58 protein-coding genes and 2 pseudogenes (2 of these 60 only partly in view) are annotated in these 57671 nt (G+C 34.2%); 47 read left to right on the forward strand and 13 right to left on the reverse strand.

All coding sequences use genetic code 11. The annotated features are described in order from the left end of the window. The 5 genes from QFZ28_RS03715 to QFZ28_RS03735 all read left to right on the forward strand — a co-directional run. Nucleotides 1-2145: the 3' portion of a glycosyltransferase gene (locus QFZ28_RS03715; protein WP_307193398.1), read on the forward strand. The gene continues 129 nt to the left of window position 1, outside the view; only the last 2145 of its 2274 coding nucleotides appear in the window; its start codon lies beyond the left edge, outside the window; it ends in the stop codon at nt 2143-2145. A gap of 53 nt (nt 2146-2198) precedes the next feature. Beyond that, nucleotides 2199-3476: a nucleotide sugar dehydrogenase gene (locus tag QFZ28_RS03720; RefSeq protein ID WP_307193399.1), complete on the forward strand. Its 1278-nt coding sequence runs from the start codon at nt 2199-2201 to the stop codon at nt 3474-3476. A gap of 62 nt (nt 3477-3538) precedes the next feature. Then, entirely contained in the window at nt 3539-4276 is a 738-nt protein-coding gene (locus tag QFZ28_RS03725; RefSeq protein WP_373428109.1) for an ABC transporter permease, read from the forward strand. Nucleotides 4277-4292: 16 nt separating this feature from the next. Continuing rightward, on the forward strand, nt 4293-5459 hold the full coding sequence (locus tag QFZ28_RS03730) for an ABC transporter ATP-binding protein (protein ID WP_307193401.1): 1167 nt from the start codon (nt 4293-4295) through the stop codon (nt 5457-5459). Nucleotides 5460-5738: 279 nt separating this feature from the next. Next, nucleotides 5739-5930: a hypothetical protein gene (locus QFZ28_RS03735; RefSeq protein WP_307193402.1), complete on the forward strand. Its 192-nt coding sequence runs from the start codon at nt 5739-5741 to the stop codon at nt 5928-5930. A gap of 164 nt (nt 5931-6094) precedes the next feature. Here the strand turns inward: QFZ28_RS03735 and QFZ28_RS03740 are convergent, their stop codons facing one another. Together QFZ28_RS03740 and QFZ28_RS03745 are read right to left on the reverse strand one after the other, a co-directional pair. Continuing rightward, nucleotides 6095-7486 (reverse strand): hypothetical protein, encoded by a 1392-nt coding sequence (locus QFZ28_RS03740; RefSeq protein WP_307193403.1) that lies wholly within the window; start codon nt 7484-7486, stop codon nt 6095-6097. A gap of 317 nt (nt 7487-7803) precedes the next feature. Beyond that, nucleotides 7804-9111: a right-handed parallel beta-helix repeat-containing protein gene (locus QFZ28_RS03745; protein ID WP_307193404.1), complete on the reverse strand. Its 1308-nt coding sequence runs from the start codon at nt 9109-9111 to the stop codon at nt 7804-7806. A 183-nt stretch (nt 9112-9294) separates the two neighbouring features. On the opposite strand from QFZ28_RS03745, the gene QFZ28_RS03750 reads away from it, so the two are divergent. The 10 genes from QFZ28_RS03750 to QFZ28_RS03795 all read left to right on the forward strand — a co-directional run bounded on the left by QFZ28_RS03750 (nt 9295) and on the right by QFZ28_RS03795 (nt 16663). Further along, nucleotides 9295-9495, forward strand: a complete 201-nt coding sequence (locus QFZ28_RS03750; protein ID WP_307193405.1) for a hypothetical protein — start codon at nt 9295-9297, stop codon at nt 9493-9495. A gap of 263 nt (nt 9496-9758) precedes the next feature. Next, nucleotides 9759-10907: a non-hydrolyzing UDP-N-acetylglucosamine 2-epimerase gene (gene wecB, locus QFZ28_RS03755; protein ID WP_307193406.1), complete on the forward strand. Its 1149-nt coding sequence runs from the start codon at nt 9759-9761 to the stop codon at nt 10905-10907. Nucleotides 10908-11138: 231 nt separating this feature from the next. Continuing rightward, on the forward strand, nt 11139-11852 hold the full coding sequence (locus QFZ28_RS03760; protein WP_307193407.1) for an accessory Sec system protein Asp2: 714 nt from the start codon (nt 11139-11141) through the stop codon (nt 11850-11852). A 1-nt stretch (nt 11853) separates the two neighbouring features. Next, on the forward strand, nt 11854-12357 hold the full coding sequence (locus QFZ28_RS03765) for a hypothetical protein (RefSeq protein WP_307193408.1): 504 nt from the start codon (nt 11854-11856) through the stop codon (nt 12355-12357). Between the two features lie 417 nt (nt 12358-12774). Further along, nucleotides 12775-12882, forward strand: a complete 108-nt coding sequence (locus QFZ28_RS03770) for a glycosyl hydrolase family 28-related protein (RefSeq protein WP_307193409.1) — start codon at nt 12775-12777, stop codon at nt 12880-12882. 153 nt (nt 12883-13035) lie between these two features. Further along, on the forward strand, nt 13036-13914 hold the full coding sequence (locus tag QFZ28_RS03775) for a hypothetical protein (protein WP_307193410.1): 879 nt from the start codon (nt 13036-13038) through the stop codon (nt 13912-13914). Between the two features lie 127 nt (nt 13915-14041). After that, nucleotides 14042-15220, forward strand: a complete 1179-nt coding sequence (locus QFZ28_RS03780; RefSeq protein WP_307193411.1) for a hypothetical protein — start codon at nt 14042-14044, stop codon at nt 15218-15220. A 228-nt stretch (nt 15221-15448) separates the two neighbouring features. Further along, nucleotides 15449-15724 carry a hypothetical protein gene (locus QFZ28_RS03785; protein ID WP_307193412.1) on the forward strand — a complete coding sequence of 92 codons (276 nt, stop codon included), beginning with the start codon at nt 15449-15451 and terminating at the stop codon, nt 15722-15724. 577 nt (nt 15725-16301) lie between these two features. Next, nucleotides 16302-16457 (forward strand): hypothetical protein, encoded by a 156-nt coding sequence (locus QFZ28_RS03790; RefSeq protein ID WP_307193413.1) that lies wholly within the window; start codon nt 16302-16304, stop codon nt 16455-16457. Nucleotides 16458-16510: 53 nt separating this feature from the next. Beyond that, complete coding sequence (locus QFZ28_RS03795; protein WP_307193414.1) at nt 16511-16663, forward strand: LytR family transcriptional regulator; 153 nt, start codon at nt 16511-16513, stop codon at nt 16661-16663. 83 nt (nt 16664-16746) lie between these two features. Here QFZ28_RS03795 and istB read toward each other — a convergent pair whose 3' ends face one another. Then, nucleotides 16747-17472, reverse strand: coding sequence for an IS21-like element helper ATPase IstB (gene istB / locus QFZ28_RS03800; protein ID WP_307193415.1), 726 nt, complete (start codon nt 17470-17472; stop codon nt 16747-16749). Between the two features lie 2 nt (nt 17473-17474). Then, complete coding sequence (istA, locus tag QFZ28_RS03805) at nt 17475-18884, reverse strand: IS21 family transposase (RefSeq protein WP_373428038.1); 1410 nt, start codon at nt 18882-18884, stop codon at nt 17475-17477. A gap of 518 nt (nt 18885-19402) precedes the next feature. Here istA and QFZ28_RS03810 point away from each other — a divergent pair. Continuing rightward, nucleotides 19403-19558 carry a hypothetical protein gene (locus tag QFZ28_RS03810; RefSeq protein ID WP_307193417.1) on the forward strand — a complete coding sequence of 52 codons (156 nt, stop codon included), beginning with the start codon at nt 19403-19405 and terminating at the stop codon, nt 19556-19558. Between the two features lie 33 nt (nt 19559-19591). On the opposite strand, the gene QFZ28_RS03815 is transcribed toward QFZ28_RS03810, so the two are convergent. After that, on the reverse strand, nt 19592-20353 hold the full coding sequence (locus tag QFZ28_RS03815; protein WP_307193418.1) for an SGNH/GDSL hydrolase family protein: 762 nt from the start codon (nt 20351-20353) through the stop codon (nt 19592-19594). A gap of 391 nt (nt 20354-20744) precedes the next feature. On the opposite strand from QFZ28_RS03815, the gene QFZ28_RS03820 reads away from it, so the two are divergent. From QFZ28_RS03820 to galE, 19 genes are all read left to right on the forward strand, one after another. After that, nucleotides 20745-21497, forward strand: coding sequence for a YveK family protein (locus QFZ28_RS03820; RefSeq protein WP_307193419.1), 753 nt, complete (start codon nt 20745-20747; stop codon nt 21495-21497). Beyond that, nucleotides 21487-22191 (forward strand): CpsD/CapB family tyrosine-protein kinase, encoded by a 705-nt coding sequence (locus tag QFZ28_RS03825; RefSeq protein WP_307193420.1) that lies wholly within the window; start codon nt 21487-21489, stop codon nt 22189-22191. Before QFZ28_RS03820 ends, QFZ28_RS03825 begins: the two co-directional genes overlap by 11 nt. 102 nt (nt 22192-22293) lie before the next feature. Further along, nucleotides 22294-23058 carry a tyrosine-protein phosphatase gene (locus QFZ28_RS03830; protein ID WP_307193421.1) on the forward strand — a complete coding sequence of 255 codons (765 nt, stop codon included), beginning with the start codon at nt 22294-22296 and terminating at the stop codon, nt 23056-23058. A 312-nt stretch (nt 23059-23370) separates the two neighbouring features. Further along, nucleotides 23371-25197, forward strand: coding sequence for a polysaccharide biosynthesis protein (locus QFZ28_RS03835; protein ID WP_307193422.1), 1827 nt, complete (start codon nt 23371-23373; stop codon nt 25195-25197). 77 nt (nt 25198-25274) lie between these two features. Continuing rightward, on the forward strand, nt 25275-26156 hold the full coding sequence (gene galU / locus QFZ28_RS03840; RefSeq protein ID WP_307193423.1) for a UTP--glucose-1-phosphate uridylyltransferase GalU: 882 nt from the start codon (nt 25275-25277) through the stop codon (nt 26154-26156). Between the two features lie 191 nt (nt 26157-26347). Beyond that, nucleotides 26348-27463 (forward strand): DegT/DnrJ/EryC1/StrS family aminotransferase, encoded by a 1116-nt coding sequence (locus QFZ28_RS03845; RefSeq protein ID WP_307196942.1) that lies wholly within the window; start codon nt 26348-26350, stop codon nt 27461-27463. After that, nucleotides 27463-28095 (forward strand): sugar transferase, encoded by a 633-nt coding sequence (locus QFZ28_RS03850; protein WP_307193424.1) that lies wholly within the window; start codon nt 27463-27465, stop codon nt 28093-28095. The genes QFZ28_RS03845 and QFZ28_RS03850 overlap by 1 nt, the downstream gene beginning before the upstream one ends. A 9-nt stretch (nt 28096-28104) precedes the next feature. Further along, on the forward strand, nt 28105-28725 hold the full coding sequence (locus QFZ28_RS03855) for an acetyltransferase (protein ID WP_307193425.1): 621 nt from the start codon (nt 28105-28107) through the stop codon (nt 28723-28725). A gap of 28 nt (nt 28726-28753) precedes the next feature. Then, on the forward strand, nt 28754-29878 hold the full coding sequence (locus QFZ28_RS03860; RefSeq protein ID WP_307193426.1) for a glycosyltransferase family 4 protein: 1125 nt from the start codon (nt 28754-28756) through the stop codon (nt 29876-29878). A gap of 66 nt (nt 29879-29944) precedes the next feature. Continuing rightward, complete coding sequence (locus tag QFZ28_RS03865; RefSeq protein ID WP_307193427.1) at nt 29945-30739, forward strand: glycosyltransferase family 2 protein; 795 nt, start codon at nt 29945-29947, stop codon at nt 30737-30739. A 90-nt stretch (nt 30740-30829) separates the two neighbouring features. Continuing rightward, on the forward strand, nt 30830-31975 hold the full coding sequence (locus QFZ28_RS03870; RefSeq protein ID WP_307193428.1) for a glycosyltransferase family 1 protein: 1146 nt from the start codon (nt 30830-30832) through the stop codon (nt 31973-31975). A gap of 17 nt (nt 31976-31992) precedes the next feature. Further along, the gene (locus QFZ28_RS03875; RefSeq protein WP_307193429.1) at nt 31993-33099 is read left to right on the forward strand and encodes an EpsG family protein; all 1107 of its coding nucleotides are present in this window, start codon (nt 31993-31995) and stop codon (nt 33097-33099) included. A 215-nt stretch (nt 33100-33314) separates the two neighbouring features. Further along, complete coding sequence (locus QFZ28_RS03880) at nt 33315-34505, forward strand: glycosyltransferase (RefSeq protein WP_307193430.1); 1191 nt, start codon at nt 33315-33317, stop codon at nt 34503-34505. A gap of 3 nt (nt 34506-34508) precedes the next feature. Further along, entirely contained in the window at nt 34509-35546 is a 1038-nt protein-coding gene (locus QFZ28_RS03885) for a glycosyltransferase (RefSeq protein ID WP_307193431.1), read from the forward strand. Between the two features lie 59 nt (nt 35547-35605). Then, a complete protein-coding gene (locus QFZ28_RS03890) occupies nt 35606-36640 on the forward strand; it encodes a glycosyltransferase (RefSeq protein ID WP_307193432.1) in 1035 nt (344 codons plus the stop codon). Nucleotides 36641-36668: 28 nt separating this feature from the next. Further along, nucleotides 36669-37736 (forward strand): polysaccharide pyruvyl transferase family protein, encoded by a 1068-nt coding sequence (locus tag QFZ28_RS03895; protein WP_307193433.1) that lies wholly within the window; start codon nt 36669-36671, stop codon nt 37734-37736. An 88-nt stretch (nt 37737-37824) separates the two neighbouring features. Beyond that, a complete protein-coding gene (locus QFZ28_RS03900) occupies nt 37825-39318 on the forward strand; it encodes a lipopolysaccharide biosynthesis protein (RefSeq protein WP_307193434.1) in 1494 nt (497 codons plus the stop codon). A 96-nt stretch (nt 39319-39414) separates the two neighbouring features. Further along, nucleotides 39415-40170: a glycosyltransferase family 2 protein gene (locus tag QFZ28_RS03905; RefSeq protein ID WP_307193435.1), complete on the forward strand. Its 756-nt coding sequence runs from the start codon at nt 39415-39417 to the stop codon at nt 40168-40170. Nucleotides 40171-40530: 360 nt separating this feature from the next. After that, nucleotides 40531-41562 carry a UDP-glucose 4-epimerase GalE gene (galE, locus tag QFZ28_RS03910; protein WP_307193436.1) on the forward strand — a complete coding sequence of 344 codons (1032 nt, stop codon included), beginning with the start codon at nt 40531-40533 and terminating at the stop codon, nt 41560-41562. Between the two features lie 255 nt (nt 41563-41817). Here the strand turns inward: galE and QFZ28_RS03915 are convergent, their stop codons facing one another. The 3 genes from QFZ28_RS03915 to QFZ28_RS29660 all read right to left on the reverse strand — a co-directional run bounded on the left by QFZ28_RS03915 (nt 41818) and on the right by QFZ28_RS29660 (nt 43389). After that, a complete protein-coding gene (locus tag QFZ28_RS03915; protein WP_307193437.1) occupies nt 41818-42393 on the reverse strand; it encodes an acyltransferase in 576 nt (191 codons plus the stop codon). A 273-nt stretch (nt 42394-42666) separates the two neighbouring features. Further along, nucleotides 42667-43281, reverse strand: coding sequence for an IS3 family transposase (locus tag QFZ28_RS03920; RefSeq protein WP_307193438.1), 615 nt, complete (start codon nt 43279-43281; stop codon nt 42667-42669). Between the two features lie 3 nt (nt 43282-43284). Further along, a complete protein-coding gene (locus QFZ28_RS29660; RefSeq protein ID WP_373428110.1) occupies nt 43285-43389 on the reverse strand; it encodes an IS3 family transposase in 105 nt (34 codons plus the stop codon). Nucleotides 43390-43940: 551 nt separating this feature from the next. Here QFZ28_RS29660 and QFZ28_RS03925 point away from each other — a divergent pair. From QFZ28_RS03925 to QFZ28_RS03940, 4 genes are read left to right on the forward strand one after another with little or no spacing between them, the layout of a single operon-like run. Continuing rightward, nucleotides 43941-44462 (forward strand): DUF6431 domain-containing protein, encoded by a 522-nt coding sequence (locus QFZ28_RS03925; protein ID WP_307196943.1) that lies wholly within the window; start codon nt 43941-43943, stop codon nt 44460-44462. A gap of 40 nt (nt 44463-44502) precedes the next feature. Next, the gene (locus QFZ28_RS03930; RefSeq protein ID WP_307193439.1) at nt 44503-45855 is read left to right on the forward strand and encodes a DDE-type integrase/transposase/recombinase; all 1353 of its coding nucleotides are present in this window, start codon (nt 44503-44505) and stop codon (nt 45853-45855) included. After that, nucleotides 45848-46648 carry an ExeA family protein gene (locus QFZ28_RS03935; protein ID WP_307193440.1) on the forward strand — a complete coding sequence of 267 codons (801 nt, stop codon included), beginning with the start codon at nt 45848-45850 and terminating at the stop codon, nt 46646-46648. The genes QFZ28_RS03930 and QFZ28_RS03935 overlap by 8 nt, the downstream gene beginning before the upstream one ends. After that, nucleotides 46645-46884 carry a DUF5348 domain-containing protein gene (locus tag QFZ28_RS03940; RefSeq protein WP_307193441.1) on the forward strand — a complete coding sequence of 80 codons (240 nt, stop codon included), beginning with the start codon at nt 46645-46647 and terminating at the stop codon, nt 46882-46884. Before QFZ28_RS03935 ends, QFZ28_RS03940 begins: the two co-directional genes overlap by 4 nt. On the opposite strand, the gene QFZ28_RS03945 is transcribed toward QFZ28_RS03940, so the two are convergent. Further along, the gene (locus QFZ28_RS03945; protein ID WP_307193442.1) at nt 46874-47134 is read right to left on the reverse strand and encodes a transposase; all 261 of its coding nucleotides are present in this window, start codon (nt 47132-47134) and stop codon (nt 46874-46876) included. The two genes, QFZ28_RS03940 and QFZ28_RS03945, sit on opposite strands and share 11 nt — an antisense overlap. A gap of 405 nt (nt 47135-47539) precedes the next feature. On the opposite strand from QFZ28_RS03945, the gene QFZ28_RS03950 reads away from it, so the two are divergent. Further along, nucleotides 47540-47821 carry a hypothetical protein gene (locus QFZ28_RS03950; protein WP_307193443.1) on the forward strand — a complete coding sequence of 94 codons (282 nt, stop codon included), beginning with the start codon at nt 47540-47542 and terminating at the stop codon, nt 47819-47821. Here QFZ28_RS03950 and QFZ28_RS03955 read toward each other — a convergent pair. Continuing rightward, entirely contained in the window at nt 47795-47923 is a 129-nt protein-coding gene (locus tag QFZ28_RS03955) for a hypothetical protein (protein WP_307193444.1), read from the reverse strand. The genes QFZ28_RS03950 and QFZ28_RS03955 overlap by 27 nt on opposite strands. Before the next feature lie 272 nt (nt 47924-48195). Between QFZ28_RS03955 and QFZ28_RS03960 the strand changes: the two genes are divergently transcribed. Beyond that, nucleotides 48196-48684 (forward strand): hypothetical protein, encoded by a 489-nt coding sequence (locus tag QFZ28_RS03960; protein ID WP_307193445.1) that lies wholly within the window; start codon nt 48196-48198, stop codon nt 48682-48684. A 370-nt stretch (nt 48685-49054) separates the two neighbouring features. Here QFZ28_RS03960 and QFZ28_RS03965 read toward each other — a convergent pair whose 3' ends face one another. Then, nucleotides 49055-49666 (reverse strand): zinc-ribbon domain-containing protein, encoded by a 612-nt coding sequence (locus QFZ28_RS03965; protein WP_307193446.1) that lies wholly within the window; start codon nt 49664-49666, stop codon nt 49055-49057. A 959-nt stretch (nt 49667-50625) separates the two neighbouring features. Then, nucleotides 50626-50829: pseudogene (locus tag QFZ28_RS03970) on the reverse strand (JAB domain-containing protein); the annotation flags it as partial. Nucleotides 50830-51194: 365 nt separating this feature from the next. On the opposite strand from QFZ28_RS03970, the gene QFZ28_RS03975 reads away from it, so the two are divergent. After that, nucleotides 51195-52355, forward strand: a complete 1161-nt coding sequence (locus tag QFZ28_RS03975; protein WP_307193447.1) for an asparaginase — start codon at nt 51195-51197, stop codon at nt 52353-52355. Between the two features lie 145 nt (nt 52356-52500). Next, nucleotides 52501-52647, forward strand: a complete 147-nt coding sequence (locus tag QFZ28_RS03980; RefSeq protein WP_307193448.1) for a hypothetical protein — start codon at nt 52501-52503, stop codon at nt 52645-52647. Nucleotides 52648-53115: 468 nt separating this feature from the next. On the opposite strand, the gene QFZ28_RS03985 is transcribed toward QFZ28_RS03980, so the two are convergent. Further along, on the reverse strand, nt 53116-53352 hold the full coding sequence (locus QFZ28_RS03985) for a hypothetical protein (RefSeq protein ID WP_307193449.1): 237 nt from the start codon (nt 53350-53352) through the stop codon (nt 53116-53118). Nucleotides 53353-53507: 155 nt separating this feature from the next. Here QFZ28_RS03985 and QFZ28_RS03990 point away from each other — a divergent pair. The 4 genes and pseudogenes from QFZ28_RS03990 to QFZ28_RS04005 all read left to right on the forward strand — a co-directional run. Then, nucleotides 53508-54523, forward strand: a pseudogene (locus tag QFZ28_RS03990) (YifB family Mg chelatase-like AAA ATPase); the annotation flags it as partial. A 226-nt stretch (nt 54524-54749) separates the two neighbouring features. Continuing rightward, nucleotides 54750-56018 carry an ABC transporter substrate-binding protein gene (locus QFZ28_RS03995; RefSeq protein WP_307193450.1) on the forward strand — a complete coding sequence of 423 codons (1269 nt, stop codon included), beginning with the start codon at nt 54750-54752 and terminating at the stop codon, nt 56016-56018. A gap of 78 nt (nt 56019-56096) precedes the next feature. Further along, a complete protein-coding gene (locus QFZ28_RS04000; RefSeq protein WP_307193451.1) occupies nt 56097-56987 on the forward strand; it encodes a carbohydrate ABC transporter permease in 891 nt (296 codons plus the stop codon). Nucleotides 56988-56993: 6 nt separating this feature from the next. Next, nucleotides 56994-57671: the 5' portion of a carbohydrate ABC transporter permease gene (locus tag QFZ28_RS04005; RefSeq protein ID WP_307193452.1), read on the forward strand. It continues 153 nt past the right edge of the window; only the first 678 of its 831 coding nucleotides appear in the window; it begins with the start codon at nt 56994-56996; its stop codon lies off the right edge, out of view.

A 57671-nucleotide genomic window follows, 5' to 3' on the forward strand; every position in this document is an offset into this window, starting at 1 on the left:
GTAAACAAGCCGGTTACTGTAGTAAATAAACCAGCTGTCCCTGTAAATAAATCAAACTTTAAAAAAGGGATAAGCGTAATTATTCCAACTTATAAAGGCGAAAAAGTAATTCTTACATGCTTAGAATCTCTTCATAAACAAACATTAAAGCAAGAATTATTTGATGTGATTATCATAATGAATGGTGAAAAGGATTCTACAGAATCAATCATTAATGATTTTATTAATAAAACAAAAATGAATAACATTACCGTATTATATTCATCAAAGCCAAGTGCTTCTTCAGCTAGAAACATAGGTTTACAACACGCAAAGCGGGAATACACAGTTTTTCTAGATGATGATGACTATACTTCATCCAACTTCTTAGAAGAAATGTTTAATTATGCCAGCCCTGATACAACCGTTATTTCTCAAATAGTTAACGTAGACCAAGCTGGAAATGTTGACCCTAATAATTCAATTAATCAACAAATCATAAATGTCGAGAAAAAAGAACATAACGACTTTATGTCTTTAAACATGGTTGCGACAATTAATGCATGTAAGCTTGTGCCTACTAATTGTTTAAAGCCGATACAGTATGATTCTGGATTAAAGAGTGGAGAAGATGTAGTATTCTTCACTGAACTAATCGTCAAAAACGACTTAAAATTTAAAGTTATCCCTATTGATAAACAAGTGATCTATTATAGAGTTTTGCGTGATAACTCAGTATCACGACAAATGATGACATTCGATTTCTATGTAAATCAAAGATTAGCTGTCATTAAACGATTAGATAAATTGATTGGTCAAACTACAAATACTCAAAAACAAACGTTTATTAAACAAAAAATAAACGCACAATCATCATTTATTAATAGATATTTGAAAGAAACTATTAATGATAGGGAACAAGTTGTTGAGGAAATTAAAAAGCAAAACCTCTCATATATGCCTTATTCTATTGTCAATAGAGGATTAGCCAATAAGCTAGTTATCTCTTTCTGTTTCCCTCCATATGTTGATACGAGTGGCAATGTAATGGCAAAACGGATTCGAAATATGAACCAAATTGTGGATGTTGTTTACAATAAAATGGATAAAGTGAGAGAGAAAGATCTTAAATTAAATACTTTAGTTGAAGATGTCATCGATGAAAGATTTGAGATTCCAAGTTATCCTAGTTTCTCTAATTGGAAAGCAATTGAAGCCTTTTGTACGTTAGGTATAGACAAACTCGGAAATACAAAAACATATAAAGAAATTTATAGTCGTGCCATGTGGCCTGGATCTCACTTTTTGGCTTACCAATATAAACTCCTTAACCCGAAGGTAAAATGGGTAGCAGAGTTTTCTGATCCTTTATTACTAGATATCCATGGTGAAACTAGAAAAGCCAACATTGAAAACCCTGATTTTCTAAAAAATGCTAATAAAATGGCTGCCAAAAAGTATAAAATACCACCTGTTTCTGACTCAAACTTATTCTTCTGGTGTGAATATTTGCCATATCTATTTGCTGATGAGTTAATATTCACGAATGAAAATCAGTTGAAATATATGTTAGATAATTTTCCAATTAAGAAAGTAAAAAATATTATCAAGAAGAAAGCTGTTATTTCTCCACAGCCTACCTTACCAATGGAATTTTATAATAGTAACGAAAGCAATTATGCATTAGAAAAAGATAAAGTAAATATCGCATACTTTGGTACATTCTATCAAACAAGAAACTTAGATGACCTTTTCAGCGGTTTAGAAAATGTAACAGAGGAACTAAGAAAAGATGTTAAACTACATATTTTTACTGCTAATCCCGCTTCACTTGAGGAAGAATTAAAAGGCAGTATGTTAGCTGAAAATGTAAAGGTTAATCCATATGTTAATTATAACGAATTTCTAAATCTAACAACCTCTTTTGATTGCTTAGTTGTTAATGACGCAAAGACAAAACAAAGTAAAGCAATAAATCCATATTTACCTTCTAAATTAAGTGATTACATAGGAAGTGGCACTAATATCTGGGGGATTTATGAAGAGAATAGTATATTAAGTGGATATCAATTAGCTTATAAATCAGAATTAGGAAATATTAAACAAGCAACAGGTGTTTTTGAACAAATAGTTAGTGATAAGAAGAATAAAACAGTTTCTGTATAAGTCAAAGATAATTAGAGTAAAAAATAACCATTAATTATTAGGAGGAACTTATAATGAAATTATGTACAGTAGGATTAGGATATATCGGATTACCAACATCTATTATGTTTGCAAAGCATAACGTGGACGTTGTCGGTGTAGACGTAAGTCCAAGAGTAATAGATTCATTGAATAATGGAAAGATTCATATTGAAGAACCAGGTTTACAAGAAGCATTAGAAGAAGTAATTGCAAAAGGTACATTCAGAGCTTCATTAACACCTGAAAAAGCTAATGCCTTCATTATTGCGGTTCCAACTCCAAACCATGATGACCTATATAAATCTTGTGATTTATCCTATGTAGTAAGTGCGACTAAATCAGTTCTTCCTTATATCGAAAAAGGAAATGTATTAATCGTAGAATCTACTATCGGTCCACGCAGCATGGATGATGTGGTAAAGCCATTAGTAGAAGAAGCAGGATTTGTTGTAGGGGAAGACATCTTCTTAGTACACTGCCCAGAGCGTGTATTACCAGGTCAAATTATGCACGAACTAGTTTACAACAATCGTATTGTCGGCGGGATTACACCAGCATGTACAGAAGCCGGCGCAATGGTATACGGTACCTTTGTTAAAGGTGAACTCATCAAAACAAACGCAAAAACTGCTGAAATGTCTAAGTTAATGGAAAACACATTCAGAGATGTGAACATTGCCTTAGCGAACGAGCTTGCAAAAGTGTGTAACGAGTTAGAAATCAATGCTTTAGATGTTATCGGCATGGCGAACAAGCACCCACGTGTGAACCTGCATACTCCTGGACCAGGTGTAGGCGGACACTGTCTGGCTGTTGACCCATACTTTATCGTAGCAAAAGCTCCGGAAACAGCTCAGTTAATTAACCTTGGACGTTCGATTAATACCTCTATGCCTGCTTATGTAGTAGAAAACGTGAATAAGTTAATGGAAAATGTGGACGGTAAAGTGGTAACAGTATTTGGTTTAACGTATAAAGGAAACGTTGATGATATTCGTGAAAGCCCAGCAATGGAAATTTACGCAATGCTAAAAGAAGAGAACCAATTCGAAGTAAGAGCATTTGATCCGCATGTTCAATTAGACTGGGTGATCAGTGACATTGAAGAAGCAGTAAATGGATCTGATTTACTCTTAATATTATCTGATCATAATGAGTTCAAAATAATCGAAGGAAATGCATTATCGAAAATGAACAATAAGAGAATTTTCGATACTAAAAATGTAGTTAACGCAGTTTCAGGAGATGTTGAATATATGAATTATGGAAATCTATATGAATTTCTTAAGAAAGAAGCAAGTCTTGTATGAACTTTGTTTGGCAAATCCTGAAAGAACAATTTAGTAATCTTAATCTGATATTCAGATTAAGTATGTTTCAAGAAAAAAGTCGATACAATATGCATTATTTAGGCGCATTTTGGCAAATTTTAAATCCAGTGATACAAATTGGCATTTATTGGTTCATTTTTGGCATTGGAATTAGGGGGGGCTCTTCTGTGGGAGAGACCCCGTTCTTCCTTTGGTTCATTTGCGGTATCGTACCATGGTTTTTTATAAGCCCAACGATAACACAAGGTTCAAATAGTGTTTATTCAAAGATAAATTTAGTTTCCAAAATGAAGTTCCCAGTGAGTGTCCTTCCTACTATAAAGATAGTAGAAAACTCCTTTTCCTTTATTGCAATGATGATTATTACAGTCATGATACTAGTACTAAATGGTTATTTCTCGGGGATTTACCTGCTGCAATTACCATATTTTTTATTATGCCTATATATTTTGCTGTATAGTATAACATTATTATTATCAACACTCACAACCATTATCAGGGATATACAAACAATGGTTCAATCGATTATGAGAATGATGATGTATGCTTTACCGATTCTATGGAATGTAGAAAGCCTGCCAACCTTTTTTGTAAATTTACTTCAGCTTAACCCGCTTTATTATATTATTGATGGATTTAGAAATTCATTACTAGGCGGAGAATGGTTTTTTTATGACTTGGATTATACATTCTATTTTTGGTTTATTACCCTTTTGATTTTATTTATTGGTTCACGTTACCATTTGAAATTCCGACATAAATTTGTTGACTATATTTAATTGGAGGCTTTAAAAAATGAGGCCGAAAATCGTTTTTTCTAACGTTTCAAAAAGTTTTAACTTATATAAAAAGCAATCTGATAAACTACTTGAAATTATCTCTTTTAAAGATAATAAAGAAAGTTTTTATGCTCTTCATAATCTTTCATTTGAGATTTTTGAAGGGGAAGCAATAGGAATTGTTGGCCTGAATGGTTCCGGAAAATCGACACTTTCGAATTTACTGGCACAGATTATACCTGCCACGTCAGGTTCTATTGACATAAATGGAGAGACCTCTTTAATTGCGATATCAGCTGGATTAAATAATCAATTAACGGGTTTAGAGAATATCGAACTAAAGTGTTTAATGCATGGGTTAAAGAAGGAAGAAGTTCAAAGATTGATGGCCGATATCATTGAATTTGCTGATATTGGCAAATTTATTAACCAGCCTGTGAAAAATTATTCAAGTGGAATGAAGTCACGACTGGGGTTTGCCATTTCAATTCACACGAATCCCGATATATTGATTGTGGACGAGGCTCTTTCAGTTGGTGACCAAACTTTTTATGAAAAATGTCTTAATAAAATGAATGAATTTAAGAGTCAGGGAAAGACGATTATTTTTATAAGTCACTCCCACTCACAAATAAAAGAATTCTGTGATCGCGTTATGTGGATTCATTTTGGCAGACTTGAAAAATTTGATAAATCGGATGAAGTTTTAAAAGATTATAATAAATTTATTAATTGGTTTAATTCCTTAACGGAGATTGAAAAGAAAAATTACCGAAAACAAATGTTAGAAGACCAATATAAGGATGAAAATGTCTCGAATAATTCTATCAGTAGACAAGCACATCGAAAGCCACCCGTAAAGAAGCAAGGCAATATCTTATTTACATTCCAATGTGTACTTTTGGTCTTAGCGGTTCTCGTTAGTGCGTCATTCATGTTTGGTGCAAATCCAGTATTAGGTATTGAAAAATATTTTAGTGAGTATTTACCTAAAGACAATCCTCCAACAATAAAAAAGCCAGAAATTGACGAGGTTACTATTCAAGAATCTATTGCTGAAGAAATTAATTTTGCTGGAATTGTTATGGAGGGTCAAGCAGCCCTCTATAGCGATAAAGATTTACAAACTTCCGAAGAACAACTAGCATTCTTAGAAGAAATCACTGTAATAGATAAAAGTTGAGGAAACTTATAAAATTAGAACAAAAGATAATACTATTGGTTATATGAATCTTGGAAACATTAAAGTTTTAGAAGAATCAATACCTGATTCACAGAGGGTATTATCAGAATTTCTTCCATTGTTTCCTGAACGTTTTGCAAATGCTTAGGCTTACTTCCTCACCTTCCTAATTGCTGAATCTGAGGAAGTAAAAGCAAATTTGATCGGTTTAACGAGTGAGGTTGAATTAGATAACGGGTATAAACCCTAGGATATTCCGTTTATAGCGCTCATTACAATGTGAATAAGGATAATATTGCAGAATCGATTACAATTAATAATATCGATATAAACGGCGATCAATGGGAAGATTTAAAGGGATATGCATCACTTATATCAAAAGATTCAAATTATTATTATTTTAATACTGACGAGTATGAAATAGTAATTGATATAATTAACATGGAAGCTACTATATCATTAAAAATGTAATATACCCATTTCTATCCTAAAAAATAGTTTAGAATCCTAGACAACTTTAAATTGGATTATCCCAATACATACAACGGAAAAGAAGCTGTAGAAAAACGAAATGTTGTTTTCACAGCTTCTTTACTCTTTAAGGGACTTTTTAGATAGCCCCTCATTTTTTACTTTTATTTCAGTTGTATACTGTCAGATATTAATTTGATAATTGAATTATTCAGCTTTACAAAAACAATTGCAGAATAGGATCCCTTAACTTTTCCTGTCGTCATTAAAGACTGAGCTCTACCTTTGGAGTAAAACTGTTTTTCAATACACTCTTTATCTCTATACCAATAGTAAGCAAAGTCAACTTTATCGGCTTGATCACAATTCACTTCACATATTAATTGATTATCCGCTTCAAGTTTCAATTCAACTGATTTAACGTACATTAAAGGATCTTTATTTAAAACTAAATAATTGGCTTTTTGTGTAAAATAATTTTGAAATAAAGCTAAAGCATTATGTCCGTACCCTTCAATAACCTCATACTTATACTCGACTTGCGCCTGTTGTAATTTATTTATTAATGGGCGTAAATGATTTTGATGGTGGTTATCCTCACTACCAACTAATAAATGTATATCTGGATAGATTCGTTTACCTTCAAGTAATCTAAATAGTTTTTGGTTTAAAAACGAAATATCAGCTTTTTCGCGATTATTAGTTATATCCTCTACCATATCTAAAGTAAAATTTTGCAAAAAATTACCTAACAATGTTTGAGGAGCTGCCGCAACTATTTTTCCAAAAGAATACTTAATTCCATAGTAGAGTGCTGCAAAACCTCCTTTGGATGAACCCATTGCCAGTATATTATTTAATGGGACATTATTACTACTAGCAATGTTGAGAATTAGGCTAATAACCGAAGTCTCTACTAGAGAGTCACCATTATTCCCTAAATAATAGCTTCCACGAGCTCCGTAATCGTCTATTATAAACAGCTTGTGACAATTGATTTCGGATATTGCTTTGGAGTAATTATATTTATATTCAAACATCCTTCCCATACCGGCAAAAATAACAATTAACTGATTATTTAGGAGGTTCTCTTTTGCTTCTATATAGTGATATCTAATATCACGATGAGAATTCCAAACTCTTTCATGTGATCCTGGATAAAAAAGTGTTTTTAAGCGAAACTTTTCTTCATCGATTTCGCTGTTAATTATGCAATTAATTTTATTTCCAAACAAATTGATTAATACGTTCTCTGCTTTTTCTCCAAGTAGATGTATACTTTCGAGATCTTTTGATTCTACTTGAAATTCTGCAACCTTTTTTTCATTCAGAAAGTACTCAATTACATCTTTTCTACAGAAAAATTTGTAATTCTCCTCAGCTTGCAAAAATAATTGAATATAGGAATTAGCCTCTGTTTCAAATTCATATTTTCCACCATTTTCATACTCTATGGATGTAAAAGCATTTTTCCGCTCGATATTAGTAAAGGAATTTAATATTAGATCTTCTTCATTGACTTTAATTTTTTGTATTAATTTTGAAAATAATATCATATTTGCATCTCCTGTCAAACTAGATGTTTATAATAATTCATTAAAATTAAATTAACTATATTATATTCAATCCTTCCGCCTCAAAGTTATCGTAAATTCCTCCAAAACAAAAAACAAAAAGGACTAATTAAGTCCTCAAGAAAAAGCTCATCAAATAGAAATCCTTTGAAGAATCCAAAACTATTTTAATAATCTTTTTGTAAGGAGTTTGTATTTAATTGAAACAACTGTTTCATAAAATAATTACATTTGTACAGGATTTACGTTTGCATTAAACGACTTTCACAAATTTAAGTGTAATTATTATTTAAACATTTTCAATTTTGGGCATAGTTTTTAATAAATTCCAAACGATTACTAGACATTTGTTTATTATTGTAGATTGTTATTTTAGAATTAGAGGAAACTATGTTAATTGCAGGGTTTGATTTGACCCCCCCCCAAAAACGATTATTTGAGATAATCAGATTAGTACCATTTGAACCAGAAATCGGGAACACTGTTCCTGATATAGAATTAGACAATATCGAGCTATCTTTGATATTATTCCAATAAATACCGTTAGTTGTTACTCTATTCCCACCCGAGAGAGTTACCCCACCTTTTATAACATTACTTTTTATCAAGATGCCAGAGGCTTTATTATTAAATTTACCACTTATACTAATTCCTAAGAAATGTGTAGCATCGAGTGTGTTTCCCTGAACCACTATATTATTTGATTGTATTATATCAATTAAATTAGAAGCATTTGGTAAAAGTTTTATAGTTAAAGTGTTTACATGCTTATTGTTGAGTATCTTCACATTTGATGCTTGTATTTTAATAGCGCGTCGATTAGAGTTTTTTATGGTGTTACCTTGTATAATTCCTTGAGCATTTAGGAACGGAGATTCACCGTTATTAAAAAGAAATTGTATAGCATCGCCTTCTTCACCTGTTACTCCAGAAATTGTATTATTTCTTACTATATTCTGTTTAGTTGCAGCTTCTTTAGATGTAACTAGGATAGCACGGGATGCCCCAATATTATCCCCCAATTTACCGTTTTTTGTACCTTTTATGCTACTAATCGTATTGTCTTCAATTAGAATGCCCTCTGATGTTTGAGACTTAATTCCGTATGCAGTTTGATTACTTCCATAGAAATTGGTAATTTTACTATTTTTTACTGTACATTCGGCACCCTGTATCAAAATCCCTCCTGCAGCTTGATTGTTTCCATCTAATTCAACGGATACTAGACTATGCTTACCTTTAACCGTAAGCATAATGATATTTGGTGAACCTGCCAAGATTACAGCTCCATCTGACGTAATGGTACTTCCAGGTTTAGAAGATAGTAAACCTGATGTAATTTTAAATACACCATTTTTTAATACCTTATTTTTCCCAGGGGCATTTAACCAGGCTTGAAGAGCCTTGGTGTCATCTGTAATACCATCCCCTACTGCACCAAAGTCTCTAGGATCTAGTTTTTCATCAACATTAATGTGTTGCTTACTTGAATCTACCCCATCTTGGAGATTTCTTTTTTGAGTATGAATCATCGTAATTGTAAAGAAAATAAGTAAAAAAAACATGATAGCCCAAAAAAACACGCGATGAACTTTAATGTTAAACATTGATACTCCTTTCAAAGACCTATGACGTTTATATTATAACCAGTTTATAAGAGAATAATAATGATAAAGATATAGTTCTAATGTTGGAATTAGTAGACATTGCATTCTATTACATTTCCTTTAATGGTACAATAAAACAGGTAAAAAAATAAAGAAACAACAAAGATATAGGGCGGATACGAAATGTTGTCAAATGAAAAAACATATCAAACAAACCTTCCGATTAAATATATTTTTGAAGAAGGTCAAAAAAATAAAGATTATCTACTAGTAATGTTTTCGGGTTTTGCAGAAAATACCTCTAAAGTTAAACATGCATACAATTACATGAGAACACTTAAAAACTTTGACTGCCATAAATTATTTATAATTCCAGTGAATTAAAATATGCATTTTACATTTATAAAAATGGTTTAATCATTGATAAAATCATGTATCAAAATCATTCCATTTTGAGATATCCGCTAGATGGAATAGGTAACTATCAAGTTCAGTATTACATTAAAGATCAAAAAGGCAAGGTATCTGTAAATAAAACAAAATTATTACACAAATTTTTGCTTTATACGTTAACACAATAAAGGATGCCGCTGGTATGATGCAGAGCCAATTTTTTTAAAAGATATGTAAAATGAAGGGAGCAAGCAATGGATCAAAAAATAAAAGTAATGACTGTCTTCGGAACTAGACCTGAAGCCATTAAAATGGCCCCTCTTGTAAAAGAACTAGAAAAAAACAGTGAAACAATCGAATCAATTGTGACAGTAACAGCTCAGCACCGTCAAATGTTAGACCAGGTGTTATCAATTTTTGAGATAACGCCAGATTATGATTTAAATATTATGAAAGATCGCCAAACCTTAACAGACGTTACCATTCGCGCTCTAGAGGGTTTAAATCAAGTGTTGCAAGAGGCAAAGCCAGATATCGTTTTGGTTCATGGTGATACTACAACCACGTTCGTAGCAAGTTTGGCTGCTTTCTACAATAGCCTCCCAATTGGACATGTAGAGGCGGGCTTGCGTACATGGAATAAATTCTCTCCATATCCTGAAGAAATGAACCGACAGTTAACAGGTGTTATGGCTGATTTACATTTTGCACCAACTAGTGTTTCAAAACAGAATTTAGTACAGGAAAATAAAAAGGATGAATTCATCTTTGTTACAGGGAATACTGCAATAGACGCTTTAAAAACGACTGTAAAACCAAATTACTCACACCCTGTATTAGATAATTTGGGGAACGATCGGTTAGTATTGATGACCGCACATAGAAGAGAAAATCTTGGTGAACCTATGGAAAATATGTTTCGAGCTATAAGAAGACTTGTCGAAAAACATGATGATGTTCAGGTGGTTTATCCAGTACATATGAACCCAGTGGTAAGACAGATTGCAGACAAAATTCTAGGTGATAATAATCGTATCCAGTTAATCGAACCATTAGATGTAATTGATTTCCATAATTTCGCTTCTAAGGCATATTTGATCCTTACCGATTCTGGCGGTGTACAGGAAGAAGCACCATCTTTAGGTGTACCGGTTTTAGTACTCAGAGATACAACAGAACGTCCTGAAGGTGTAAATGCAGGAACATTAAAGCTAGCAGGAACAGATGAAGACGTTATTTTTAGCCTAGCTGATGAGCTTTTAAGTAACAAAGAAGCACATGATAAAATGGCCAAAGCCTCAAATCCTTATGGTGATGGTAATGCTTCAAAAAGGATTGTAGAAGCCATTCTATATTATAAGGAGTTAAGAGAGGCAAGGCCTAGTGACTTAGGTGAGGTATAGGAAATAAGGGTCTGTTGGAAAATCCAAACAGGCCTTTTTAAAAATATGATAATTAGTTGTTAAGAGTTAATTGATTACACAATGTATTACCAGTTTAGATGAATATCTTATTTATAGATAATTTTTATCCATAGACTATAAATACTACTTGTTTATATTTTAAGGGATCTAGTTTTTAAATAAATTAAAATATTCTAAAGGAATGAATGCGCTTTGCTACAGGATGAAAAAATGTACAATTCGAATCTTCCAATAAAGTATATAGTTAAAGAAGGACGAATAAATAAGGATTATTTATTAGTTGTATTTTCGGGTTTTAGTGAAATTAATGCAGAGAGGAAACATGCTTACAATTACATGACCCCTTTAAAAAATTTAGATTGTAATAAGTTGTTTATCCTTGATAATTATGGTCCAACGGGATGCTATTATTTTGGAGAAAATATGAACCTTGAAGTAGAATCCTCTGTAATGTCTCTGATCACCAATATTATAAGAAAAAATAAAATTAGATATGAAAATGTAATAACTGCGGGTTCATCTAAAGGTGGAAGTGCAGCACTTTATTTTGGATTAAAATATAATTTTGGTGCTGTATTTGCAGGTGCTTTTCAATCAAAAATAGCAGATTTAATCAGTTTTCGTCGTCCTGAAGCATATAAGTATTTACTGGGTGAAGAACCAAACCCAACAGGTCATCAAATGTTAAATAACATTATTTATAAACAATTAAACAAAGAAATTTTCACCAAGCTTTATCTAATATCAAGTAAAAAAGATTGGCAGCACCCGGAACATATTCAGCCGTTTCTGAACACTTTGGAAGAGAAACAAATACCCTACCTATATTACGAATGTGAAGAGATGGTTGACCACAGCGATATCGGCAGACATTTTCCAGACTTTTTTAATAAAACATCTCCTAAATATATTTTATTCAGTTAAATTGAATGCTATTGAAACAGATATAGTAAATAAAGAAACAATTAGTGGGAAAATTGAAAGTATATATGACTCCCGGGACATTCAATTAAATTTAGTAGTAAAAGAAGGAAAGAAAGAATTATTAAAAGGTATTGATTCTATTGAATATACCCCAACTGATCCTGGATTTTACTCACTAATATTCCAAGTCACAAAAGAAGATAAAATTGTTTATGAAAAAGAACTCCTCAAAGGGTTCATAGGAGCAGGAGTTTATGAATTAAATAGTGTAGATTTTCGAGCTATAGACGATGAAATTGAAATAAAGATTAACACAGATACTAATGATTTAACCTATGCTTATTATATATATGAAAATGGTAGTATCAAAGAGAAAATAATGTACCAAAAGAATAATGAGTTGCGCTTCCCAGTTCAAAAATCCGGAAGTTACCAAGTCCAATATTTCATTAAAGATAAAAACGGAAAAATATCCATTAATATTACGCCTAGATTAAAGGTCTAGTACACCAAAATGTTGTAAATAAAATTGTAACTATAAATAGAAGGACCTTATTTTTCCATCAATTATTACGATAGCATTAATGAAAATGGGAAAATATAACAATCCCCTTCTTTTTAGTAAGGGGATTTAATATGCAATTCAACTTTTTCATAAAAGATTATAGGTTTAGCTTTATAAGAGGTGCAACGAAGGAATTTCATAGTAACTTTTATACTTTGGATATTATCTTTCTTTTTTGGATATAAAATCGGAAGTGCAGAAAATCAAAATTCTAGAATAAATATAGATGATAAATTCCTGGTTCTAAGAGTATAAATTTTATAAACGAACAGTTGGAGGAAAAGGCTAAACAAATTAGTCTCTTAATGAAAAAAACAGAAAGTGTTGTAAGTGTAAAACAGTTTGGTGCTGTGGGTGATGGTAAAGTATGATGATACAGCTGCTATTCAAGCTGCCATTAATTCAAATAGTGAAATTGTGCTGATTCCAAAAGGAACTTATTTAGTGTCCTTTTTACATCTATAAAATAACCTACAAATTAGTGGTGAAACCAGATACTCAAAAAATTTAAAATTTACCGAGAAAGGTTCAGCAATAAAAAATCCAATTTCCGGAAGTATCGGTAGCATCAAATTAAGTGACATAACGATAACATTAAATCCTTATATAAAGGTTGGGGTGAATTTTTCACGAATACATTCTTCCCAATTAGATCGTGTAACCATTATGGGAAATGGTTCAAAGGGAGTCGGAGTATTAACAGCAGATGGTGTTTCTCATTCGGCTTACTATAACACCTATAGTGATGTATCTATTCAAGGTGATATAAAAGGCGAAAAAGGATTGATGAAGGGTTTTGAATTTAAAACATCAGGGAACTCATGGAGATTATTTGGATGTCGTACCAACTATGTAAGGATTGGTGTTTACGTAGAAGATGATTATACAAATAACATTTCTGTATTTGGATCGGCTTTTGAACAATTCGATACAGGCGTATTTTTAGCTGGTGCAGGGTGTTCTATTTTCGGTACTCGATTTGAAAATGCAAAGGGTCCCGCTCAAGGGATTGGAGTTTACCAGGCACCAGGTGGTATTAATAATGGTTCGTTTGGAAACTTCTTTTCTAATGTTAAGTCACCATTAAAAAATGACTCTACCTCCTTTTCACTAATTACCTCCTTTTCACTAATTCATCTGGATAACGGTTCACTTAATACCAAGTACTTATCGCATTTTTCAGGTGGTGGTTGGAGATCATCTATGGATATGCGTAACAATCCAATTAATAACATTGCATATAATCAATTTCAAGTAAGGGAGAATCCCCCAGCAAATGCTAACAAAGGGACTATTGCTTATACTGATGGAGTGAAATGGAAACCTTATGGAGAGTCTAAAGAAACGCTGGTTATAAAAAGTTCCAAGAATCACTGGATTCCATTGAATCCTATTTACATGCTCGGTCCACCCACTTCTGGTTCATGGAAAAGAGGAGATATCATTTATAACGAGGCACCTGAGCCTGGGAGGAAATATAGGGTGGGTTTGCACTAGCGAAGGAAAACCAGGGATTTGGAAGTCGTTTGGAAAAATAGATAATTAGAATGTCTGTGGTACATTATTGCAAGTAATTAAATCCTGTAAAATGGAAAATGTTAATCTTAAGAAGAGGTGAGTAGTTATGTCCGAAATTAAAATAATATTTTCAGACTTCATTACAATAGATGGAGAAGTGAGTTTTACATATACTGAGACTAATAGTGAAGGCGAGAACCTGTCATCTAATAGGATTTACTTTAATCTATTCCCAGCTATTAAACCAAGACCAGATCTAATTGCACTAGCGCTATCAACGTTATGCGCAAAAACATACTCTAGTATCCATTTTGATACGAATGTAAGCGAGTCAATTATATATGCGATTTCAAAATTTACTTCTGCTGTTGTTACAGCAAGTTTCAGTTTTGATAATTCAGTTCAAAGAAGGAAAAGAAACAACGTTACATTAAATTTTAGCGGTGGATTTGACAGTCTTGCTGCTAAGTGCTTAATGCCAGAAAGTACAAATTTAGTTTCAATGGACTTTGGTGGCAGGTTTTCTAGAGAACGTAGGTTTTTTGAGAACTTTGATACCTGTATCGTGACTACAAATTTGTTAGAAACTCCTTTAAAATCAAATTCTTGGTCAATGATGGGAATTGCTTCTATTTTATATAGTGACTATTTAGCAACTGACTTTCATACGTTCGGAAGTATATTTGAAGTAAGCCCCAATAATTTTACTGATTCCCCTGCAGCTGCACGAAATAATAGTTTCCCGCCTTTTTTAGCAGCAGGAATGGAGAATGCTCCTTATGTTTTGGGTTTGACAGAGGTAGGTACGCTAAAGGTAATTGGACATTATGAGCCTGAATTAATTGCGCCATCTTTAGATTCCTTAGCGGATCCTGTTGAGGAAAAAAGATATAGAAAACAAGTATTATCTCTAATTGCATCTGAAAAAGCAAAAAGGGATTATAATCTAACTATTATTGATACACCTCCAAGGCCACACTTTAAATTTGGACAAAATCTATCTGCTGACTTTCTCTCTTTATACATTATCAAACATGCTGGTTTGGATATAGCTTCACATACCATTATGGATATTCCGGATGAAGTAGTAAAAGCAGCTGATAATTTATCGTTAATGTTTTATGAAAGATTAAACACAAATTTTATAGAGAATTTTCCAAAGGAACTTGTAGGGGGATTACTATCTAAATTAGGAAATGCTGGAGTTATTCCATTTACACCTGACGACTGGAAAGAGTATTATCAGGTTAGAGAATTAATGTCAAACTATCATGAATTAAAGTAGAGTTATTTAAAAGAAGTGAATTTAGCAAAATCACTAAAATAAGACCTAGATGAATAGAGTGAATCCTGACTTTCAGGGTTCATTCTTTTTTTTGAATTATGTGATTTAAGTCATAGAAGTTTTATAAGTATTCGACAATAATATTGACGGGCATTCCAGAATTCAACATAATATTTACGGACCTTATGAAATAATATAAAGTATAAAACGAGAATGGGGTAGTTGACTATGCTATACGTAAAAGATCCTTTATGTTTTAAAGCATCTATTGATATTTCTTTAGAGGTTCTCTCCGAGATTGATGATGGTTTATTAAGAGAGTTTGTTGATTCTATTCCCAGTAGCGTCAGCTGGGTAAGCTTGGAGACCACATCGGAAGTAGAAGAAAGCTTAAAGTGTTGTTTGGTTAAATTCAAAGAAACAAAAACCTATCATTGGCTGAGAGAAGATTTTAAAAATGCCCTGTATGACATTGAAATTCAACTGAATAAGAAGGTTTCATAACAAAAAACCTGATTGGGGAAGTCCCCAATCAGCTTTTTTTCTGCTGTCGTTGTATCTAATTTGTCTTATAAGTTGAAAAACAAGCCATTAAATCTTGCATGGCCTTAACCAAACTAGCTGATAAGTATTCCATAAAACGACTAGAATCAGCGCATAGCAGAGCCATTACTTATGGGGTGGTTCTGTGTTTCACTCTCGTCCCCCTTACCCTTGCCTTTACTACTATCCTCCATTTACAATTTGATGTATATGGCCCTACTCCTGTCACTCCTGTACCCCAACTAAGGCACTACTGTCCCCAACTAAGGCACTATTGGCTCTAAATTTTGGCATACATGGCTCTTTTTAATGCAATATTCAACTACCAAATAAACGGGAAAAAGGATAGATGGAACTTGTGGATATAATATGGAATAATTAGTGGAGTGAAAAATTTGTAGAAATTTCTGTTTATTACCTACATTATTTCTTACATTACACTATTTTTCCACATAATAGGACTGGAAATGCATTTACATTTAACTAGTAATTTATTAGAATACTTAATTAAAGAGAAGTTATGGGAGGCAGGCAGAAGGTGAATGTTAAAGCACAGTGTAATAGCTCGAAACAGGCTGATTTTTCAAAGCTATTGAAGAAGGCTTATGAAAAGGGCTTGAATGAAAGTGAATTAACACTTGATAAGATTATTGAGGATTTGAAAGCTGATTTGAAGAATATGATGATCAATTAATCATTGCTTCATTTATTATCATATAGAATAATTTCATTAAGGACGGTGACGTAATGATCGCTTTTGAACAGTTACCAAAATCGATAAAGAAATCACTGCGCTATATCAATCAAGATGTGAAGTCAATAGAGAAGTTAGAGCAGCTTGAGAAAACATTGGTGCTATATATCAAGAAACGTAAGCTTCAGTTGAAAAATGAGGACTGATTATAAGGAAGATGTATTTTGCAAGAAAAAAGTGCATAACTGCGCAAGACTTTTTGCAGAGTTTTGCCACCCAAATATTAAAACTACCTAGCCTTAGATAATGCGTTTGAGAGCCTGTAGCTTCCACCATTGAATGTTAGTACATGAGCGTGATGAATTAATCGATCTACTAACGCAGCTGTTAGCCTAGAGTCTATAAAAATTCTATTCCATTGGCTAAATTCAAGATTTGAAGTAATGACTAAGCTCTTTTGTTCATACCATTCTGCAATTAGTTGAAACAATAATTCCGATCCTTCCTTACTGAAAGGTAGATAACCCATTTCATCAAGAATAATTAAATCTACCTTTTCAAACCTTTTCCTAAACGATGGCAACTTATCCTGCTTTAATGCCTGTTCTAATTGCTCTATGAGGAGAGATACACGATAGAATCTCACCTCATACCCCAACTCACATGCTTTCCTTCCTAAACCCGTTGCTAAATGCGATTTTCCGGTCCCAGGCGATCCAATTAATACTACATTCTGCTTTTGCTTAATAAAGTCTAGGCTAATTAAACCATCTTTATCAATATGTGTTGGAAAACGTATTCTTTCATTCCATTCATAGTTGCTTAGATTCTTAGAATCTAAAAATTTAGCATTTTTAATGAGACGCTGCACCTTTGCCTTCTCGCGCAAGCGGAATTCTTCCATAAATAATACTTCTAAATATTGGTCTGGAGAGTCAAAAGGGATTGTCTCGTATATCTCAGCCACATAAGCCAATCTCAATGACTTACACATAGAACGGATAGATTCATTCATAATTACTCACTCCTTTCTAAAGGAGCCAACGAGTCATATTCTGACCAATCTAGCCCGAAGGGGTTTTCATTCTTACCAGATATTAAATCGTAAAATTCCTCATTAATTCTTTTCATATCATGTGTTACAAGTAAATTCACTATTTCTAGTAATCTCTCTTTTCGAACCACTAAATCTTCAACCATCAAGTAATCATTTACTCTACCCGGTAGATACTTTTGATATCTTGAGTAAGGAACTACCCTTGGTTTCCGTATCCAATCTTTGAATATTGAAATCCATGGTATAGCTCTTTTTTTGTTCATATACGGCCGAAAATCTTCTAATAAGATTTCCCCATCGGGGGAAACAGCTTTAAACTTATCCCAATTTAATACAAAGTAAATAAATGGATAATTTGAAGCCTTAGGAATATGTATTAATGAACCATCTAACTTTGCTTCATTAAACTTATTTACCTTTGCTTCTACTTCTTTAAAAATCGGATAATCCTCCGTTGGCAACTCAAGTAGGAAGCTCTTTTCTTTGTCCCAGAGGTCCTCAATCATTACTTCTTTCTCATAATGAAGCCTTTGCCTATCTTTCTGAAGTTGTATACGTAGTGATTCTGTTAATTCCTCAAAGTTATTCATAACGGGGGATGTTGTGAAAAAGTTATATCGAATGTAACCGACTTTATTTTCCACACTTCCTTTCTCATGCCCACTACGTGGATTACATACTTGTACTTCAAAACCATAATGGTTTTGGAATTGGATAAAAGCATCTGTTAATTTGGCCTCTTCGATTTTGGACCTTACTTTCTTTACCGCAGGAGTCAGATTATCAATTCTAATTCTTTTTGGGACACCACCAGATTGTGAAAATAACAGTTTCAACCCATGAAGAAAACATTCTTGGTTTTCGGACGGTAATGGTACAGCAAATGCTGCATTACTATGTGGATATGACATTACTAAAACATGGGTATCCACAAACTCCCCATCTTTAACAACCTCCATTAACCCAAAATCTACTTGAGCTTCACTAGGAGGATGTTCTAAACGATCATGCCCTCTATCAATTTCCTCGTTATGGCTATTCTCCCAGTCAGAAATAAAATAACAAACTGTTCGATAGGAACCATTAAAACCAAGAGCCTGTAGATCTTTAAACAACGCTTTCTTATTTCGACGTAACTTCTTCTTTAGCTTACTATCTTCAAATAGCCAATCCGAAATTATTTCTCCCCACTTATCTGTATACATCATGCCATTGGGTTGTTTTATTTTAGATTCGGGTAATTGATTTTCATCTGCATATTTCTTAGCTGTCCTCCAATTAATCCCTAATGTTTCCTTAATTTTTGTTATGGATAATCCTTTTTTGTTTCTCAGGTGTTTGATACAATTAATATCAGACATTGCTAGCATCCTTTCGTAATCCTCCACTCTGTATTGATTCGACACCTATACAGTAGAGGGACTTGGGGTGGCTGGCAAGTCTTTTTTTGTGCACCTATAAAATAAAGTGCAGGACTCTGCATTTTTTACTTGCAAATGTCTGCACTTTTATTTTGCAATAAACAGAAGACTAGCGGATATCCGCTAGTCTTCCTTGCGGCTGGGGCAAGATTATCAAATCGGATAGCTTTCGGAACTCCACCAATATAATGAAAAATCCGCTTTAACCCTTCTAAAAGCATTCTCTGTTCTGTGAAAAAAAGACCTGAAAATAAAATGCATCATTATTCCTGCTACCAATTCAAACTATAACTATTCGAGTCTACTATTCTACAAATCTTGACAAATATTGGGGAGTGACAGGCACCGATATTTACAATAGTAAATACACAAAATCTACAAATCTCAAGTTTTGCCAATATATTTACAATTTTGAAGAAGTTTAGTAGAATGGGCGAAAGGACTCGAAGAGAGGAGAAATTTGCCTAATGGGAGAAAAGAAACACAAGGAAGAGTTTTCTTCGAATGAATTCTCGGCCATTGTAAAAAAAGCCTATGAACGCGGAATAAATGATAGCGGAATGACTGTCCAACAACTACTTGCTGATTTGAAAAATGACCTTAGAAAGCTAACGCTTCAATAATATAGAGAAAAAAGGGCAAACTAGACATTAAATCTAGTTTGCCTTTTTATTAACAAAATAATCAGTTAGGAACTGTCCCCAAACTTGATAGCCTTGTTCGTTAGGAGCACTTTGATCCTCATTTAAAAAATTCTTTATTTCTGGATTGTCGGTTGCTGGCCAAGCTGCCCAGTGGTCGAGATAGGTCATGTTGTTCGCTGTCGCATATTCTTTTAAAGCTTCCACTTGTGTTGAATAATACTTTGGAAGATAAATCGGATACGATGGCTGCAGGATGAGGGTGCTGTTTGGGTTAGCTGCCTTAATATCCTCAATGATTTTCGTTAAGTTGGATAACGTAACGTCAATTTTTAACTTGCCATTGTCGTTAAATAGAAATGGCTCAATCACGACCAGCTGTCCTTGTTCAGCAGCGAGTTCAACCTGCTTATTTTCGGCAACAATATCTTTTGATGACAGATTATATGTATGTTTTGCAGTAATAACCCTGTCACTGCCAAAGTTTTCACTTAAACTTTGAGTAACGCTTTTCTCCCATTCCATGGCTGCAGAGCCAACAAAGAGAATTTTATAGGGCTTCTCTTCCTCTAGAGCTAGTTTGAACTGCTGTTTTGCCTCTTCCGGCCAATTTGCTGCCAGCGCTAGATAGTCAGCATAGTCAGTCTCACTAGTCTCCTGATTAAGATCAGGTTCAACAACTGCCTTTACAGCGGTTTGCTGATTCCAATGAATATGCCCATAGGCAAGGATACCTATACATATAATGGCCCAAACAGCTGTTAAAAAATACTTCATTCTTTCTTCCTCCAAATACATTTCTTTTAACTATTATAGCAAAACACCAATAAGAAATTTATGCCAATTATAAATTATCTACAAATATTTACAAAAAACATGGTATTATTATTTAGGTGATTTCCAAATAACTACAAACTAATAAATAAATAGCAGTGGAAATAAACTAGTCAAGCCGTGACTAATTACATAAATAGATATGTAAAATTTATGTAAAATTCACTTCGAACCGCTAAGATTTAACTATTACTGTAGTAAAATGTATCTATAAAAACACAAAAAAGACCATCAATGATTAATAATTTTCATCGTTCGTCACAATGTGACAATTATCGACATTCATTCATGGTATAATACTCTTATTTTGAATGAGCAAATACAGGAGGAAATTATGGAAGAAACTATTAGCTTAAAAGAGTTGCTAGCGACGTTAAAAAAGCGGCTAGTTATGATACTACTTATTACGATGACGGCAGGCTTAGTAAGCGGAGTCGTTAGTTACTTTTTTCTAACCCCAATCTATCAGGCTTCGACACAAATTCTCGTTAATCAGGCAAAAAGTGAACAATCAGTATACAGCCCAAGTGAAGTTCAAACCAACCTACAATTAATCAACACCTACAATGTAATTATCAAAAGTCCGGCTATTCTTGATAAGGTAATTTTCCAATTAGGACTTGATATGACGTCTAGTCAATTAAATGGAAAAATCACAGTTGGCAGTGAAAAAGATTCACAGGTTGTCAATATATCTGTTCAAGATCCAGACGCAAACATGGCAGCAAAAATAGCCAATAAAATAGCTGAAGTGTTTCAAACAGAAATTGTGAAAATTATGAGTGTAGATAATGTAAGTATCCTAGCAAAAGCAACGGTAGCCGACAATCAATCTCCAATTAAACCTCAGCCAGTCATGAATGTAGCAATTGCGGTTGTTGTTGGACTGATGGCAGCTGTGGGACTAGCATTTTTATTGGAGTACTTTGACAATACAATTAAAAATGAACATGATATTGAAAAAATATTAGAACTTCCGATACTTGGTGTCATTGCGCAAATTGATGATCAAAAGATGGAAGAGTTAAAAAAGCGGAAAGCAGCAGCAACAAGATCGGCAGGAAGAGGTGAGACGTATGGTGTTTAAAAGAAAAAAGAAATTCAACACAACAGACCCAAGCCGTAAGCTTATCGCAAACCTTGATCCGAAGTCACCCATTTCTGAACAATATAGAACGATTCGAACGAATGTTCAATACTCTTCTATTGATAAAGAACTTAAAACCTTGATGGTTACTTCTTCTGGACCAGCAGAGGGAAAATCAACTACAGCAGCAAACCTTGCGGTGGTATTTGCACAGCTTGGGAAAAAAGTATTGTTAGTGGATGCTGACCTTCGTAAGCCAACGGTTCATCGTTCGTTTGGCGTCAACAACCTATTCGGTTTTACTACCGTATTAACAAAGCAAGCAACACTTGCTAGTACCGTTCTTGATACAGAAGAAAAGGATTTATACATTTTAACAAGTGGACCTATTCCACCAAACCCTGCTGAGTTATTAAGCTCGAAATCAATGGAACAATTTATTGAAGAAGCGAAAGAACAGTTTGATTATGTTCTATTTGATACACCACCATTATTAGCGGTAGCAGATCCGCAAATTCTAGCAAACAAGGTGGATGCCTCTATTTTTGTTGTCTATAGCGGCAGAACAGAAATTGACCAAGCGAAAAAAGCGAAGGAATTGCTACAAAATGCACAAAGTAAATTGGTTGGTGTCGTTTTAAACCATAAAGAATTGAAGAATAATGAATACTACTATTATTATGGTGCTAAATAACTAATTTTCGACAAATTTCCACCCTTTACCTAGCCTTTCGGCGGTGTTATGATGATTATTGTCGTAGAAAAATAACAATTTTTTGGAAAGAGAGTGCTGCTTATGATTGATATACATTGTCATATATTACCTAATACAGATGATGGTGCGCAATCTCTTTCCGATAGCCTTAATATGGCTAGGATGGCAGTAGATCAAGGGATTCGTAAAATTGTAGCAACACCTCACCATTTAAATAATTCCTATGAGAATCCCAAACACTCTATTATTGAGAGAGTGAAAGAGTTAAATGAGGCTTTACGTATAGAAAAGATAGAGTTAGAGGTTTTACCAGGACAAGAAGTACGGATTCATGGTGAAATGCTGCAAGGGTATGAGAGGGGCGAAATCCTCCCCGTTAATCACACGCCGTATATACTAGTAGAGTTTCCATCGAACCATGTGCCTAGGTATACGGAAAAGCTGTTTTATGACCTGCAGGTGAATGGTCTTATACCTGTAATTGTTCATCCCGAACGGAATCAGGAAATCATTGAAAATCCTGATTTATTATATCGGTTTGTAAAAAAAGGGGCTTTGACCCAAATCACAGCCGCAAGTGTATGCGGAGACTTTGGTAAGAAAATTAGGAACTTCTCACTGCAATTAGTGGAAGCCAATCAAACTCACTTGATTGCGTCGGATGCTCATAATATTAAAAACCGCAGCTTTAAAATGAGTGAAGCATTTGAAGTGATTGAAAAAAAGTATGGGATAGATGCTGTTTTCCTATTCCAGGAAAATGCTGAACTGCTTATTGAAGGTAAGTATGTCTATAAAGAAGATCCTGAACACATCAAAAAGAAAAAGTTATTTAAACTATTTTAATTAAGCGGTTTTGAACGAAAAATTATATCTACATCATTTCAGGGATAAATCCTGAACGGCGAGGCTTCTCTGTCCGTTATACATGGAGGCACTCAATTGTGCTGTGGGAAACAATCAGCAAATCCTTAGACGCCTGTCGTCAATGGCATGATGTGAGGTTGGGTTAAAGGCCTGGAACAAATAAATATAGAAAAAAATAATAAATATCTAATGAAAGGCCAGGTGAGGTGTCAACTGAGTTTCCATTAGGTATTTATTTTTTTGTCAAAAATTCAGTTTAACTAAATAAAGAGATAAAGGGGGAATGTTCAGGTGACATATAAGAAAAGATTAACGACACTTGCCATACTGGATTCTATTATTGTGTTAACGGCTATCTACATAAGCTATTGGACGCTAAATCCGTGGATCCACATCTTTAAAGTTGAGATGCTGTTTGTTACGGCGATTACCTTATTAGTTTGCCATCATCTATTTGCTGCTTTTTATCATCTTTATAATAAGGCCTGGCAATATGCGAGTGTCGGTGAACTTATTGCGATTGTCAAAGCTGTTACGTTTTCGATTGCGGCAACATCAGCCATGCAGATGTTGGTTTTTCATAATACGTATGTACGAGCATTACTGATTACCTGGATGCTACATGTGCTGTTAATCGGTGGTTCAAGGTTTTCATGGAGAATGTTTCGAGACAACATTATGAACAAACAAAAAGAAATCAAAAAAACACTGATCATCGGTGCTGGTTCAGGCGGCACGATGGTAGCTAGGCAGCTACTAAATAATCATGACATTGACCTTAAGCCTGTTGCATTTATCGATGATGATCCAAAGAAATACAAATTAGATATTCTTGGGATACCTGTAGTTGGTTGTTCGGACTCAATTGCACAAACGGTTGAAAAATATCAAATTGAAAACATTGTGATTGCGATTCCATCTTTAAAGCAAAAAGAGTTAAAGCGGATTTTTGAGGAATGTGCAAAAACAAAAGCAAAAACGCAAATTATTCCCAAGCTGGAGGATTTAATGACGGGGAAGGTTTCTGTCAATCAATTCCGTGAAGTTCAGGTTGAGGATTTATTAGGAAGAGATCCTGTGGAGTTAGATATTGGCAGTATTTCAGAAAAAGTATCAGGAAAAACCGTGTTGGTTACGGGTGCTGGTGGATCGATAGGTTCCGAAATCTGCCGACAAATTTCTAAGTTCAATCCGAGAAAAATTGTCTTAGTAGGGCATGGTGAGAACAGCATCTATCAAATTGATATGGAACTACGTAACTTATATAGCGCACAAATTGAGATTGTTCCAATGATTGGTGATGTTCAAGATCGGGCAAGAATGTTTGATGTGATGGAAGAACATAAGCCGTTTGTTGTCTATCATGCGGCGGCACATAAGCATGTACCATTAATGGAATACAATCCGAGAGAAGCTGTAAAAAATAATATCTTTGGAACAAAAAATGTGGCTGAAGCGGCAGAAACATTTGGTGTTCATACATTTGTCCTGATCTCATCTGATAAGGCAGTTAATCCACCTAACGTGATGGGTGCAACGAAACGCTTTGCGGAAATGGTCATCCAGAGCTTAGCTCAAACTAGCAGTACTAAATTTGTTGCGGTTCGATTTGGGAATGTACTTGGCAGCAGAGGCAGTGTTATTCCGTTATTTAAAAAGCAGATACAAGCAGGTGGACCTGTAACAGTTACACACCCTGATATGACAAGGTATTTTATGACGATTCCAGAGGCGTCTCGACTGGTTATTCAATCGGGAGCATTGGCAAGAGGCGGCGAAATCTTTGTGTTGGATATGGGTGAACCGGTAAAAATTGTGGATTTAGCTAAAAACTTAATCAGACTGTCAGGATATACAATAGAAGAAATCGGGATTGACTTTGCAGGGCTCCGCCCAGGCGAAAAGATGTATGAAGAGCTACTGAATGAAGGAGAAATACATCCACAGCAAATATTTCCGAAAATTCATATTGGGAAAGCAAAGGTAATGGATATAGCTGTAGTAAGCAGGTTAATTAATCAACTACTAGAGATGTCTGAAAAGGACATGCATGATACCTTAATCGGCGTGGCTAATAATAAACTTGACCCTTCAAGTATTATGTTTGTTGTGAACTAGACTATTATACTTACTATTAGATATAAAAATTATATAAACGACTTGTTAGAATATCAGAATGTAAAGGATGAATAGAATTGAAAAAAGTAAGAAAAGCAATTATTCCAGCTGCAGGTCTAGGAACAAGATTTCTGCCAGCAACGAAAGCCCAGCCAAAAGAAATGCTTCCAATCGTTGATAAGCCAACCATTCAATACATTGTTGAAGAAGCGGTTGCATCAGGTATTGAAGACATTATCATTGTGACTGGAAAAGGGAAACGTGCGATCGAAGACCATTTTGATTTTGCACCAGAACTTGAACAAAATCTGTTGGAAAAAGGAAAGCTAGATTTGTTGGACAAGGTTCGATACTCTACAAATCTTGCAAATATCCATTATATCCGTCAAAAGGAACCAAAAGGGTTAGGCCATGCTGTTTGGTGTGCTAGAAACTTTATCGGTGATGAGCCTTTTGCTGTTCTTTTAGGTGATGATATTGTTCAAAGTGAAACTCCATGTTTAAGACAATTGATGGATATATATGAAGAAACGCATTCATCGGTAATTGGAGTCCAGACTGTTCCTGATAACGAAACACATCGTTATGGGATTGTTGACCCTACAGTTCAAGATGGTCGAAGATATCAGGTTGAGAACTTTGTAGAGAAGCCTGCACCAGGTACAGCTCCTTCTAACCTTGCCATTATGGGAAGATACATTCTTACGCCTGAGATTTTTATGTTCTTGGATAAGCAGCAAGCGGGTGCTGGCGGTGAAATTCAGTTGACGGATGCGATTCAGAAATTGAATCAGATTCAGCGGGTGTTTGCTTATGATTTTGAGGGTAAGCGGTATGATGTTGGGGAAAAGATTGGGTTTGTGAAGACTACGATTGAGTTTGCGCTGCAGAATCCAGAAATTAGAACGGAATTGCTTACTTATCTTGAAGAGATTATGGATGATATTAAAGTGAAATAAAAAATTTACTTATATAAGCCCCTGTTCATTTGTCATGTCGATATTAATATGGGCAGGGGTTATTGTTCATTAAATTTTGGTTAATTAGTAGTTGGTTGGAAAAAAGTAATACTGAGATTCCAATTTAGTCCTAGTTGACTAAAAACAATAAAAATAGGTGTAACTTAACAATGGAAGGAAGTTTTTTGACAATGGGAGATAGAATATTTCTTTCATCACCACATATGAGTGATGAAGGTTATGAAATGAAATATGTGAAGGAAGCTTTTGATACAAACTGGATTGCACCTCTTGGAGAAAACGTGAATCAGTTTGAAAAAGAATTAGCAGCTATGGTGGGTTCTAAATCTGCAGCGGCACTATCCTCAGGAACAGCAGCTATTCATTTAGCTCTTAAAGCTGCTGGAGTGGGGGAAGGGGATATTGTCTTCTGTCCAACGCTAACATTCTCTGCTACAGCGAATCCAATTATCTATCAAAATGCAATTCCAGTTTTTATTGATAGTGATTATGAGACTTGGAATATGTGCCCTAAAGCATTAGAAGAAGCTTTTGAGAAATACCCAAATGTTAAAGCCGTGATTGTTGTTCATCTTTATGGATTATCTGCAGATATGGATAAGATTATGGAAATTTGTAAGAAACATAATGTAGTAGTAATAGAAGATGCTGCGGAATCTTTGGGTACTTATTACAAAGGTAAACATACTGGGACTTTTGGTGATTATGGGATTTTCTCTTTTAATGGGAATAAGATTATTACCACCTCCGGTGGTGGGATGTTGGTTTCTAATAATGAAGAGAAGGTTGCTAAGGTGAGATTTTGGGCAACTCAGTCTAGGGATCAAGCAAGGCATTATCAGCATAGTGAATTAGGATTTAATTATCGTATGAGTAATGTTGTGGCTGGGATTGGTAGAGGGCAGCTTAAAGTGTTAGATCAGAGAGTTGAAAAGAAAAATTATATTTATGAATTTTACAAAAGGCAACTTGGTGGACTTGATGGTGTGGAGTTCATGCCAAGCAATGAATGGAATGAACCTAACTATTGGTTGAGTTCAATGATTTTAACCGGTAATGTTAGACCGATAGATATTATGGAAGCTCTTGAAAAAGAAAATATTGAGTCAAGACCTATTTGGAAACCAATGCACAAGCAGCCGTTTTTTGAGAAGTATGATTTTGTTGGTACTGATGTATCGGAGAAATTGTTTGATAAAGGTGTTTGTTTGCCGTCTGATACTAAGATGACGGATGGGGATTTGGAGAGAGTTGTAGAAATTGTTAAGGGGTTGTGGTTAAAGTAATGAAAAATACCAAAGGTGGTATTTATAGTAGGTTTATAAAAAGACCGATGGATTTTCTTTTATCTTTGATTGCTATTATAGTTCTCAGTCCGGTCCTTTTAATCGTTGCTATTCTTGTAAGAAAAAAGCTAGGCAGCCCTGTGTTATTTAAACAGCAAAGACCTGGTTTAAATGGGAAGATTTTTGTGATGTATAAGTTTAGAACGATGACGGATGAAATGGATGAGAATGGGGAATTACTTCCGGATAGTATTAGGTTGACTACGTTTGGAAGATTGCTAAGGTCCTCGTCTATTGATGAATTGCCGGAACTTTTTAATATATTAAAAGGTGACATGTCCATAATTGGTCCGAGACCATTATTGGTCCAGTACTTGCCTTTATATAATGAACGCCAGAAACGACGACATGAAGTAAGGCCTGGTTTATCAGGGCTTGCGCAATCTAGTGGTAGAAATGCTATCAGTTGGGAAGATAAATTTAACCTTGATGTCGAGTATGTTAATAATATTAGCTTCATACAAGATTGGAAAATTATCTTTTTAACGATTAAAAAGGTTTTTGTTAGAGAAGGTATTAATTCAGAAACTTCAACGACAATGGAACCCTTTAAGGGTTCCAAAGAAGGATAGATTAGAATTATGAAAAATAAACTTTTGATTATTGGCGCAAGTGGACATGGTAAAGTTTGTGCTGACATTGCTTTAAAGATGAATAGATGGGAAACTATTGCTTTTTTAGATGATGATGAAAGTGTCAAGTCATCAATGGGAATAGAGGTTATAGGGAAATCAATCGGTGCGATTAGTTATTTGAATGAATATGACATATTTGTAGGAGTTGGTAATAATTCTACTCGTCAAAAGATCATGGAAAAACTTAAAGATGCGGGTGCGAGTATTGTAACATTAATTCACCCTAAAGCTATTATCGGGGAAAATGTTGAATTTGACTACGGTACAGTTGTTATGGCTGGAGTAGTAATTAATAGCTGTACCAAAATTGGTAAAGGTTGCATTATCAACACTGGAGCTACAGTTGATCATGACAATTTAATTGGAGCTTTTGTTCATATATCACCTGGAGCTCATTTGGCTGGTAAGGTGAAAGTTGGTAATGGTACATGGTTGGGTATAGGTAGTATAGTAATTAATAACCTAAACATCAGTAGTGGCTGCATAATCGGTGCTGGTGCTGTAGTAGTAGATAACATACTTGATGCTGGAACTTATATTGGGACTCCGGCGAGAAAGATGAAATGAAATAACTAGCAAATGTGGGGAGTAAGAGTTGAAGATTTTATATGTTACAACAATATCTAATACAGTAAATGCTTTTTTGATACCGCATATTAAACTATTAATTGAAAAAGGAAATCAGGTTGATATAGCTTGTAACATAGTTCAAGAAGTAAGTCCTGAGTTGAAGAAGTTGAATTGTAAAATACACAACATTGAATTTCAAAGATCACCATTTGGGAAAAGTAATTCTATTGCTTATAAAAGAATAAAAAGAATAGTTATGGAAGAAGGATATAATTTAGTCCATACACATACTCCAGTTGCTTCTTTTTTAACAAGATTTGCTTGTAGAAATATTCCTAATTTAAAAATGTTATATACAGCACATGGATTTCATTTTTTTAAAGGAGCTCCACTGAAAAATTGGATAATATATTATCCCATTGAAAAATTATCTGCAAAATGGACCGATGGGATAATCACAATTAACGAAGAGGATTATTTATCGGCAAAAAAGATAATGAAAAAAGATAGAGACGTGTTCAAAGTAAATGGAGTTGGAATAGATACAAAGAAATTTTCTCCTCAAACACAAGAGATTAAACAAAAACTACGAAAAAAATATGGATATAATGATAGTGACTTTATTTTAATTTATGTTGGAGAGCTAAGTTATAGGAAACACCAGGATTTGCTTATTGATACAGTTGGAGAATTGAATAATAAAATACCAAATTTAAAACTTTTATTAGTGGGTGAAGGACCTCTACAATTACAATATCAGCAAAGAGTAAATAAATTAGGATTAAATGATAACGTAGAATTTTTAGGTTTTCGTAATGACATAAGCAACCTAATGAGTTTATCTGATATGGCTGTTTCTTCATCAAGGCAAGAAGGTTTACCGGTTAATATTATGGAGTCAATGGCCACAGGATTACCAGTTATTGTTACTGATTGTAGGGGGAATAGTGATTTAGTAATTCATAATAAAAATGGCTACCTAATAAAAAAAGAAGATATAAAAAGTTTTGCTAAAACGATTGAAGAGTTATATAAATCAGATGAATCAATAGGGAAATTTGGTAAAGCAGGGCTTAAACTTGTTGAAAAATATTCACTTAATAACGTATTAGAAGAAATGGAGAATTTATACTTTAGGTACTTAAAATAAACATGTTAAAAAGAAATAAAAAAGCTATTGAAATTGAATAATAAAAAGTGAGGATGGAGATTTTTAATGCCACGTATATCAGTAATCATGGGGGTATATAATTCAAACAATGAAAAAATAGTAAAACCTGCAATTAATTCAATTTTAGATCAGACTTACGTAGATTTAGAATTTATCATATGTGATGATGGATCAACCGATGGGACATACGAATTGGTAAAAAGTCTTACAAAACATGATGATAGGGTTATTTTAATAAGGAACAAAAAAAATATGGGTCTAGCAAAGTCTTTAAATAATTGTTTTGAATTAGCTAGAGGCGAATATATAGCTAGAATGGACGCTGATGATATTTCTTTACTTGATAGACTTGAAAAGCAAGTAGTTTTCTTAGATGACAATTCGGATTATGATTTGGTAGGGTGTAATGCAATATTGTTTGATGAAAAAAGTGATTGGGGTTATAGGGAAATGCCCCAATACCCAGAAAAAAACAACTTTCTATTCGGTCCACCATTTATTCATCCATCTATATTAATTCGAAAAAGTGTAATGAAGGCATTAGAAGGATATCGAGTAGAAAAAGAAACATTAAGATGTGAAGACTATGATTTATTTATGAGACTATATGCTATGGGTTTGAAAGGTCATAATATCCAAGAAAGGTTACTAAAAGTTCGTGTCGATCATGATGCATATAAGCGAAGGAAATATAAATATCGAATTGATGAAGCAAAAGTAAGATTTAGAGGATTTAAAATGTTGCATTTGATGCCTATAGGTTTGTTTTATACTATTAAGCCTTTAGTTGTTGGTCTTATACCTCAAGGGATTTTAGAAATTGCAAGACAAAAAATATAACAAACTTAACATTACCTTATCAAAGTAAATTATTTTAAACATGAAATCAAAGACTTGACATATATGGTTGCTAATTTTGGAGGATTGAAGATGTATTTTGAAAATAACCCTAAACGAATTCTTCATGTTGTTAGTAGTATGAATCGTGGTGGTGCTGAAACAATGATAATGAATCTTTATCGTCAGATAGATCGAACAAAAATTCAATTTGATTTTGTTTCCCATGTAACGGATAAAAGTGCTTATGATGACGAAATACTATCACTGGGAGGACGAATATATAAGATTCCAAGTCTCGGGCATTCGGGACCAGTGTCTTATACAAAAAATTTATGTAATATATTGAAAAAAAATGGACCTTTTACTGCAGTTCATGCTCATACGGACTTCCAAACTGGTTTTGCTGCTCTTGCTGCAAGATTATCAGGTGTGAAAGTAAGAATTTGCCATTCACACAACACAGCTTGGAAACCAAATCTAAGAATGAGAGATAATGTATTATTTTGGTTTTGTAAGCAATTAATCTCCTCGAATGCTACTTCATATTGTGCTTGTGGTGATGAAGCAGCTCGTTTTCTTTTTAGTGATTATGTATATAATAGTGGGCAAGTAAGATACTTGCAAAATGGCATTGATCTTGAACTTTTTAAACAATACTATGATGCAGATAGGCAACATATTCGTGCACAATTTGGAATATCAGATGATACTATTTTAATTGGTCACGTTGGACGGTTTTATGAGCAAAAAAATCATGTTTTTATTGTAAATTTAGCTGAGAAAATGAAAAAAAGGGGTTTAAATTTTAAAATATTTTTAGTTGGTGATGGCCCTTTACGATCTGATATAGAGAAAAGGGTAGTTAACAAAGGGCTTGATAACCATTTTAAATTTTTAGGAGTTCGTGATGACGTACCAATGTTAATGAGAATATTTGATGTTTTTATCTTACCTTCTTTATTTGAAGGTTTACCAGTAGTATTAGTAGAGTCCCAAGCGATAGGTACCCCCTGTTTAGTATCAGATGTCGTTACAGATGAAGCTGATTTAGGTCTTGGTTTAATCGTTAAAAGAAAACTAAATGAGCCATTAGAAAAATGGATAACTGAAATTCTTAATATTAATAAGCTAAAAAGACCCATTTGGGAAAAAATTCATATGAATCTTTCAAAGCGAGGATATAATGTTCAGGACAATATTGTCATCTTAGATGACTTATATCATATTAATAAATAAAGTCAGGATAATGATAAATGAGTATTTACATGTTTAATCTTTTATTTGTTTACTTTTGGTCTTGGTTATCATCATTTTACGGAAAGAAAGATATATCATTGCCAATTGGTTATAGACCCAATAATTTAATGGTTTATATCTCAATAGTATCACTTGTGCTTGTGTCAGGTTTACGGTATGGAGTAGGTACAGATTATTGGACATATTCGCTTTTATACAATATTGCTGGGATAAGGGATCTTGGTGATATTATTGGTTGGGGAGAATCCGAAACAGCTTCAGATTCTGATGTGGGGTTTATCGTTTTTCTATGGGTCTTAAACAAAATAACCGATAACCCTCAATTAATGTTTTTGATAACAGCTCTTATTACTAACATCTTAATTGTTAGAACTCTTCGTGACTATGTAAAACCATTTGAATTAGGTATATTTTTATATATTTGTACCTTTAATTATTATTCTACTTTTAATGGTGTAAGGCAGTACTTAGTCGCAGCTGTTATTTTTTGGTCATTCAGGTATCTTATTACAGGAAATTGGAAAAAGTATTTTACGATAATAATCCTCTCTTCCACCTTTCATGCATCTGCGCTTATTATGATACCAGTATACTTCATTGTTCGTAGAAAAGCTTGGACAAGTTTTACCTTTGTCCTTACATTGTGTTTTGTCCTAGCAGCAATGTTATATAATAAATTCATTTCCTTATTAATGTTTTTAATAAAAAACACACAGTACGGACACTATGAAGAATGGTTCACAAACAATTCAAATGGTATGAATATAATTAAAATTTTCGTTCTTTTAATACCGCTTGTTATTTCATACCTTTATAGAAATAAGATAAGGGAAATTTGGCCAGATGGCGATTATGTTGTGAATCTATGTATTATAAACTTCTTATTTGGTTTATTGGCTACTAGGGATTTTATATTTGCACGATTTAGTATTTATTTTGGTCTATATCAATTACTATTAATTCCAATCTTTACAAGATTATTTGATAAAAAAACAAATACATTAATATATTTTATCCTTGCAGTTTGCTTTTTTGTATATAGTTACATGTTACTTCCAGTTGATTCAAATGTTTTACCTTATAAAAGTATATTCTCTAAATAACTTATTCCAAGGACACCGATTTAAGCACAATATATGTGATTCATTCCATATTAACATAGTAAGATTTTAAAAAAATAATTATCGCTGCAAATTCAATGTTGGTTTAAATGCTGCGAAAAGGAAATTAAAACACATTAATATACGAAAAAGTCTCGGAGAAATTATGAGAAAATATGTGAGAATTAGTTTTATAAAAAAACTATTGGGAGCACGTTATGAAAAAAAAGATATTATTTGTAACATACGACTTAGGGGTAGATGGTGCATCCAAAAGTCTTATAAATATACTTGAACAAATAGACTACGATAGATATGATGTTGACCTATTTTTATGTCTTCAACGCGGAATGTTTATGAAGTTTATACCAGAGAAGGTTAACGTTTTACCTACAATTAAGATATTAAGTGCATTGACTATGCCTATTAAAAGTTCTTTAATATCCTTATTAAAACAAAAGCACTTTACACTATTTTTCCCAAGACTAAGATACCCAATTAACTATAAATTTAAAATGTCCTTGGCAAATGCAGCGCAACAGGTTTGGTCGGCATTTTCCGAGTATGTACCACCAATAGAAAATAGATATGATGCAGTAATAAGTTATCAAGATCATTGGATAAAATATTTTATGGCTGAAAAAACAAAATCTAACGTTAAGATTGCTTGGAATCATTGTAATCTTTCAAAAACTGAAATAAATATAAACGTAGAAAGTAAATATATTTCTTTGATTGACCATTGGGTAACTATTTCTGATGAATGTAGACATGTTTTAGAAAGCATGTTTCCTGATTCAAAACAAAAAATAAAAGTTATAGAAAATATTATTTCTCCTTCTGTAATCCGTCATATGGCACATCAGGTTAATGCATTTTCTGACGATAATTTTAAAGGGAAACGTATTGTTACTTTAGGAAGGCTTGCTCATGAAAAGGGCATTGATATTGCTATAAAAGCTTGTAATTTAGTGGTAAAGGCAGGATATGATATACGGTGGTATGTTATAGGTGATGGGCCACAAAGAGAAGAAATTGAGAAGTTAATAAAGAAGTATAATCTAGAGGACAGGTTTATTTTGTTAGGTATAAATTCTAATCCGTACCCCTATGTTGCAGCGGCAGATATATATGTTCAACCCTCACGTACAGAAGGGAAATCTATTGCAATTGAAGAAGCAAAGGCATTATCAAAGCCAATAATTGTTACAAATTATCAAACCGTTTATGATCAAATAAAACATAAAAAGACCGGTGTTATTGTACCTATTAGTGAAGATGGTATTGCAAAAGGGATTAAGGAGGTATTAAATAAACCAGAATTAACAAAGGAAATTTCAAAGAATCTCTCTTATTATTCCGGGAACGAAAATGAAGTTAACAAATTGTATGAATTAATAGGAGGATAGATAATGTTACCAGCTGTAAGCATAATAGTTCCAATTCACAATGCCGAAAAGTATATTCACAGATGCATTGATACTATAATTGAACAAACCTTGGAAAATATAGAAATAATACTAGTAAATGATGGTTCACCTGATAATTGCGGGAATATCGCAGAAAAATACGCGAAAATCGATAAAAGAATAAAAGTAATTCATCAGGAAAATTCAGGGCCAGGTATGGCTCGAAATGCAGGAATAAATGCAGCTAGAGGAGATTATATTGGTTTTGTGGATCCAGATGATTGGATTGAATCTAATATGTATGAAGAACTTTATAATTTTGCTAATAAATATTTTGCTGAAATATGCATGTCTGGATACAATTGTATTTTACCAACTAATATAAAGGAAATTATCAATTCACCTCTACCAAATGGAACATATAATAAAGAGAGTGCCATTGAAGTATTATTTCAAATGATTGGTCAAAAGTACTCAAAAATAAATAAACCTACCGTAATGGGGAGTGTTTGTTGGAGTATATATAAAAGAAATTTCATTATTGAGAATGGTATATTCTTTAAAAAGGAAAGAAGAGATTTTGCCGAAGATTTAATATTTAATATTGAATCACTTTATTATTGTAAGAAGCTTAGTGTAGTAGATTCCCCACTTTATAATTATAGAATTAATAATAATTCATTAGTAAAGAAATACCGAAAAAATAAGTGGGATACCCTACTTGCTTTACATGAAGAAATTTATCATCTTTTACACAATAAAGGATTAATTTCTAAATGCAGAGAGCAATTAAATACTAATATATTAAGCTATGCCCTTGAATCCATAGTAAATGAATGCAGAAGTGAAAATACTAATACTTTTATTGAAAAGTTACAGACAATTAAAAGAATCACAGAAAATGACAGACTCCAAAACGCCCTTCATAGTTTTCCATTGAATATGTTGCCTGTTAAGGAACGCGTTATTTACTGGTTTGTAAAACAACAATTTAATGCAATTCTCGCTTGTTATTATACAATGCGATTCACTACAATTTAAATGTGCTAATTGAAGAATTTATAAATTATTTATAAAGTTTCTGAATTGAGGTTGATCAAATGGTTAATCAAAAGATAAGTGTTATAGTACCAATTTATAATGTTGAAAAATATTTACCTCAATGTATAGAAAGTATTATTAATCAAACATATAAAAATTTAGAGGTAATATTAGTAAATGATGGTTCTCCTGATAACAGTGGGGAAGTTTGTAATTTCTATAGAAGTAAAGATAATCGGATTAAAGTCATTCATAAAGATAATGGAGGTCTTTCTGAAGCAAGAAATATAGGGTTAGATAATGCGTCAGGGGATTATGTTAGCTTTATAGACTCGGATGATTACATTCATGAAAGGTTTTATGAAATATTATTTAACATGATTATTTCAACTAATGCAGAAATTGCCCAATGTGGATTTACAAAGGTATACGAAGAAAAAAATATAAAGGGAAATATTAAGAATCAGGTAATAGTACCAACCAGTAACAAAAATATACTAAATAAGATCGAATCTCTTACCAGTTTATTTAATCAAGATTATGTTGTTTCTGTGGTTGTTTGGAACAAGTTATATAGGAAAGAATTATTTGATAATATAAGGTTTCCTGTAGGTAAAATACATGAAGACGAGTTTACAACGTATCAATTATTATACAAATCAAAGAAATTGGCTTTAACTAAAATTCCATTATATTACTATTTGCAAAGAACGAATAGCATTATGGGAGAAAAATTTAATAGCAAGCGGCTTGATGTTTTGGAGGCATACTCTAATCAAATTTCTTTTTATACCCAAGAAAATTTATTTGATTTAAAAAAGCTTGCTTTAAACAGACTAGAATCTTTAATTAGAGAATATATGATACTTGTCCTTAATTCAGATTTAGCTAACAAGGAACAAATTTTTAATTTCTTGGTAAATTATTATCGGAATAATTTCCATTTTTTTTATCACCAATTGGATCAGGTTGGGAATAGGAAACTGATATCTTATTTATTAAAATATTGTCCCATAGGTATCGTAAAAATATTAAATAGAATAATAGTTTTAAGAATGAATATTACTAGAGTTTTAAATCAAAGAAAAGGGTAATTTTAACAAATGGACAAAAATACTAGAGGTGATTATTATTAAATCGATAAAAAGGTTTATTCCATTAACAATTAAAAAAGCTTTATTGAAAATATGGGAATCACAGCAAGCGCGAAGGAAGTTGGATAAATTCATTCAGGAAAGCAATAAAAATAGGATTTTTTTAATTGGGACCCCTAAACATGGGAATCTTGGAGATCAGGCAATTGCGCATGCAGAAATGAAATTCTTAGAGGAAAATTGTAAGGATTTCGATATTTTTGAAATACAATTTGATGATTTTACCTATTATTTTAAAGCATTGACGAAAGTTATTGAACCTAAAAATATTATAATGTTACACGGTGGGGGGAATATGGGCGTTGAGTATCTCCGGGAGGAAGAATTAAGAAGAAGGGTTATTGTTAATTTTAAAGACAATAAGATAATTTCATTTCCACAAACCATTTATTTTGGGAACACAGACTTCGGTAAAAAAGAGCTCAAAAAAACAATTAATATTTATAACTCGCATCCAAATCTAACAATAATTGCAAGAGAAGAAATATCGCTTCAAATGATGAGAGGTATATTTACACAGAATAATGTAATTTTAACACCAGATATCGTGATGTATCTAAATGAAGATAAATTTACTAGGGAGAGAAAAGATATTCTATTTTGTTTCAGAGATGATACTGAAAAGGTAATTAGTTCTGAATTAAAGAAGAAATTATATAATGAGCTATCAAATCAGAATAATATTATAATAACTGATACTGTTGTTAGTTTTCCTATAAACAAAGATATAAGAGAAGAGGAACTAAACAAAATTTGGACATCTATCAGACAGTCAAAATTGGTTATTACAGATAGATTACATGGAATGGTGTTTGCAGCTATTACTTCTACACCATGTATTGCACTTAGTAATTATAATCAAAAAGTTAAAGGCACTTATAATTGGATTAAACATCTTCCATATATAAAATTTGTAGAAGACGAGAGTGATATTTATAATCAAATAAACGAAATGATGAAAATAAATCATTCTAAATATAATAATAATTTTGCAATGAAATACTATAATGAAATAATAAACAGTATTAAATCATAAGCAAACTAGTATTTAATAGTTTATCAATTAAATTTTATAAAAGTATAAAACGGCATTTTTTTGCTTTTGAAAGTATGTGGGATATATTATGAGTGAAAGTAGAACAAAAAATACTGCACGTAATATTACATTTGGAACACTTAATCAGGTAGTTACATTATTGCTAAATTTTATTAACAGAACCATATTTATAAAAATACTTGGTCCGGAATACTTGGGTATTAATGGTCTTTTTTCAGATATATTAATGATGCTTTCCTTGGCAGATTTAGGTTTTGGGACTGCAATGATTTATAGCTTTTATAAGCCGCTAGCAGAAAATGATAATAAAAAAGTAGCTGCACTAATTAAATTCTATAGAAAAGTATATAGTATTATTGCTTCTTGTGTATTCGTGATTGGATTGACATTAGTGCCATTTCTTAGATATATAGTTAATTTAGAAAGTCCAATCGCTTATCTAGAAGTTTACTATTTACTTTTTTTATCAAATACAGTAATTTCTTATTTATTTGTGTATAAGGCATCAATTATAAGTGCTGATCAGAAGAATTATCTTATTTCTAAATACCAGATGAAGGTGAATTTTTATAGGACTGTTTTTCAATCATTAATTTTACTTTTAACTAGAAACTATTTATTATATTTATTTATTCAGGTAATAGCTACATTTATTAATAACATAATAATTTCACGGTTAGCAGATAAATTATATCCATATCTAATAAATTCAAGACAAAAACTTGATAGGAATGAGAAAAAACATATATTTGAAAATATGAAATCAATATTTATATATAAAATATCTGGTGTCCTATTAACTGGAACCGATAATATATTGATTTCAATGATGATAGGAACTATTTGGGTTGGTATATATTCTAATTATATTTTGGTCTTAACTGCAATAAATAGCCTCATAAATATAATTTATTCCTCTGTAACTGCAAGCATTGGGAATGTAATAGTAACAGAAAAACCCAAAAAGCTTTTTGAAATCTTCAAATCAATGCAGACAGTTAGTCTTGTTATTAGTTGCTTTGTTACAGTTTGTTTATATATGCTAATCAATGATTTAATTAATATTTGGTTAGGGCCCGATTATATTTTAGATGATTTAATCTTAATATCAATTATTTTCAATTTTTATTTAGGAAGTGTAATACACCCAATATGGTCTTATCGTGAAGCAACTGGATTATTTGTACAGACAAAGTATATTATGCTTTTTGCTGCAATTTTAAATATTTTTTTATCAGTACTTATGGGGAAATATTTAGGGTTAGCTGGAATTATTTTTGCATCGTCCATTTCAAGATTAGTAACTTACTTTTGGTATGAACCCAATTTATTATTTAGGGTGTATTTTGAAGAGAAAGCTAAAAAATATTATATCCCATTGGTAATAAACCTATTAATTACAATCTTGTTGATAGTTGTTCTTAAAGTTTTGTTTAATTTTTTTACTATAGATACTTGGTATAAATTTTTTATTAAGATTATTATAGTGTGTTTGATAACATTAATAACAGTTATTATGGTTTATCGTAGAACAAGTGGTTTTAAAATGGTATTAACATAAAATAAAAACATTAAAAAATAATATTTAAAGCTTTGTGAAGTGAATTATTGTTAGATATTTCAATTACTTTCTTATGTAAACAAAAGGTGGAGAAAAATGATTAGTATTTTAATATTATCATATAATGCACGTGAATATACCAAACATACTCTAAAAACACTAAGAAAAACAAAAGGTATAGATTATGAGGTTATTGTTTTAGATAATGCTTCCGATTCAAAAACAAGACGAATGTTAGTTAGTTTACAAAAAAAAGGATTTATTGATAAATTAATTTTTGAAAAGGAAAATACATTTTTCGCCAAGGGAAATAACACTGCCTCTAAGCTTTGCGATGTAAACAGTGAGTACATTTTATTATTAAATTCAGATGTTGAAATAAGAGATAGTTTTTGGTTACAGAAATTACTTAAAAATCATAAGAAAGGTGCGACTGCTTACGGAGTGGTAAATTCGATTATTCCACGAGCTGATGGTTATTGCCTGCTTATTGATAAAGAATTGTATGAAAAATATAAACTGGATGAAAGTTATCAATGGTGGTGGTCTGTTACAAAATTACAGGGACAATTGTTAAATGAAAATTATAATATAACAGCAATTCTTAGTCATAATAATATGATTTTCCACTATGGTGGTAGGTCAGGAGACGCTTGGATGAACGCATCGGGGATGCAGACAAAGCAAGAAGAGGTTAAAAGTTGGTTTAAACATAAAAGTGCTACAATTATAGAGTCTATCTCGGGGGAAGATGGAGAATACAATAAATTTGCACTTGTTAATATAAGATATGTATTGGATAAAATCATAAAAAAAGTAACTAACAGAGTATTTAATTTTGCAAAAAGTTGAGTTTTGCCGAAATTAAAGGAAAGAATCCGGAAAAATTTTTTTGTTAGAGAATTTCTCTAAATAGCTATACTACTTATAGATGGAGCCGGTTACATTGGGTAGTTATATTTGTTTTTAATATAGGTTATGAACGTATTATCATTGATAATTTTTAAATTATTAAAATGGAATAATAAAATATCAGTGCCCGTCACTCCCCGAATATATTTATTTCATAGAGTTTTTACACAATAGGTTTTACTTAGATATCGGATGTCTGACGGTTAAGATAATAAAAAAGAATAGAAGAGTAGAGGAAAAGGGAGAGAAATGGTTTTAAGCAATTTTCCTCCTTATAAAAATTAGAGAGGGTTTATACAAATGGCTATACTAGTTACAGGCGGAGCCGGATATATCGGCAGTCATACGTGTGTTGAACTGCTGAGCGTTGGCTATGAATTAATCATATTAGATAATTTTTCAAACAGTAAACCCGAATCATTAAATAGAGTCCAAGAGATTACAGGAAAAAGCTTTAAGGTTTATAAGGTTGACTTGCTTGATCGAATTGGTCTTGAAGATGTGTTTTCAAACAATGATATTGAGGCAGTTATACATTTTGCAGGGATGAAGGCAGTTGGAGAGTCAATGATGGTACCACTTCATTATTATCATAATAATATCACTGGAACTCTTATTCTTTGTGATGTTATGAAGAAGTATGGAGTAAGGAACTTGGTGTTTAGTTCATCTGCTACCGTTTATGGTATGCCTGAGCGAGTACCAATTTCGGAGGAATTCCCTCTTGGAGCAACCAATCCTTATGGTCGGACAAAGCTGATCGTAGAGGAGATTTTACGTGATTTGTATGTTTCGGATGACAGCTGGAGCATTGCCTTACTACGATACTTTAATCCAATTGGTGCACATGAGAGTGGTATAATTGGAGAAGATCCAAATGGTATCCCTAACAATTTAATGCCTTTTATTACTCAGGTAGCTGTAGGTAAATTGAAAGAACTACAAGTGTTTGGTAGTGATTATCCAACAGTAGATGGAACCGGCGTAAGAGATTATATTCATGTAGTGGACCTTGCTAATGGACACTTAAAAGCTCTTGAGAAAGCAAGGTCTTCAAATGGTGTAGAAGCCTATAATTTAGGAACCGGAACGGGTTATAGTGTATTAGAAATAGTATCAGCATTCGAGAAAGCATCTGGTAAGAAAGTACCTTATCGGATCGTAGATAGAAGGCCAGGAGATGTAGCAGTCTGCTATGCAGACCCAGCAAAAGCAAAAAACGAACTAGGCTGGACTGCTGAAAAGGGAATTAAAGATATGTGCCGAGATTCTTGGAGATGGCAAGAAAAGAATCCGAATGGGTATGATAGTAAGGTATTAGTAGAATCATAATGAATTAATAAAGAACAGTCTACTTTTTTATTGACTGTTCTTTACTTTTTGATGGTGTGACCGCGGTGTTCAGATCCTTGCCCATCTCCAGGTGTCGCATTTCCTGCAGCACGAGCATCTTTCCTCCACTTATACTATACAATGTTGCTGCTGTTATCCCAGTCTCCAAAGGTTGTTGAAATGAGTCTAAATTTAGTATATTTAGATAGCCTCCTAGTAGTTATGTCAAGATTGATTCCAATTACGAATAAAAAATTATCGTCTAATCCATCCATCAGGAGTATTAAGCTCCCTAATTACTTTTACTGGAACTCCCCCTGCAACTACGTTTGGCGGTATGTCCTTATTCACAATGCTACCAGCTGAAATAACTGAATTTTTTCCTATTTTTACTCCCGGAAGGATCGTACACCTAGTTCCAATCCAAACGTTATCCTCGATTATAATAGGTTTTTTTAATTGTTCACTAGTGACATCTGCATCTAGTAAATGATAATCACTATCTAAAATACTCGTTCTCGGACCAATTAAAACATTATTACCGATACGGATTTCTTTGGATGCGGCAATACCACATCCTGCGTTAATAAAGACGTCATTTCCGATAGTAAGCACAGCATCTTTTTCTACAGTCAATTGTGTAGACCACGGTCGGCCAACGATGCCTAAACGCTTACCTATAGTAAGTTCGCCAATTTTGTTAACATATAATTTACCTTTTATTGAAGGACTATCATTGAGTGAATAACCAGTATTTCCAAATTGATTAAATCCTCTCAATTTTCTAACGGTAAATATATACCTATTAAATAATTTCTCTCCAACTTTCAAAAAATCTCCCCCGTTAATTGGTTATCATCTTCCAACAGTAATAATACAGGGGAATAACAATTTTTACTAGTTCATTAAAAACTTGTCTCAGATTGTCGAAAATACTATTAAGGAATAAACCGCAGCCTTGCGTTCATGTTTTTCGTTGTATATTTTTGTAAGAGAATAGCCCTACTTTTTCAGCCTGATTGTAGTTCCCTCCAAAAACAATGTTCCAAATATTCGGTGCCTGTGGTCAAGCCCCCGAAAAATAGACATTGGTAAATTCGACATTTATGATGCATTTTGGTAATTAAAATAATACATTTTAGGAGAAACGAATCCCATTCTTTTTCGGATTCGTTTTTCATTGTAATAACGAATATATTTCTTTAGATTTTGTTGAAAAGAATCGATTGGGCAGTTGGGATAAAAACAAGGGAATTCCGTTTTTAACTGCGAAAAAAAACTTTCAATAACAGCGTTATCCCAACAGTTTGCCTTTCGTGACATACTTGGTATGAAGTGTAGCTCTTTACTTAGATTGCGATACATGTGGGATCTGTAAACACTTCCTTGGTCGCTATGGATCAGAACGCCATCCAATGTATCCAATTTTCTCTTTTTCTGTGCTGCCTTGATGGTGGCTTTTATCAATTCCTTATTAGGGCTTGAACTCATTTCAAAGGCAATCACTTCACGGTTAAATAAATCCACAACTGCAGAAATATACAACTTTTCCTGTCCCATCAAAATCTCAGTCATATCCGTTACCCATTTCTGATTGGGATGAACGGCGTCAAAATCCCGATCTAATAGATTTTTATAGACATAGCCTGCAGATTGTTTCTTCGTTTCATGAGTAGTTTTTGGTTGCCTCACATTTGCTTTCAAATTGGCCTCATTCATGAGTCATGCTATTTTTTTATGGTTTATTATTATGCTTTCGGCTTTTAAAGCTCGGGATATTCTTTTGGCTCCATACGTAGCCTTGTGAAGGAAATAAACTCTTTTTATCTGTTTTAAATCTTAGCGTTCTTCTCCAGATGTTTGGCGCTTAGGGCGTTTAAGAAATGCAAAATAACCACTTGAAGAAACCCCGAGTATACGGCATAAAAGATTGACAGGGTAATCCTTTTCCAAATAAGAAATAGCTTCGAATTTTTTGCTTATTCGTTCTCTTTCAGAAAGGCCTGGAACTTTTTTAGGATTTCTATCTCGATCTCTTTTTCTTTTAATTTCTTCTCCAACTCCCGGGTCTGCTTTAAATCTTTTGACTGAGAAGGCTGCGAAATAGAGCGTGGATTCACTAGACCCTGCTCACCCTTACCCTTAAAAGAGATTACTGTTATTGCCCTCTCCAAATGACCTAAAGTTGACGGTATTGCCTGTCCAGAATTTGACGATTATAATGTCAGTATATAATTCGAAACATTTCGACATTTATAATTATGGAGAAAGGAAAAGACGCCTCCCATAATGTATATCTGCGCCAACAGATATACGGGAGACGTCCTCTAAAAGAAACTATATGATTATTGTATCAGATTATAAATTAATTGAAAACAATGGAGTTTTTTGTTAGGGGTGCAGGGTTGATTCCTTCTCCCTGTTGCGGGAAAAGTATGAGCGTTATTGGTACTAGAGATAGAAAATCTAGAGAAAGGTCTGGAGAGACAAAATTATATAATATTCGGCGAATGCGTTGTGATCAATGTGGCCGGATTCATCATGAATTACCAGATTTCTTAGTTCCATATAAGAGGTATGAGGCTGAATGCATTGAGTCGGTTCTTACGAACCCTTCTACACATGATGTTCCAGCCGATGAGTCTACACTATTTCGTTGGTTTGAATGGTTTAATCATTTCGTGGATTATTGGGCTAATTGCCTCATATCTATTGTGCTTCGAACGAAACAGGTAAAGGTCCCTTTGAATTTGACGTCCGCAAATTCAGAGACTGCACTTCATAGAATAGGACGACTGGTGGGGAATGCCCCGAGATGGCTAGAAAGAATTGTCCGTCCAATAGTGAATATTAATTTGTGGCTACATACCCGTTCTGCATTCTTGTCCGCAGATAGCTGATTTACACTCATGATAATCACATATGTAGAGGAGTGTTATCATGAAAGATCATAAAAAGGCAGAAGAAATTGCAGTTCAACGGTTCCAGCTGATCGCCCCTCTTTTGGAGGAAGGTTTAGATGCTGGGAAAGCAAAAGAATTAAAAAACCAATTATGTAGGACCAGCGGTCTTTCTGAAAGGACAATTAGACGTTACATTGAAAAGTACCGTAATGAAGGGTTCGGAGGATTAAAACCAAAAGGAATATCGGAAAAAGGGAAAAAAGAGGCCATCCCTCCTCATTTATTAGAACAGGCGATACTACTTAGGAAAGAAGCTCCTACTAGAAGTGTTGCCCAAATTATTCAAATTCTTGAGTGGGAGGGGTTGGCCCAACCAGGGCAGATTAAACGTTCTACTCTTCAGGAAAAGTTAACCGAGAGAGGATACAGTACTCGCCAAATGAAGCTCTACTCTCAAACAGGAGTAGCTGTTAGACGATTTCAAAAGCGTCATCGTAATCAGCTGTGGCAATCAGATATTAAATTTGGACCATATTTGCCCATAGGGCCAAATGGCACAAAAAAACAGGTTTATTTAGTCGCAATAATTGATGATGCAACTCGATTTATTTTACATGGAGCGTTCTATCCGACATTGGATTCTAGGATTATTGAGGATGCCTTTCGAAATGCGATTCAAAAATATGGATTACCTGAAGCTGTTTACTTTGATAATGGAAAACAGTATCGGACCAAATGGATGTCTCGTACCTGTTCCAAATTAGGGACAAGACTGATTTTTGCCAAACCGTATGCGGCAGAATCTAAAGGCAAGGTTGAACGGTTTAATAGAATCGTAGATTCGTTCTTAGGAGAAATAGCCCTAGAAAAGCCTAATTCTTTAGATCGGTTAAATGAGCTTTTTCAAGTATGGTTATCAGAGTGTTATCAAAATAAACCACACTCGGGTCTTGACAATATTAGTCCTGAAGCTGCGTTTCGAAGTGATAAAAAGGCCCTTCGCTTTATAGATCCAGATAAACTGGCTAATGCTTTCTTACATTGTGAAACAAGAAAAGTTGATAAATCGGGATGTATTAGTTTTATGGATCAGAAATATGAAGTGGGACTTTCCTTCATTGGGCGCAAAGTGGATGTTGTATATGATCCTGCGGATCTTGAGGAATTAACAATTGAATATGAAGGACATTCTCCGTGGAAGGCTAAAAAGCTAGTAATAGGTGAAAAGGCTGGAAAACGGCCAACATTACCTTCGCATCTACAAGCACATAAAGCGGATTCATCTAGACTACTAAAAGCAGCCGAACAAAAACATGAAGACCGAAAAGTTGCACAAGCTCCGGCTGTGTCATTCCGTGCTGTCTGGAAGGAGGATGGCGAGGATGTTTGAATCTTTTTACGGAATGAAGCAAACTCCTTTCACCAGGGATGTACCTACTGCTCAACTGTATGATTCCTTTACGATGCAGGAAGTATTAGGTCGTTTAAAGTATACAGCAGAAAGGCAGTTATTTGCAGTTTTAACAGGGGATTGTGGTACAGGTAAAACTACCACGATTCGGAAATTTGTCGATGGACTAGATCATGGGAAATTCCAAGTGCTTTATTTATCTGATTCCAAACTGACACCTAGGCATTTTTATAAAGGATTGTTAGAACAGCTAGGTTCCGAATCAAAGTTTTATAGAGGCGATGCCAAACGACAGCTTCATCGAGAAATTGAGTTAATGAGGGGTATTCATGGAATCCAGCCAGTCGTTGTGGTCGATGAGTCACATCTTCTAGACCGTGAGATGCTTGAGGAAGTACGGTTTTTACTCAATTTTAAGATGGATGCACAAAGCCCAATGGCCCTTATCCTTGTAGGACAAAGTGAATTATGGGATCGTCTCCGTCTTCAATCATACGCAGCCATACGCCAAAGAATTGATATTCAGTTCAAATTAAGTCACTATGATCGATCACAAGTGGATCAGTATGTCTCTCGACATCTAGAATATGCCGGAGTTGACCAACAAATCTTTTCAGACGGTGCCTTAGAAGAAATACATCGTTTTTCTGGTGGCACCCCGAGACTTATTAATAAGGTTTGTACACATAGCCTCCTTTACGGAGCACAAAACGGACGTCGAATAATTGATGACCATATGATTAAGCATGTCATTCAGGGTGAACTGACATGAAAAAACGATGGAGAAACATGGTATACAATGATTTTCTTGATTGTTGGATGATCTTTTGGGACGAAAGTAAGAGTGATTACAAGATTCGATGCGGGGATTCGTTCGAACTGCATCTTGGCAATGGGGTGCACCTTTTGTGCAGAATGGAACTCGGTAGTGACTGGTACATTCTTGTTGGACAAAATGATACGAAGTTTTATCTAAAACCAAATGAAATTTATCAGGTTAGTATTTAGTAAAAGGGGAAGCTAATGCGTGCTTCCCCTTTCTATCGGCCAACATTTCCGTCAGAATTTGGACAAATACGTACGTCAATTTCTTGTCATAACAGGGTGTCAGTAACAAGATTACCCAGCGATTCACTGTATCCCGGTGTAAATCCAGTTCATTTGCAACTTCAGCCACGGGCCTTTTATTTTCCAGCACTTGACGCACTGCTTCCAATTTAGTTTCGACACTATTATGTAATGATTGTTTTTTTCTCATGTTAATTTTCCCCCAAAGAAATCCAGATATGTCGTATCTTCATCATACTCTATATGTCTATTATAAGGGGGTCAACCACTGTCACTCCCCGAGTTTTGTCGAAGATTGATAGGTTTTTAGGTAACTAACACAGTGGTAAAATGTAGGTACTGATTATGGCCACTAGACTTTACCCCATTGACATGTTTTATACCAATGTCCGCCAATTAGTTAATTAGAATTGTTATCGAAGTAATTGTTGTTCATTTTTCTGGAACCTCAAAAATATTCTGTTCAGTCTAACTTTGAGGAAATTGGGAAAAGGAAATGTTAGACAAAAATTTTTACTATTTTTAACATAATATAACACAATTTTTGTTCTGTTCTTCTTATGATTAGGTTAAACATGTGGAGGAGGATGTTATTGTGCAAACAAATCTTACCATTCTTAACCCTTTTACCTTTAAAACATCTATGGATATTGCATTAGAAGTTACATTTCCTGTACTGGCCAGTGAAACACATGAAAATTTAATGTGTGTGGTAAAAAGAGTTCCGAATTATTTAAGGGCAGAAACATTAACTACCACTTCTGAAGAGAAGAATCAGTTAAAGGAATGCATACAGGCATTTAAACAGTCAAAAACATGTAGTTGGATAAGAGAAGACTTTCTTCAAGCTTTAAATGATATAGAGCGTCAATGCTAAAATTCGAATTTCGGTGCCTGGTGTATTAGATAATAAATGTCGAAAGGTATTTCCTCCAGAAATTACCTTTTTGATAAACTCATAATCAGCCATCTCGTACATACCTTTCCTCCTGAAGCTAATGATCTGGATATTTATTAGAATACAGTAGAGTATTACGAGGTGGTCAATTTTTTGGTTAGCGTTTGATTATAAGTGGTACAATTTTAGATTAGCAAATACATTGTTGCAAATCAGGAAGTTTTTTTTGAGTGATATTGTATAATGAAACTACAGCAATTCAGTAGAAATAAATGAAAAAATAGAAGGAACCATCACGGAAGGAATCAGACTTAGGGGAGGCGAGGAGAACCTTGATTGGACACATTTACCTTATGAAAGTTACTGACAAAGTGGTCCCAGCCTTGGTCATTGACGTAACCGGAGAGATGATAACAGCAGTTCAGATTATATCTTTGAAAAAAGGTTCTGGAAAGAATAAAGATGCGATTTTCACAATCGGAAAACCACAAGGGTTGAGAGACCAATCGGCCGTCCTTATTCGAAAGGTTCATCAAGTATCCCAGGAGAATCTAAGGAAGCATATATCCAGCATCCCAATCCAGCAGGTGAATAAAATCTTGTCTAAAAGAAACATCATACTTGAAAAAGAGTCTCTTCACAAAGAGATGCACCTTCTTAAAAGGAAAATATTACTTGGACAAATGAACAACGAACGAACTACAGAATGGGAACTGAGGCTAGATAAGGTGCTTACTGAACTAGGTTATCAACACAGCAGTAAGCGTGATAAAAAGGATTACAAAAATTACAGGCAAACACCGAATAAAGGATATATCAAAGTATACCTTGGAGGTAGGTAGGTAGGAGGGCTAATAACATCCTGTTTTTATTACGGTCACTCCCTAATATTCTTGTTTTATAAATTCCCGTTCCTGTGGTCAAGCCCCCAAAAATAGACATCAATAAATTTGACATATATGATGCATTTTGGTAATTTATATAATACATTTTAGGAGAAACGAATCCCATTCTATACTGGGTTCGTTTTTCGTTGTAGTAAATATCGGTGCCTGTCACTCCCCGATATATGTCAAGATTTGTAGAATAGTAGACAATAGTTATAGTTTGAATTGGTAGCAGGAATAATGCTATACAGATGCTTCAGAAGCAAAGAAAGACGTGACATTATCGTCATGGATTCCCCAAATTATTCATGTTAACGAGGTCAAACTACAAATTTATCTTATTATAAAAAATGTTACCCTTTTCTATCTTTATAACACTCCCTACACCCCGCCCACTGTTTCGACTGTAGATATGCGCTTCCCATTCATGTCCTTTTTTGCAAAGCCACCAGACCTTCTTATCTGATCCTGGTGTTACTAGATCTGGTGTTAAAGGTTTGTTTTTAGTAGGATGCCACTCCTGGGCCAAGGGTGGATTTCTAACTGCTAAGTTATTTGTAGAGTTTATCTTCTTGTTAGAACAATAAGGACAGCCACGCCCTATAGTCCTTTTATTTATAGCTGCTTCCCACTCATGGTGGTTTTTACAAATCCACCATACTTTTTTATTTGAATTAGGTAAAAAGTATTCAGGTGTAAGTATTCCATTCTTAATTGGATGCCACTCACCGGCTAAGGCTGGATTGATTGTAGCTATGGAGTTTTCCAGTGTAGCTTTTTGACCAGCACAAACGGGACACCCATGACCTTTAATTCTTGTATATACTGGGGCTTGCCAAGAGTGGTCATATTTACATCTCCACCAAATGTATAAGTGCGAAGATGAAGATACGTGCTCAGAGAGTAATGCGCCATTCTTGTTTAGATCCCATTCCACAGCCAACTCCGGATTGTTTTCTAATAGACTATTTTTACGATTTACAGGTGGTAAAAAATATCGATGCCTGTCACTCCTCGAGTTTTGTCGAAGATTGATAGGTTGTTAGATAGCTAATCAGTGATAGAATGGAGTTGCAGCTGTATATTGTGAGGGTGGCTGGGTTGTCGATCTTCTTTTCCTTTTTAGGGAAGGGGGTGATACTCCTGGAAACTTTTCTTGAAATTCACTCCCCGATAAGAAAACCACACCTCACCGTCGCATGCTAAAAAACGGTGCCTGGTGTCCCCTCAGATATTCTCCGTAAATTCTTTTGATATCGATAATCTGCAGGATTTTTGATTATTTTGTAGAAATATATCAAAGAAATACTTCGTATAAATCCTCAACTATATCATAAATATCTTCATTACTAAACCGCTTTTATTTCAATCATTATTCAACTCTCTTCCCCAAGCAATCTTACAAGGACAAGAAAGATTTTTATTTTTACCTAAACCTCTGACTATTAATCAAACACCTCAATTTTCTGAAACAGTACATAAAGATTTCTGTCACGTTATTGGTCATGAGCAAGCGAAACGGGCACTAGAAATTGCTGCTGCTGAAGAAGGGGAATGATAACGTGATTACGGCCATAGGAATTTACCACCTGTGCCATCTTTTGTACCACTCTTTGACAAAGAATTTACCAGGACTCGCCAACTCTTTACCAATTAAAAACTCCTCTCATTACTATTATGTAATGGGGAGGAGTTTTTTTGATTTAAAACATTTGGTTAAGCCTTGAAGAACTCTATTATGATTTTCCTTAATCCTTCGTGGATGTCCTGTTCAGTCCAAGTGTATGGAAAAGGTTCTTTCCCATATATATCAAAAAGCTTTTTCTTTAATTCCTTAGGGAAAGGATAGTACTCCTTATAGCCCAACCACACGGCCTTTAAACCTTTATTTGTTGTTTACATATGACCTTTATCCTTCAATGAATAGTAGGTTGTTCCTATTATGATATGGTCGAGTACTTCAATACCGACTATTTTGCCAAATTCACTTAGGCGCTTAGTGAAGTCAATATCTTCTCTTGAAGGATTTGGATTCCCACTTGGATGATTATGAGCGACCATTGCACTAACTTGCGCAGCTTCTCTTAATAAGTGCAGGAAGGGTATCATCCTATTAATAAATTCTCGCCAAAATCAGCAAGCACTACCTAGATTCTTCTTTTCAATATTTTCAAATAAATCAACTTTAAAGAATACTAATCCCAAGAAAAATTCAACATTAAAAACTTGATTTGTAATGGACGGTTGTAAGGTATTGATACATATATCGATAAAAAAATTAATATCAACTTCTAAAAATTGTATATTCTGGTAAAATTATCATATTTCACGTTAGAATATATGACACAAAATGAGACTTCTGTAAATTAATGCAATAGAGTTAAGGAAGAAATAAAAATATACTACCAAAAAGGAGGCACGAGTTTAAGAGTTTTGATAAATATAAATATATGGAGGAATAGAAAATGATAGGGAAGAAAGTAAAACAAAGCTTAGCTGCTATGACAGTGGCATCTTTAATTCTTGTAGGAACAACTTCAATTGTTAACGGAACTTTAACTCAAAATATTACATACGCAGCAGAAGAGGAAAAAGAAAAAGAGACTAAGGTCAGTGATTTACCAAGGGTTGAGGTTATTGGTACTGGTGGAACAATTTCAGGTAAATCAACGGATGAAACGAGCTTTATTAATTATAAATCTGGTAGTTTAGCTATTCAAGATATGGTTAATGAATTGCCTAATGTTGAAAAAATGGCAAATGTTGCTACAACGCAATTTGGAAATAAAGGTTCATCAGGTTATTCCATGCAGGATCTGTATGACTTATCTCTTTTAGTAGATGAAAAATTGAAAACGAATGATGGTGTTGTTGTAACCTCTGGAACAGATACAATGGAGGAAATTGCGTATTTTCTTGATTTGACTGTTCAAAGCAATAAACCTGTAGTTGTAACAGGTTCAATGCGACCTTGGACTGTAATTGGTAGTGACGCACAGGCGAATTTATTTAATGCTATTAAACTAGCAGCAAGTAATAAAACAAATAATTTTGGGACAGTAGTCATGTTGAATGATACGATAAATCCTGCAAGAGATGTAACAAAAACCAACAGTTATAGAGTAGACACATTTGAATCTCAATCTGGTGCATTAGGATATATCGACCAAGATAATATTCAAATCTATGAAGCGCCTGCTCGTGCACTAGCTAAGGTAAATGAATGGAAAACACCATTTAACTTAAATGGAATTTCTAAAGAAAACTTAGCTAGGGTAGAAATTGTCTATTCGTACCAAGGTGCTGGAGGGGAAGCAATAAAGGCATTTATAGATGCTGGTGTCAAGGGAATAGTTACAGCAGGAACTGGAGCAGGTGGTATTTCATCCGCGCAATCAGCTGAGAGAAAAAGTGGGATTGAAAAAGGTGTTATTTTCATGAGTACTACACGTACGGGGTCTGGTAGCGTTTATTCAAGTGAAAATGGAATTGTTTCAGGAGACAATTTAAACGCGCAACATGCTCGTATTCTATTAATGTTATCTTTATCTTTCTCTAAAGACTTTAATCAAGTTAAAGAGTGGGTATCTGAATACGGAGTAAGACAAGTTAATTCACAATATTAATTCCGGTGCCTGTCACTCCCCGATATTTGACGAAGATTGATAGGTTTTTAGATAACTAAACAGTGTTAGAATGTAGTTGCAGCTGAAAATTATTGGGGTGGTGGTTGTCGTCTTCTTTCCGTTTTTAGGGAAGGAGGTGATAATCATGGAAACATTTCTTGAAATTCTACGAGAAGTTCTGAAGGGAATGGGGCGGGAAGTTTGCGCATATTTTTTTCGGAAGAATGTTCTAGAAGACAGGAAAACCACCCTACGCCGTCGCAAGCAAAAGGGTGGTTCAGATAAAATATAAACATTGACAACCACTACCCTGACGGTAGAAACTGTATGGAGAAGTGTTACCAGCACTTCTCTTTTTTATTATATGTCCATTATACACAAAATTATTCCAGTAGAGAAGGGATTCAACCTCGTCTCCATCACTGTGACTCCTCGGATTATGTTCGAGGATTGATAGCCTTTTTTAAAAACGAAACATTTATTTAAGTGCCATTTTATTTTATTTTTTCCATAGCAATGCAGGATTTTCGATTATTTTGTAGAATTATAGAAAAGAAATACTTCGTATAATTCTTCAACTATATCTTCAATATCTTCATCACTAAACCGCTGTTATTTTAATTCATTCATTATTCAACTATATCTCCTTAGACATTTTGTGTTAAGCCTGTATTTATTTTCTAGGCTCTTTCCCATAGAATGTTGTTTTTTACTAAAAAAGGCGACCACTGATATAAACAGGTCCCAAAAATTCACGGGATTAATCTTTCCTAAACATCGAATAAATATCTCCGACTACAGAAATCAATCCTCCGAGTGTGTAGGTGGCAAGAAGAGCCCCTTTGCTTCTGATATACCTATTTTTGTAATCTTCTCCTATTGTTTGCTCGTAGAATTCTCTGGTTGCTACCCCATCGAAAAGAATGGATTTTAATCCTATAACGAAACCGACAAATAACCACATCATAAGTGCTATTCCTAAATGATAAAGAAACAAACAACACAACTCCTTTGTGATAGTAGCTCTTAGTCTAATTACTACTATTATAAACATTTATTAAGAATATAGTAAAAATATATTAAAAATAGCAACAATCTCTCCGAAAAGAGCGATTTTCTAACAATAAAAAAATTATGTTTGGAGGCTGTTATATGACGGTCAATGTTTCTAATATTGGTTTAAAAGGACTTGAAGGTTATCGAGTTCAGGTGCAGGTCAGGATATCACCAGGTAAGGAATCGATGGTGATCGTAGGGTTGCCCGATGCTTCAGTTAAGGAGTCTAGGGAACGGGTGTTAGCTGCCCTTAGTCACTTTGGCAAAGATGTTACCGATCAAAAGGTTGTCGTTAATCTTTCACCACCTGAGCAAAAGAAGAATGGACCTTTGTTTGATGTAGCGATGGCGATTGCGGCATTGAAGAGCTAAAGGTTATCAAGGAAGAAATCAAGCCAGATACAGCATTTATTGGAACGTTAGCACTCGACGGAACGATCGAGAGTGCGGAGGGGTTGCTGCCAGCCTTAATCGCAGCGAAAGCCCTTGGTCTAAAGCTGATTTACATCCCCGATGATCCCACCATACCAATTAACATGCTACATGGTTTAAATTTTGTTGTTGTTAAGCATATCAAAGAAGTTGTTCAGCATTTACAAGGACAAGAAAGTCTTACATTTCTCACCAATCCTCTAATTACCGATCAAAAACTACCTTTTTATGAAGCAGTACATAAGGATTTCAGTAACGTTATTGGTCATGAGCAGGCAAAACGAGCATTAGAAATTGCCGCCGCTGGTGAACATAATGTGTTGATGAGCGGTCCTCCAGGCTGTGGAAAAAGTTTACTGGCTGAAACATTCCCCTCGATACTGCCTTCCCTTACGGATCAAGCACAGCTAGAAGTCATGAGTCTTTATCAGCTTGTAGGAGAAAAACGCAGCCACTACCAAACCGTTCCCTATAGACATCCTCATCATTCCGCTTCATCGGTAGCAATTATTGGTGGAGGCTCAAGTCCGAAACCGGGTGAAATCTCGCTGGCACATCGTGGTGTGTTATTTTTGGACGAAATTGCAGAATTCACGAAAAAGACCCTTGATATGCTCAGACAGCCACTGGAGACAGGAGAGGTGACCATTAGCAGGGCACATTCAACTGTGACATATCCTTAAATTTTATATGAATTTGAGAATATTTAGATTAAGTGAATGCTTTTTTACCTAGAAGCTTAATTTAGAAAGATAGTAATTTATTAGAATAAATAATTGACAAAAAGCGCTTTCAGTAATATGATTTAATCAGTTGGTAAATTAAATTAACTAACCAAGTGAGGAATTAATGAAAACGTTTCCTGCTAGTTAGTTAAAAACAATTTCGCCTAAGGGGGAGACAATATTGAAAAAGAAATGGATAGGTATTGCAATGACTGCGGCTCTTACACTTGGATCTCTAGCAGGTTGTGCAGGAGCTAAAGAGGAAACCACGAACACTGAAGGAGCAAATGGAAATAAAATTACGTACTGGGCTCCATTTTCTGGCGCTGATGGTCCACGGATGAAAACAATTGTGGAAAACTATAATAAGTCGCAGGATCAATACGAAGTGGATTTTCAAGTTGTTCCTCAGTCAGATTACTATAAAACGGTTGACCTTGCTTTATCCGGTCAAAAGAATGCACCTGATGTTTTAGTGATGCATACAGATCAAATGAAAAACTATGCTGATAAGAATTTATTAAAAGACTTAAGCGATACGATTGAAAAGACTGGAGTTAAAGCAGAGGATTATTCCGAAACGGCTTGGAATGCTGGGAATATTAATGATAAACAGTATTCGATTCCTTTGGATATCCATCCGCTAGTTATGTATTATAACAAGGATTTGTTTGAAGCGGCCGGTTTAGACCCGGAGAATCCGCCAACCAATCGGGAGGAGTTCGTTGCAGCTGCTAAAAAGCTGACTGACTCGTCTAAGAATCAATACGGATTTGTCGTACCAACACTTTGGCCAAACCAATTTATATTCCCAACGATTTTATTCCAAAATGGCGGCGAACTTATGAACGATGGTAAGCCAACCTACAACAGCCCGGAAGCGGTTGAAGCTTTAACGTTCTACAGTGATTTGATTCACAAAGAAAAAGTTTCGCCTAAAAATGTTCAACAAGATGGTGAGGTTACCTTATTCTTGCAAGGCAAAAATGCTATGCATCTAAATGGTCCATGGATGATGGAACAATGGGATAAAGCGGGCATCAACTATGGTGTAGCACCAGTTCCACAGCTTGGAACCAAGCAACAAGCTGTTTATGCAAATGGACATAATTTCGTTATCCCTGCATCTGTTAAAGATGCAGAAAAGTTAGAGGGTATTACCGACTTCTTGAAATTCGTTGCTGGGAACACTATGGAATGGGCTAAATCAGGACAAGCTCCTACTTCAAAAGCTATTTATGAGCAAAACGAAGAATTCAAACAAATGAAGCAGCAGCCAATTGTAGCATCAGAATTTGAATATGCTAAATTTGCACCTGTCATTGCGAACTGGGGTCAATTATCCGAACCTCTTTGGGCAGAAGTGAACCTTGCTTTACTGGGTCAGAAGGATCCGAAAAAAGCATTGGATGATGCCAATAAAAAGGCCGAACAATTATTAAATAAGTAATTTTAGCATGGGAGGCGGACGGGTGGATGTTTCATCAGTCCGTCTCTCTTATTTTTAAAATCGAAAGGAGGAAGATGAATGAGTAAATCAAGCTGGAAATCACAATTGACTTCAAGTCTGTTTGTTCTACCTTACTTGTTTTTGTTTGTTGTTTTTCTATTATTTCCAATTGGTTATGGAGCATGGATGAGTCTTCATAACTGGGATTTGTTAAATCCGGTACATGAATTTGTCGGATTCAAAAATTACCTGAATATCTTTGATGCTGACTCTTATTTAAATGACTTATTTTTTGAAGGGTTAAAAAATACGTTCCAATTCGTTGTTTATAGTGTGCCGTTATTAGTTTCTGTAGGATTAGGGCTGGCTATATTAGTGAACGCCCTGCCCGGAAAATTCAAAGGGATCTTCCGTACGGTGTACTTTATTCCTTATTCTGTTTCTGTTTCGGTAGTAGCGATTATTTGGTTATGGATTCTGGATACGAACAGCGGGTTAATCAATCAATACCTGCTAAAATGGGGCCTGCCAATCATTCCGTGGCTGACAGAAATTCCGTGGGCTTGGGTTTCACTCGTCATAGCCACACTTTGGTGGACAATTGGTTTTAACATGGTTATTTTCATTAATGCCTTAAATGATGTATCGGAGGAACTTTATGAGGCTGGCTCGCTTGATGGTGCAAACCGCTGGCAGCGTTTTATTCATATCACGTTGCCGAGCATTAAACCTACGATGCTGTTTGTTGTGATAACCTCAACCATCGCTTCCTTTAATATCTACGGTCAGCCGTACTTAATGACACGGGGAGGCCCGGGAACGGAAACGAAGGTGTTATTAATGAACATTGTCGATGAAGCTTTCAAACAGCGGCAATTGGGAAATGCAGCAGCTATGTCGCTGCTAATGGCATTAATCATGATTATTATTTCGGTCGTGCAATTCCGATTATCCAATCGAAAGGAGTAGATCCGCATGCAAAGTAAAACGTTCAAGATTATTATGGTTATCGTGGCAATTATTGTTGGCTTGATATTTATCGTTCCGATTTTATGGATGCTGGCTACTTCCTTTAAGACGGATCAGGAAGCATTTACGGCGGGTATTAAGTGGCTTCCAGAAGTATTTACACTCGAAAATTATCAGTATACGTTAGCGGGTAATACCGATACACCAGTATTGAAATGGATGGGGAACTCGCTGTTTGTTGGGTTTGTTGGAACGCTCATTGTCCTTTTCGTCGATACATTGGCAGCCTATGGACTTGCCCGTCTAGATGTACCGTTTAAAAAGACATTGATCAGCATTTTTATTGGATCAATGACGATTCCATGGGTTATTACGTTCCTGCCTTTATATATGGAATTCAGTGCCCTTGGACTTTTGGACACTTATGCGGTATTGATTCTTCCTTATTCCGCAAACGCTTTTGGTGTGTTCCTGCTTTATCAATATTTTCACGGATTTCCTAAGGAGTTGGAAGAAGCAGCATTCCTTGATGGGGCAAATAAATGGCAAGTATTCGTAAAAGTGGTTCTGCCGTCCGCCCGTCCTGTTATCTGGACACTAGCCATCTTTACTTTCATGGGCATCTATAACGACTTCTTATGGCCACTTGTTACAACGAACTCTCCGGAAATGAGAACCATTACA

This window comes from Neobacillus niacini, assembly GCF_030817695.1.
GTDB classification, from domain to species: domain Bacteria; phylum Bacillota; class Bacilli; order Bacillales; family Cytobacillaceae; genus Neobacillus; species Neobacillus niacini_F.

Coding starts and splice junctions, on each gene's coding strand:
- QFZ28_RS03890 (WP_307193432.1), top strand. CDS start 35,606: ATGGTTAATCAAAAGATAAGTGTTATAGTACCAATTTATAATGTTGAA.
- QFZ28_RS03845 (WP_307196942.1), top strand. CDS start 26,348: ATGGGAGATAGAATATTTCTTTCATCACCACATATGAGTGATGAAGGT.
- QFZ28_RS03940 (WP_307193441.1), top strand. CDS start 46,645: ATGAAAAAACGATGGAGAAACATGGTATACAATGATTTTCTTGATTGT.
- QFZ28_RS03815 (WP_307193418.1), bottom strand. CDS start 20,353: ATGAAGTATTTTTTAACAGCTGTTTGGGCCATTATATGTATAGGTATC.
- QFZ28_RS03820 (WP_307193419.1), top strand. CDS start 20,745: ATGGAAGAAACTATTAGCTTAAAAGAGTTGCTAGCGACGTTAAAAAAG.
- QFZ28_RS03810 (WP_307193417.1), top strand. CDS start 19,403: ATGGGAGAAAAGAAACACAAGGAAGAGTTTTCTTCGAATGAATTCTCG.
- istA (WP_373428038.1), bottom strand. CDS start 18,884: ATGCTAGCAATGTCTGATATTAATTGTATCAAACACCTGAGAAACAAA.
- QFZ28_RS03850 (WP_307193424.1), top strand. CDS start 27,463: ATGAAAAATACCAAAGGTGGTATTTATAGTAGGTTTATAAAAAGACCG.
- QFZ28_RS03830 (WP_307193421.1), top strand. CDS start 22,294: ATGATTGATATACATTGTCATATATTACCTAATACAGATGATGGTGCG.
- QFZ28_RS03905 (WP_307193435.1), top strand. CDS start 39,415: ATGATTAGTATTTTAATATTATCATATAATGCACGTGAATATACCAAA.
- QFZ28_RS03975 (WP_307193447.1), top strand. CDS start 51,195: ATGATAGGGAAGAAAGTAAAACAAAGCTTAGCTGCTATGACAGTGGCA.
- QFZ28_RS03725 (WP_373428109.1), top strand. CDS start 3,539: ATGTTTCAAGAAAAAAGTCGATACAATATGCATTATTTAGGCGCATTT.
- QFZ28_RS03785 (WP_307193412.1), top strand. CDS start 15,449: ATGCTATACGTAAAAGATCCTTTATGTTTTAAAGCATCTATTGATATT.
- istB (WP_307193415.1), bottom strand. CDS start 17,472: ATGAATGAATCTATCCGTTCTATGTGTAAGTCATTGAGATTGGCTTAT.
- QFZ28_RS03935 (WP_307193440.1), top strand. CDS start 45,848: ATGTTTGAATCTTTTTACGGAATGAAGCAAACTCCTTTCACCAGGGAT.
- QFZ28_RS03865 (WP_307193427.1), top strand. CDS start 29,945: ATGCCACGTATATCAGTAATCATGGGGGTATATAATTCAAACAATGAA.
- QFZ28_RS03960 (WP_307193445.1), top strand. CDS start 48,196: ATGAAAGTTACTGACAAAGTGGTCCCAGCCTTGGTCATTGACGTAACC.
- QFZ28_RS03945 (WP_307193442.1), bottom strand. CDS start 47,134: ATGAGAAAAAAACAATCATTACATAATAGTGTCGAAACTAAATTGGAA.
- wecB (WP_307193406.1), top strand. CDS start 9,759: ATGGATCAAAAAATAAAAGTAATGACTGTCTTCGGAACTAGACCTGAA.
- QFZ28_RS03880 (WP_307193430.1), top strand. CDS start 33,315: ATGAAAAAAAAGATATTATTTGTAACATACGACTTAGGGGTAGATGGT.
- QFZ28_RS03855 (WP_307193425.1), top strand. CDS start 28,105: ATGAAAAATAAACTTTTGATTATTGGCGCAAGTGGACATGGTAAAGTT.
- QFZ28_RS03825 (WP_307193420.1), top strand. CDS start 21,487: ATGGTGTTTAAAAGAAAAAAGAAATTCAACACAACAGACCCAAGCCGT.
- QFZ28_RS03750 (WP_307193405.1), top strand. CDS start 9,295: ATGTTGTCAAATGAAAAAACATATCAAACAAACCTTCCGATTAAATAT.
- QFZ28_RS04000 (WP_307193451.1), top strand. CDS start 56,097: ATGAGTAAATCAAGCTGGAAATCACAATTGACTTCAAGTCTGTTTGTT.
- QFZ28_RS03875 (WP_307193429.1), top strand. CDS start 31,993: ATGAGTATTTACATGTTTAATCTTTTATTTGTTTACTTTTGGTCTTGG.
- QFZ28_RS03795 (WP_307193414.1), top strand. CDS start 16,511: ATGATCGCTTTTGAACAGTTACCAAAATCGATAAAGAAATCACTGCGC.
- QFZ28_RS03745 (WP_307193404.1), bottom strand. CDS start 9,111: ATGTTTAACATTAAAGTTCATCGCGTGTTTTTTTGGGCTATCATGTTT.
- QFZ28_RS03900 (WP_307193434.1), top strand. CDS start 37,825: ATGAGTGAAAGTAGAACAAAAAATACTGCACGTAATATTACATTTGGA.
- QFZ28_RS03760 (WP_307193407.1), top strand. CDS start 11,139: ATGTACAATTCGAATCTTCCAATAAAGTATATAGTTAAAGAAGGACGA.
- QFZ28_RS03730 (WP_307193401.1), top strand. CDS start 4,293: ATGAGGCCGAAAATCGTTTTTTCTAACGTTTCAAAAAGTTTTAACTTA.
- QFZ28_RS03720 (WP_307193399.1), top strand. CDS start 2,199: ATGAAATTATGTACAGTAGGATTAGGATATATCGGATTACCAACATCT.
- QFZ28_RS03770 (WP_307193409.1), top strand. CDS start 12,775: ATGGTAAAGTATGATGATACAGCTGCTATTCAAGCTGCCATTAATTCA.
- QFZ28_RS03955 (WP_307193444.1), bottom strand. CDS start 47,923: ATGTACGAGATGGCTGATTATGAGTTTATCAAAAAGGTAATTTCTGGA.
- galE (WP_307193436.1), top strand. CDS start 40,531: ATGGCTATACTAGTTACAGGCGGAGCCGGATATATCGGCAGTCATACG.
- QFZ28_RS03885 (WP_307193431.1), top strand. CDS start 34,509: ATGTTACCAGCTGTAAGCATAATAGTTCCAATTCACAATGCCGAAAAG.
- QFZ28_RS03930 (WP_307193439.1), top strand. CDS start 44,503: ATGAAAGATCATAAAAAGGCAGAAGAAATTGCAGTTCAACGGTTCCAG.
- QFZ28_RS03780 (WP_307193411.1), top strand. CDS start 14,042: ATGTCCGAAATTAAAATAATATTTTCAGACTTCATTACAATAGATGGA.
- QFZ28_RS03925 (WP_307196943.1), top strand. CDS start 43,941: ATGGAGTTTTTTGTTAGGGGTGCAGGGTTGATTCCTTCTCCCTGTTGC.
- QFZ28_RS03980 (WP_307193448.1), top strand. CDS start 52,501: ATGGAAACATTTCTTGAAATTCTACGAGAAGTTCTGAAGGGAATGGGG.
- QFZ28_RS03920 (WP_307193438.1), bottom strand. CDS start 43,281: ATGAATGAGGCCAATTTGAAAGCAAATGTGAGGCAACCAAAAACTACT.
- QFZ28_RS03740 (WP_307193403.1), bottom strand. CDS start 7,486: ATGATATTATTTTCAAAATTAATACAAAAAATTAAAGTCAATGAAGAA.
- QFZ28_RS03870 (WP_307193428.1), top strand. CDS start 30,830: ATGTATTTTGAAAATAACCCTAAACGAATTCTTCATGTTGTTAGTAGT.